General features: G+C 64.3%; 46 protein-coding genes, 1 tRNA gene and 1 pseudogene (1 of these 48 only partly in view). 24 read left to right on the top strand and 24 right to left on the bottom strand.

Annotation, left to right across the window (positions count from 1 at the left end; all coding sequences use genetic code 11):
* Positions 1–358: 358 nt before the first annotated feature.
* Positions 359–818: pseudogene (locus tag ACVWY0_RS14685) on the bottom strand (recombinase family protein); the annotation flags it as partial.
* A 48-nt stretch (positions 819–866) separates the two neighbouring features.
* Between ACVWY0_RS14685 and ACVWY0_RS14680 the strand changes: the two are divergent.
* The 4 genes from ACVWY0_RS14680 to ACVWY0_RS14665 all read left to right on the top strand — a co-directional run bounded on the left by ACVWY0_RS14680 (position 867) and on the right by ACVWY0_RS14665 (position 3,897).
* On the top strand, positions 867–1,463 hold the full coding sequence (locus ACVWY0_RS14680; RefSeq protein WP_485837329.1) for a helix-turn-helix domain-containing protein: 597 nt from the start codon (positions 867–869) through the stop codon (positions 1,461–1,463).
* Positions 1,464–1,522: 59 nt separating this feature from the next.
* The gene (locus ACVWY0_RS14675; RefSeq protein ID WP_485837328.1) at positions 1,523–2,473 is read left to right on the top strand and encodes an IS1595 family transposase; all 951 of its coding nucleotides are present in this window, start codon (positions 1,523–1,525) and stop codon (positions 2,471–2,473) included.
* Between the two features lie 171 nt (positions 2,474–2,644).
* Complete coding sequence (locus ACVWY0_RS14670) at positions 2,645–3,541, top strand: tyrosine-type recombinase/integrase (protein WP_485837327.1); 897 nt, start codon at positions 2,645–2,647, stop codon at positions 3,539–3,541.
* Between the two features lie 5 nt (positions 3,542–3,546).
* On the top strand, positions 3,547–3,897 hold the full coding sequence (locus ACVWY0_RS14665; protein WP_485837326.1) for a hypothetical protein: 351 nt from the start codon (positions 3,547–3,549) through the stop codon (positions 3,895–3,897).
* 289 nt (positions 3,898–4,186) lie between these two features.
* Here the strand turns inward: ACVWY0_RS14665 and ACVWY0_RS14660 are convergent, their stop codons facing one another.
* From ACVWY0_RS14660 to ACVWY0_RS14605, 12 genes are all read right to left on the bottom strand, one after another.
* A complete protein-coding gene (locus tag ACVWY0_RS14660; protein ID WP_485837325.1) occupies positions 4,187–4,624 on the bottom strand; it encodes a YunG family protein in 438 nt (145 codons plus the stop codon).
* A gap of 121 nt (positions 4,625–4,745) precedes the next feature.
* Positions 4,746–5,426 carry an AbiTii domain-containing protein gene (locus ACVWY0_RS14655; protein ID WP_485837324.1) on the bottom strand — a complete coding sequence of 227 codons (681 nt, stop codon included), beginning with the start codon at positions 5,424–5,426 and terminating at the stop codon, positions 4,746–4,748.
* Positions 5,427–5,537: 111 nt separating this feature from the next.
* A complete protein-coding gene (locus ACVWY0_RS14650; RefSeq protein WP_485837323.1) occupies positions 5,538–6,470 on the bottom strand; it encodes an AbiTii domain-containing protein in 933 nt (310 codons plus the stop codon).
* Positions 6,471–7,014: 544 nt separating this feature from the next.
* The gene (locus ACVWY0_RS14645) at positions 7,015–8,493 is read right to left on the bottom strand and encodes a MinD/ParA family ATP-binding protein (protein WP_485837322.1); all 1,479 of its coding nucleotides are present in this window, start codon (positions 8,491–8,493) and stop codon (positions 7,015–7,017) included.
* A gap of 133 nt (positions 8,494–8,626) precedes the next feature.
* Positions 8,627–8,905, bottom strand: a complete 279-nt coding sequence (locus ACVWY0_RS14640; protein WP_485837321.1) for a glutaredoxin family protein — start codon at positions 8,903–8,905, stop codon at positions 8,627–8,629.
* A 32-nt stretch (positions 8,906–8,937) separates the two neighbouring features.
* Positions 8,938–9,444, bottom strand: coding sequence for a hypothetical protein (locus tag ACVWY0_RS14635; protein WP_485837320.1), 507 nt, complete (start codon positions 9,442–9,444; stop codon positions 8,938–8,940).
* Between the two features lie 68 nt (positions 9,445–9,512).
* Positions 9,513–10,358, bottom strand: a complete 846-nt coding sequence (locus ACVWY0_RS14630) for a tyrosine-type recombinase/integrase (RefSeq protein WP_485837319.1) — start codon at positions 10,356–10,358, stop codon at positions 9,513–9,515.
* A gap of 266 nt (positions 10,359–10,624) precedes the next feature.
* Positions 10,625–10,864: a hypothetical protein gene (locus ACVWY0_RS14625; protein ID WP_485837318.1), complete on the bottom strand. Its 240-nt coding sequence runs from the start codon at positions 10,862–10,864 to the stop codon at positions 10,625–10,627.
* 70 nt (positions 10,865–10,934) lie between these two features.
* Positions 10,935–11,129 (bottom strand): hypothetical protein, encoded by a 195-nt coding sequence (locus ACVWY0_RS14620; protein ID WP_485837317.1) that lies wholly within the window; start codon positions 11,127–11,129, stop codon positions 10,935–10,937.
* 186 nt (positions 11,130–11,315) lie between these two features.
* On the bottom strand, positions 11,316–11,723 hold the full coding sequence (locus tag ACVWY0_RS14615; protein WP_485837316.1) for a hypothetical protein: 408 nt from the start codon (positions 11,721–11,723) through the stop codon (positions 11,316–11,318).
* An 86-nt stretch (positions 11,724–11,809) separates the two neighbouring features.
* Positions 11,810–12,001 carry a hypothetical protein gene (locus ACVWY0_RS14610; RefSeq protein WP_056348256.1) on the bottom strand — a complete coding sequence of 64 codons (192 nt, stop codon included), beginning with the start codon at positions 11,999–12,001 and terminating at the stop codon, positions 11,810–11,812.
* Positions 12,002–12,015: 14 nt separating this feature from the next.
* Complete coding sequence (locus ACVWY0_RS14605; protein WP_485837315.1) at positions 12,016–13,239, bottom strand: multidrug effflux MFS transporter; 1,224 nt, start codon at positions 13,237–13,239, stop codon at positions 12,016–12,018.
* A 189-nt stretch (positions 13,240–13,428) separates the two neighbouring features.
* Here ACVWY0_RS14605 and ACVWY0_RS14600 point away from each other — a divergent pair, with 189 nt between their 5' ends.
* The 6 genes from ACVWY0_RS14600 (at position 13,429) to ACVWY0_RS14575 (ending at position 18,794) form a co-directional block, all read left to right on the top strand.
* Positions 13,429–14,283: a phage holin family protein gene (locus ACVWY0_RS14600; protein WP_485837314.1), complete on the top strand. Its 855-nt coding sequence runs from the start codon at positions 13,429–13,431 to the stop codon at positions 14,281–14,283.
* A gap of 60 nt (positions 14,284–14,343) precedes the next feature.
* Positions 14,344–14,967, top strand: coding sequence for a CDP-alcohol phosphatidyltransferase family protein (locus ACVWY0_RS14595; RefSeq protein ID WP_252564907.1), 624 nt, complete (start codon positions 14,344–14,346; stop codon positions 14,965–14,967).
* Positions 14,967–15,875 (top strand): DMT family transporter, encoded by a 909-nt coding sequence (locus ACVWY0_RS14590; RefSeq protein ID WP_485837313.1) that lies wholly within the window; start codon positions 14,967–14,969, stop codon positions 15,873–15,875. The genes ACVWY0_RS14595 and ACVWY0_RS14590 overlap by 1 nt, the downstream gene beginning before the upstream one ends.
* 126 nt (positions 15,876–16,001) lie before the next feature.
* Complete coding sequence (locus ACVWY0_RS14585) at positions 16,002–17,198, top strand: glycosyltransferase (RefSeq protein ID WP_485837312.1); 1,197 nt, start codon at positions 16,002–16,004, stop codon at positions 17,196–17,198.
* Between the two features lie 141 nt (positions 17,199–17,339).
* Positions 17,340–17,413, top strand: a tRNA-Ile gene (locus tag ACVWY0_RS14580).
* Positions 17,414–17,603: 190 nt separating this feature from the next.
* On the top strand, positions 17,604–18,794 hold the full coding sequence (locus ACVWY0_RS14575) for an acyl-CoA dehydrogenase family protein (RefSeq protein ID WP_485837311.1): 1,191 nt from the start codon (positions 17,604–17,606) through the stop codon (positions 18,792–18,794).
* Positions 18,795–18,855: 61 nt separating this feature from the next.
* On the opposite strand, the gene ACVWY0_RS14570 is transcribed toward ACVWY0_RS14575, so the two are convergent.
* Positions 18,856–19,353: a M23 family metallopeptidase gene (locus tag ACVWY0_RS14570; protein WP_485837310.1), complete on the bottom strand. Its 498-nt coding sequence runs from the start codon at positions 19,351–19,353 to the stop codon at positions 18,856–18,858.
* Between the two features lie 404 nt (positions 19,354–19,757).
* Between ACVWY0_RS14570 and rpsB the strand changes: the two genes are divergently transcribed.
* The 6 genes from rpsB to ACVWY0_RS14540 all read left to right on the top strand — a co-directional run bounded on the left by rpsB (position 19,758) and on the right by ACVWY0_RS14540 (position 24,774).
* Complete coding sequence (gene rpsB, locus ACVWY0_RS14565) at positions 19,758–20,660, top strand: 30S ribosomal protein S2 (protein WP_485837309.1); 903 nt, start codon at positions 19,758–19,760, stop codon at positions 20,658–20,660.
* A 129-nt stretch (positions 20,661–20,789) separates the two neighbouring features.
* Positions 20,790–21,626, top strand: a complete 837-nt coding sequence (gene tsf / locus ACVWY0_RS14560) for a translation elongation factor Ts (RefSeq protein WP_485837308.1) — start codon at positions 20,790–20,792, stop codon at positions 21,624–21,626.
* A 127-nt stretch (positions 21,627–21,753) separates the two neighbouring features.
* A complete protein-coding gene (gene pyrH, locus ACVWY0_RS14555) occupies positions 21,754–22,491 on the top strand; it encodes a UMP kinase (RefSeq protein WP_485837307.1) in 738 nt (245 codons plus the stop codon).
* Between the two features lie 125 nt (positions 22,492–22,616).
* Complete coding sequence (frr, locus tag ACVWY0_RS14550; protein ID WP_056348274.1) at positions 22,617–23,174, top strand: ribosome recycling factor; 558 nt, start codon at positions 22,617–22,619, stop codon at positions 23,172–23,174.
* Positions 23,174–24,097 carry a phosphatidate cytidylyltransferase gene (locus ACVWY0_RS14545; protein ID WP_252564894.1) on the top strand — a complete coding sequence of 308 codons (924 nt, stop codon included), beginning with the start codon at positions 23,174–23,176 and terminating at the stop codon, positions 24,095–24,097. The genes frr and ACVWY0_RS14545 overlap by 1 nt, the downstream gene beginning before the upstream one ends.
* 92 nt (positions 24,098–24,189) lie before the next feature.
* Positions 24,190–24,774 carry a DivIVA domain-containing protein gene (locus tag ACVWY0_RS14540; protein WP_485837306.1) on the top strand — a complete coding sequence of 195 codons (585 nt, stop codon included), beginning with the start codon at positions 24,190–24,192 and terminating at the stop codon, positions 24,772–24,774.
* Positions 24,775–24,798: 24 nt separating this feature from the next.
* Here ACVWY0_RS14540 and ACVWY0_RS14535 read toward each other — a convergent pair whose 3' ends face one another.
* From ACVWY0_RS14535 to ACVWY0_RS14520, 4 genes are read right to left on the bottom strand one after another with little or no spacing between them, the layout of a single operon-like run.
* The gene (locus ACVWY0_RS14535) at positions 24,799–26,265 is read right to left on the bottom strand and encodes a sodium/solute symporter (RefSeq protein ID WP_485837305.1); all 1,467 of its coding nucleotides are present in this window, start codon (positions 26,263–26,265) and stop codon (positions 24,799–24,801) included.
* A gap of 7 nt (positions 26,266–26,272) precedes the next feature.
* Positions 26,273–26,623 carry a DUF485 domain-containing protein gene (locus ACVWY0_RS14530; protein ID WP_485837304.1) on the bottom strand — a complete coding sequence of 117 codons (351 nt, stop codon included), beginning with the start codon at positions 26,621–26,623 and terminating at the stop codon, positions 26,273–26,275.
* Positions 26,620–27,342 (bottom strand): LytR/AlgR family response regulator transcription factor, encoded by a 723-nt coding sequence (locus ACVWY0_RS14525; RefSeq protein ID WP_485837303.1) that lies wholly within the window; start codon positions 27,340–27,342, stop codon positions 26,620–26,622. Before ACVWY0_RS14525 ends, ACVWY0_RS14530 begins: the two co-directional genes overlap by 4 nt.
* A gap of 33 nt (positions 27,343–27,375) precedes the next feature.
* Positions 27,376–28,566 (bottom strand): sensor histidine kinase, encoded by a 1,191-nt coding sequence (locus ACVWY0_RS14520; protein WP_485837302.1) that lies wholly within the window; start codon positions 28,564–28,566, stop codon positions 27,376–27,378.
* Positions 28,567–28,738: 172 nt separating this feature from the next.
* Between ACVWY0_RS14520 and ACVWY0_RS14515 the strand changes: the two genes are divergently transcribed.
* Together ACVWY0_RS14515 and ACVWY0_RS14510 are read left to right on the top strand one after the other, a co-directional pair.
* Positions 28,739–29,119, top strand: a complete 381-nt coding sequence (locus ACVWY0_RS14515; RefSeq protein ID WP_485837301.1) for a DUF485 domain-containing protein — start codon at positions 28,739–28,741, stop codon at positions 29,117–29,119.
* The gene (locus tag ACVWY0_RS14510; protein ID WP_485837300.1) at positions 29,116–30,732 is read left to right on the top strand and encodes a solute symporter family protein; all 1,617 of its coding nucleotides are present in this window, start codon (positions 29,116–29,118) and stop codon (positions 30,730–30,732) included. Before ACVWY0_RS14515 ends, ACVWY0_RS14510 begins: the two co-directional genes overlap by 4 nt.
* Positions 30,733–30,864: 132 nt before the next feature.
* Here the strand turns inward: ACVWY0_RS14510 and ACVWY0_RS14505 are convergent, their stop codons facing one another.
* A complete protein-coding gene (locus ACVWY0_RS14505; protein WP_485837299.1) occupies positions 30,865–31,248 on the bottom strand; it encodes a hypothetical protein in 384 nt (127 codons plus the stop codon).
* 775 nt (positions 31,249–32,023) lie between these two features.
* Entirely contained in the window at positions 32,024–32,980 is a 957-nt protein-coding gene (locus ACVWY0_RS14500; RefSeq protein ID WP_485837298.1) for a ferritin-like domain-containing protein, read from the bottom strand.
* A 499-nt stretch (positions 32,981–33,479) separates the two neighbouring features.
* Between ACVWY0_RS14500 and ACVWY0_RS14495 the strand changes: the two genes are divergently transcribed.
* Both ACVWY0_RS14495 and ACVWY0_RS14490 read left to right on the top strand, forming a co-directional pair.
* The gene (locus ACVWY0_RS14495; RefSeq protein ID WP_485837297.1) at positions 33,480–34,409 is read left to right on the top strand and encodes an MTAP family purine nucleoside phosphorylase; all 930 of its coding nucleotides are present in this window, start codon (positions 33,480–33,482) and stop codon (positions 34,407–34,409) included.
* Complete coding sequence (locus ACVWY0_RS14490; protein WP_485837296.1) at positions 34,406–35,473, top strand: NAD-dependent epimerase/dehydratase family protein; 1,068 nt, start codon at positions 34,406–34,408, stop codon at positions 35,471–35,473. The genes ACVWY0_RS14495 and ACVWY0_RS14490 overlap by 4 nt, the downstream gene beginning before the upstream one ends.
* Before the next feature lie 7 nt (positions 35,474–35,480).
* Here ACVWY0_RS14490 and ACVWY0_RS14485 read toward each other — a convergent pair whose 3' ends face one another.
* Together ACVWY0_RS14485 and ACVWY0_RS14480 are read right to left on the bottom strand one after the other, a co-directional pair.
* Positions 35,481–36,620, bottom strand: a complete 1,140-nt coding sequence (locus tag ACVWY0_RS14485) for a sensor histidine kinase (RefSeq protein WP_485837295.1) — start codon at positions 36,618–36,620, stop codon at positions 35,481–35,483.
* On the bottom strand, positions 36,613–37,353 hold the full coding sequence (locus ACVWY0_RS14480; RefSeq protein ID WP_485837294.1) for a response regulator transcription factor: 741 nt from the start codon (positions 37,351–37,353) through the stop codon (positions 36,613–36,615). The genes ACVWY0_RS14485 and ACVWY0_RS14480 overlap by 8 nt, the downstream gene beginning before the upstream one ends.
* Before the next feature lie 17 nt (positions 37,354–37,370).
* Between ACVWY0_RS14480 and ACVWY0_RS14475 the strand changes: the two genes are divergently transcribed.
* Genes ACVWY0_RS14475 through ACVWY0_RS14465 form a run of 3 tightly spaced genes read left to right on the top strand, consistent with a single transcriptional unit; the run spans position 37,371 to position 39,708 of the window.
* Entirely contained in the window at positions 37,371–38,294 is a 924-nt protein-coding gene (locus ACVWY0_RS14475) for a glycosyltransferase family 2 protein (RefSeq protein WP_485837293.1), read from the top strand.
* On the top strand, positions 38,291–38,974 hold the full coding sequence (locus ACVWY0_RS14470; RefSeq protein WP_485837292.1) for a TIGR04282 family arsenosugar biosynthesis glycosyltransferase: 684 nt from the start codon (positions 38,291–38,293) through the stop codon (positions 38,972–38,974). Before ACVWY0_RS14475 ends, ACVWY0_RS14470 begins: the two co-directional genes overlap by 4 nt.
* On the top strand, positions 38,971–39,708 hold the full coding sequence (locus ACVWY0_RS14465; RefSeq protein WP_485837291.1) for a methyltransferase domain-containing protein: 738 nt from the start codon (positions 38,971–38,973) through the stop codon (positions 39,706–39,708). The genes ACVWY0_RS14470 and ACVWY0_RS14465 overlap by 4 nt, the downstream gene beginning before the upstream one ends.
* Here the strand turns inward: ACVWY0_RS14465 and ACVWY0_RS14460 are convergent.
* Both ACVWY0_RS14460 and ACVWY0_RS14455 read right to left on the bottom strand, forming a co-directional pair.
* Complete coding sequence (locus tag ACVWY0_RS14460) at positions 39,669–40,181, bottom strand: hypothetical protein (protein WP_485837290.1); 513 nt, start codon at positions 40,179–40,181, stop codon at positions 39,669–39,671. The genes ACVWY0_RS14465 and ACVWY0_RS14460 overlap by 40 nt on opposite strands.
* A complete protein-coding gene (locus tag ACVWY0_RS14455) occupies positions 40,181–41,380 on the bottom strand; it encodes a molybdopterin-dependent oxidoreductase (protein WP_485837289.1) in 1,200 nt (399 codons plus the stop codon). Before ACVWY0_RS14455 ends, ACVWY0_RS14460 begins: the two co-directional genes overlap by 1 nt.
* Positions 41,381–41,492: 112 nt before the next feature.
* On the opposite strand from ACVWY0_RS14455, the gene ACVWY0_RS14450 reads away from it, so the two are divergent.
* On the top strand, positions 41,493–42,330 hold the 5' portion of the coding sequence (locus ACVWY0_RS14450; protein WP_485837288.1) for a glycosyltransferase 87 family protein. The gene runs 629 nt beyond the window's last position; only the first 838 of its 1,467 coding nucleotides appear in the window; its start codon is at positions 41,493–41,495; the stop codon falls past the right edge of the window.

Here is a 42,330-nt window from a genome sequence, read left to right as displayed (position 1 = left end):
CAGGGCGGCAACGGCAGGGCGGCAACGGCAGGGCGGCAACGGCAGGGCGGCAACGGCAGGGCGGCAACGGCAGGGCGGCAACGGCAGGGCGGCAACGGCAGGGCGGCAAGTTCTCCACATACACCACTGAGGCACTGGTGCCGGGCGTACAGGCTTGCTGTGATTGGACGATGAGCTACGAAGATATGATCCTGCTCGGGGAAGAACGCATTCGGGTGCTCCAGGAGCACGAAGATGGCTCATGCCGCTGCGGCGAGTCGTGGAGCGCATGGGGTGCCTGCCCAGGCCGTTGAGCGCAGACTCTGACCCGCATCAAGGCTGTCATTTTCTGAAGGCGAGTGAACAGAATGTCCGAAGGTCAGGGCACAAGTCTCGGTGGCTTGCGATACGGCATCCGATCGGTACGTAAGTTCACGCTAAGCGGTCCTGCGGCGTCGCCTGCGCGTTTGATGGCACCGTAGACGGTCGAACGCGCTACCGCGAAGACTTCGGCAAGTTCCGCCGTCGTGTGCGTCCCTGCCCGGTGAACGGAGGCCAGGGGTGCTTCCTGTCTTTTCGAGAGCTTGGGCTGTTTCCCTCGAGGCGGCCCTTCGCCTTGGCGACCGCCATGCCCTCCCGGGTCCGTGCTCGGATCAGGTCGGCTTCGAATTCCGCGATCCTGGCCAGGACGTTAAGAGGAGCTGGCCTACGGGATCGGTCGGGTCGAGGACGGAGCCGCCGATACTCAGCTTGACTTCGCGGCGTGTGAGTTCGTCGGCAATGTCCTTTGCATCGCGCGGCGACCGGGCCAGTCGGTCGAGTTTGGTCACGACTAGTGTAGCGTGTCGTTGATTCCTTTGGGTCTGATTGTTTGTCAGACTTGATCCATGGTTTATCTGGCAAGGGCATTGGAATTGCGTGACGGGGACCGAGGAGCCTTGGAGGCGCTGACTCGTGGGAAAGCATCCACCGCGACAGTGGCCCTGCGGGCGCGCACGGTCTTGTTGGCTGCCGACGGGATGCCGAATATCCAGATCGAGAAGATCACCGGGTTTTCGGCACCCACGGTTTTGAAGTGGCGCAACCGCTATGCCGAGGGCGGGATCGAGGCCCTGTCTGATGTCCAGCGCCCGGGCCGGGAGCGGGAGATCGACGAGCTCGCCCTGATCGCCGACACCCTGACCAACGACGGGAACCCGCCGGCGGAGCTGGGGATCTCGCACTGGTCCGCCCGCATCATGGCCGAACGCCACGGAATCTCCTTTTCCTCCGTGGCCCGAATCTGGCGCCGTTGGAAAATCCAGCCGCACCGGATCGAGACGTTCAAGTTCTCCACTGACCCCGCCCTGGAGGTGCTCACCGGCAAACTCAGCGCGAATGCCTTCTACCTAAAGCACACCAACATCGAGTTTGTCGATTTCCTGGGCCGGGTCGCCGACGCCCACCCCGGGGTTGAGCTGCATGTCATCTGCGACAACTATTAATGCCGACGTCGGCATTAATAGTTTAGTGAGTATCCGGTTAGCTCAGGTAGCCTTGGAAAATGGCCAGGCCTGACTTCCCGCGAACGATCCTGGAGTTTCAAGCGAGGTTCGGCGATGAACAGGCATGCATGGACTACATGTTCGACTGCCGCTGGCCCGAGGGCTATTTCTGTCCCCGGTGCAAAGGACAGGCCGCGTGGCCCGTCGCTGCGCGCGGGCTGTGGGAATGCGCTGCCTGCCACTATCAGGTCTCGCTGACTGCCGGAACAGTGCTCCACAAGACCCACACCGCACTGCACCGGTTCTGGGCGGCCTACCTGATGACGACTGGAACACCGGGGATCTCCGCGCGGCAGTTGCAACGCCAACTCGGACTGAGCCGTTATGAGACGGCGTGGACCATGCTGCACAAGCTGCGGCGCGCCATGATTAACCCCGAACGCACCTTGCTGACAGGTGAGGTCGAGGTCGACGAATGCGAGGTCGGCGGCCGCGAAGCCGGACGCCGCAGCGGCAGGAGCCTCACCGCCAAGGCCGTGCAGGTGGTGGTCGCAGTGGAGGTAAGTGGGCAGGGGTCCGGACGAGTGCGTATGAGGATCATCCCAAACGCATCCGGCGACACGCTGAGCACCTTCGTGAAGGAGGCTGTAGCTGCCGGCGCCATCGTCCACACCGACGGTTGGATGGGATACGCGCCGCTAACCAAGGCCGGCTACGAGCACCGGCCACGCTCCCAGCGGGCCGCCAAAAAGGCCGGCGACACCGACCCTGTGCTACCGCGCGTGCACCGCGCCATCAGCAACTTCAAGACATGGTTACGGGGCACCCACCGCTCGGTAGGTAATCAACACCTGCAGGTCTACCTTGACGAATTCACGTTCCGTTACAACCGGCGTGGCACCCCGATGGCGGCGTTTCAGTCGCTGCTCGGCCTTGGAGCCCAGCAGGGTCCCGCCACCTACCGCCAGATCGTCTCGCACAGTTCGAATCCGAATCACGACCTGAGCTAACCGGATACCCACTAGTAGTTTTATGGTGACTTCCGGATTATGCCGACCGTGCTGGGTGCCGGCCCGTCGTTGCGAGGTGTAGCGGCCGGTCGGGTCGGCATAATCCGGTGTATTTGTGTTTCTCTGGGGTCATCGACCGCCGTTGGGGTGGTCCATGATCGGAGGAAGACAATGGAGTCCCATACTCAAGCCATTCTCAGGAAGTTTGAGGAATGGCTGAGGTTGGAGCGCGGCTTGGCCGCAGCGAGCGTCCGGACGTATGTCATGCACGCTGGCGTTTTTGTGGACTGGTTGTCGGTGCAGGCTGGAGCGTCATTGACGGTTTTGGATGCACGGCTGGTGGTCCGTTTCGTGAAGTGGAACGCTGAGCGCGGCTACTCTTTCAATTACTTGATCACCCGTCACAACGCTTTGCGGTGCTTCTTGCGGTTCCGGCACAGTCAGGGAATCATCGGGCAGTCGTTGGCCGGTGCCGTGCCCCCGGTCGCTGGGTGGAAGCTCTCCAGTATTCCGCGTGGCTTGGAAGCTGCCCAGGTCGAGGCTTTGCTTGGCTGGTTTGATGTTTCCACCGCGACCGGGCTGCGGGATCGGGCAATGGTGCTGCTGATGGCGCGTTTGGGATTGCGGCGCATCGAGGTGGCCCGCCTGCGCTTGGATGATGTCGATTGGCGTTCCGGGACCCTAACGCTCTCTGGGAAGGCGATGCAGGTTGAACAGATGCCACTGCTTGCCGCGGTCGGGCAGGGCCTGAGCGACTATTTGGTCAAGTCCCGTCCGCAATGCCCATGCCGCGAAGTGTTCGTCACCGTGCGAAAGCCGTACCGGCCGATCAGCTCCGACGTTGTCGGTGCGGTAATGGGACGGGCCAGCAAACGTGCGAGCATCGGACAGGTAGGAGCCCACCGGCTGCGCCATACCCTGGCCATTGGCCTCCTGGGATCCGGGTCGGGGTTGACCGATATCGGGAGGGTCCTGCGGCATGAGAGCGCGCTGGCAACAGCCATCTACGCCAAGGTTGATCACCACCGGCTGGCCGAACTTGCCCGGCCATGGCCGGAGCACAGGTAGCCGTCATGGACCGCGAAATGGATCTCTTGTCCTTGGGGGACGAGTACTTGCAGTTGCGGCGCCAGCTTGGCTTCAAGCTGGTGACGTTCTCCAAGGGCCTGCGCAGCTTCCTGAAGTTCATGGCCGCCAACCACGCCACCGTGTTGACCACTGATCTTGCCGTGCAATGGGCCAGGAACGCGCCGCGGAGCACCGATCGGTATACGTGGGGCAGGAGGCTGATGATCGTGAGAATCTTTGCCCGATACGCACACGGCTACGATGACCGCCATGAAGTTCCGCCGGCGGACATCCTGCCCTGCCCCAGCCGCCGGGCCCTGCCCTACATATATCTGACGCTGAGATTCGGGCGTTGATGGACGCCGCCGGAAAGATGCAACCACCCTTCCGGGGGTTGACACTGGCAACCTTTATCGGCCTGCTCGCGGTGACCGGAATGCGCACCGGTTGAACCTTGAGGATCTTGACCTTGCCAGTGGAATCATTAGGATCCACGACGCGAAGTTCAACAAATCACGCGATCTGCCACTCCACCCCACCACGGTCGCAGCCCTGAGCTCCTATCTTCTGCACCGGGCTGAGTTTCTGGGCAAGGACGGGCCAATGGCAGCGGTGTCGCCGTGAGGCATCCGCTATCGGAACTCCTCACCTGTCCCGCGTCCCGCTCCTTACAACGGGCGTTCCATGAGCGAATGGATGGAGGTTCAGCTCGGACAGCACTCTTGTGCGAAGCAGCTGGTACTCGCTGGCGTGCGCTCGTGGCCCTCCTGGAGGTCGGACGACGACGCGTGGCTCCCCGATGAAGCGGTGTCTTCCGAATTGCTCTCGGGTGAGGTCGATCTCGAGGCCACGGGGGAACCGGTTCCAGTAATGGACTTCGTCCTCCTCGTTGCCGCCGCTGACGTCTGCAATGAGGAGATCACCGCCAAGCAGGTCTTGAACGATGAGAGCTGTGGGTCCGCACTGACCGTGTGCCGCATTGTCGGGGTGCCACCTCGCGAGGCTCTTGGCGTTGAGACAGGTCGTATCTGCGCTCCAAGACAGACGGAATGCTCGCTCGAGCTCAAGCAACGTGTGAGTCATGGCGACAGCGTACCAAGGGACTACCGAACTGTGAGGGATCGGCTAACGAGCTGACGGGGGTGACATTTGCCGCTGCGAGAACGCCGCCATTTATCGCTGCGATTCACGGTCCCGCGACATCCTACTGGTGGATGTTCACGTTCTGCGTATTTTTTTCTCCCATTGCTACGGCGTTCGTGCCGCCGTTTATGTATGTGTTGTAGATATTGGTCACGGCGTCTCTGACCCCCTCATCCTGCACGGTTGGCCCCCCTGGCTCTCCCGCTTCGGGAAATGCCTGCTGCAGCTCCAAGGCCATCATCAGTGCCCGGTTGCGAATGGCGCCTATAACACCCTTGACTTGCGCGGAAGTCAGCAGCTGCCAAACCGAATAGATTTGGCAGCCATCGACTATGGGCACTTTGCGCTCTTCTGCAAGGCCGCGGAGATGCTGAACGACGGGCAGGGGCCAGTATTTCTGGAGGCCGTCAACAGATGCTTCCAACTCGTCTATGGGCTCCGAGTAGGAGTGGGTAAACATGCCCCGCAGTGCTTCAGGAACCAATTTCCTGTCGAGCGGGTGGTCATAGATGCTACCGCCGTAACCTGTCCAGCGAACGATAACGGGCGTGGCTAAACGTCGTCTGTAGGGCGGGTAGTCATCATAAAGGTCCTCCGCATACCCAGTCAGTTCCTTTTTGCACCATTCGATGATGGGCAGGGACTCCATCCTGGTTCCAACGACAAGGAGTTTCCTGAGCGCGGAGCTGGTGTCATCCGAGTTCCCAGCCAGCACGTTGACGGCATCATCGAGAATGGTCATGCATCTTTATACCAGCGCACATCAACAAACGATGACTCGGGCGGGCAGCAGAGGAACCAAATCGGGGGCCTAGTCCGTGACCCATGAAAGGCACCGGGACCAGGACAGCGACTAGGGGATAGGGACTCCTGTGAAGCCCGTGATCGCCATTTTCACGGCCGCGATGGCTGGTGGTGTCGCCACGGCACCGGCTATCTTGATGGCGCCGGCACCCAGCTTGGCCAAAAAGTCCTTAACAGCGTTGCCCGGCTTGTTGCCGTCTTCCTCCAGCGCTTGGCCAAGAGTGGTCCTATCTTCAACACCCAGTCCCAGCTTTTCCAGGGCAAGCATGAGCGCGTCAGAGTCACCTTGTGTGATGTTTACATGTTGGGTGACGTTCTCGCCCATCCCTACGGTGTTCGTGCCACCGTGGATGTTCGTCTCAAAGTGGTAATTCACGGTTCGCTCAACTTCCTTGTCTTGCACTGTCGGCCCGTTGACTTCACCGGCGCCTGGGATATCTGCTTGAAGTTCCAGAGCAAGCATCAATGCTTTGTTCCGCACTGAGTCAATCACACCCCGAAGCTGGGCCGTCGTTACGATCCTCTCCACAGAGTGGACCTGGTGCATCTCCACTGAAATGGTTCGGCCTGCTGCAGACCAGCGGTTGAATTGGGCAACGGCGGAAAACCGCCAAGGCTTGCTGAGAGTCCCCTCTGCCAGTGCCAGCTGCTCTAACTCGGCAAGAGACTCATCGAACCAGCAGTTGAACCAGACGTGCCGGAAGTTACTTTCATCCGGGACGTCATCCTCCGAGATCAGGTGCTTTTGCCAAGCTCCGAAGGGACCTGTGAACAGTGCCTGCACTGGAACCTGGAGTGGACCTCTGTAGATCGGGTAGTTATCCAAGTCGACGCCGCTCAAGCCGTTCAATTCGCCGTTCACCCAGTCAACGATGGCTTCCGACTTCAACCGCTTGCCCACCACCAGAAACTTGCGAAGTGCGTTCGACGTGGTCAGCGTGTCATCGCTGAGTCCGTCTATGAGGGCGTCCAGAGTAGTCATTCAAGCTTTATATCAGCAAGAGTGACAGCACTGCGCATGCGGGTCTACCGACTGTGGCCGGGGCCGCGGTCCCGGCGCGGGCAGGGCCGTCGGTGCGGCGGGTGTCGGCCCGGCGTGCGTACGACAAGTACGGTTACCCGGGCAGCTACCCTGCCCGCTAAGGGTCGCTTTCCTATGGGCTGCCCATTCGTCACCACTTAGCGTCCCTTGGCTTCGGAGTATGAGTTTTCACCCGGTCAGGGTTACCCAAACGGGACTACAGAACCGCCAACATAAGCTGCGTTCTCGGTCTGGACGCCATTCCGGTCCAACAGACGCAAAGGAGATTGGCGGACTTAATTCGGCGGCATTGAAGACGCCGAGCGCCCCGTCGTAGCCAACGGTTCTCCCTGAACCCGCAGGAAATCAAGGTTTTCAGAACACCGAACGACGGAGTGTGCTGACGCCTTCGGATATCTGTGCACTCGCCTTCGGAAAATGACAAAAGCTATGGCCCACACGGTTGCTCGTCAGGGCATGCTGTGGAACCAGAGGTTTGGGTCGTTCAGAGCCCGTCGATGATGAGGGCGGCGGCCTGCATGTAGGCTTCCTTGGTCTTAGAGTTGAGGGCCTCGTAAGAGATTTCCTCGCCCTCGTCCAGGGCGGGGTCGAAGGGTATGACCACACAGGCCCGGACGTGGGCTCGCATGCCGTCGATGATTCGCTGAAGCCGGTCCGGACTGGCGTTCGATGGCTGATTGATCACGGCGATGCCGTTAGCGAGTTTGTCCGCGTGCCCCTTGGTGATCAGGTCGTCTATGGTAGCGAAAGCCTTCCGTGCACCATCTTCCTTGTTAGTGGTGACCATCACCATCAGGTCAGCTGCCTCGGCCGTTGCTTGCCACGTCGAGGCGTTGGTCGCGTTGCCGGTGTCAATCACGGTCAGGTGGTAGAACTCGCGCAGTGCGGCGTGCGCCTGGCTGAAGGTCTCCCTGTTGATGCGCACCTGGTTGCTTGCTCTGTTCGCGCTGGAGAGCACATGGAACTTGTCCTCTCCCTGCGGGCGGACGTAGTTGACCAGTTTTTCGGCACCGCCGGGTGCTCGGACTTCGTCGATGTTATCGAGCAGGTCAATAACGGTGTGGTCATGGTTGGCAGAGCGGGATCGTTCATCCAGGTTGCCCTGGTTTTCGTTGTTGTCCCACGCCACGACGTTTCCGCCGCGGATCCGTCCGATGGTTGCGGCAAGCATGAAAGCGAATGTCGTCTTGCCGACACCGCCCTTGAGGTTCATCCCGCAGATGGTCTTGTGACCGTTGAGGCCGCGCTGGATCGCGTTCCGCCAGGCGCGAAGTTGCTTCTCGTGCCCGCCGGGACCGAGCATGGTGTAGAACGTGCGGTTCATCGCGCCGCGCCAACCGATGAGGGCCGGTCCTGTCGGTGCCGGCCGCTTGGCCCGGCTGAACCGGATCGCGGCTGACTCATCGGGCCCAGCCGGCGCATCCGCCCTCGACATGGACGCGGATTCGGGCTGCAATTGACTGACCGAATCGGCCCGCGGTGTTTTCATCGCCGCTTCGGTGGCCCTGGTGCAGTTGGGGTGGATTAGCACGGCCGCGTCGTCGTGGTTGCTGTCCTTGATGTCCTCAAAATGCACGCTTACGGGGAGGCTGCTGTCATTGGCGAGATTCTGGGCGTCGGCCAGAGCATAATCGAGGCCTGCAGTCAGGTATGGGCTTTGCCCCGGCACGTCGACGGTCCACGAGTGGTAGGCCACAGTCCACTCGGCGTGTTGGACGTCCACAGGGTCGCTCTCGATGTGGCCGTCGGCATGGATCCGCAAGGTGTGTGTGGTTCGGGGGAAAGTCTCGTTGTAGCCCTGCTGGCCGACGAGGATGGAACGGCCCTGGAGACGGGCTGTCTGAACCAAGACCTTGCGGACGTCAGCCGCTGTTTGGGCCGGCACGGAAGTGCCGAGGCCATCGATGATGTTTGCTTGCGGGCGGACTCGCATCTGCAGCGGTTCCAAAGTGCTATCGCTCATTGTGCTTCCCTTCCTTGAGCGTCGTGTTCATCGCCAAGTTCAGTGGTGTGGGGAGAAGGCGTGTGTCAGTTCCTGGACACAGAACGGGCCCAGCATCTCGTGCTGGACCCGTTCTGTGTCCTAGGTGGTTTGCCTAGGACACGGATAGTCCTTCGACTACGGCGCCCGAGGTTTGCGAGGCTTTGTGGTGTTCGATGCTGGCTTTGATGAGTTCGGGCTGGAACCCGGTCCACGTCGCCGTCGCGGTTTCTACGACGGGCAGTTGCCGGTGGCCATCGGCTCTCAGACGGGCCTGAACGGCATCGTTGTTATCGATCATGACCGATTCGTAGGCGACGCCGTCACGGTCGTACAGGCGCTTGGTCATGGCGCATTGGGGGCAACTCCTGCTTGAGTATATTTTGATGCTCACGCGCTTCTCCTTCTCGGGCATGATTGCCGGACCTAGAACGGATTTTCGGTCTTGCCGGGGGACTCGGCGTCGTCAACTGCAGTGCTGACTAGTTCTTCGACGTCCGCCGTATCCACGTCGTTGTTGTCGATCCACCAGCCGGCACGCGTGATCTGCCGGGCAGGGGAAAGTATGCGTTCCTCGAATGCCTGGTAGGAGAGCGGTTCATCCGCTTCAACAGTCAGGACTTCCAGTGCGCTGGAGAGCAGTTCATAGCGGGCCCGCGTGGCCCATGGAACCTGTTTCTCGGATCCCTCCACGGGCGGTAGGTGGTGGTCGTTCTCGAACGACTCGGCATCCGCTAACGACTGTGTGGTCCGCTCGGCCTGCCACGCCTTGAGTCCGGTCGCGTTCTCTTTCGAAAAGCAGCGAACGCAGATCCGGTTTCTACCGAGGCCGTAGGCATGGGCCTTTCGGCGCCCGGCCGGGACTTTGGACAGGTCAGTGGCCTGCGTGTGGCCGCACTTGTATTTGATGCTTGCTGTCGTAGCGATAGCCATCGGATCCTCCTGAGGGGTTGGATGACCCTCAATTCGGATTCCGCGGCACCGGCCACGTGTCGTCGTAGCTATCCGGCTTTTTGCAATTGTTTCAATTCGAAGACATTGACCGGAAGTTCGATGCCGTTCACGGCCTCTTGTAGGTGTAGAGATGGGACCAAGGTGTAACCCATGGTCGTGTTGATATTTCGATGCCCGAGAAGCTGCTGGACAGCGAGGATGTCTAAGGTCGTGGCAAATGCGGAGGTTGCAAAAAGGTGCCGGAGCGTGTGTCCGGACCAGCCTGGACCGAGGAGGTCGCCAAGTCGTTGGCCGATGGAACCTGGGAGCATGTGGCCGGTCGGGTTTTTCTCGGAAGGAAATAGAAACCCGTCGTCAATTCCGGCGAGTACCTCTTGAAGCACTGGATGAAGTGGCACCATACGCTCATGGCCGCCTTTACCTTCTACACGAATCACACCATTACGTATATCCCTGGAGTGAAGTTGCGCTAGTTCCGACCGGCGCAGGCCAGACAAAGTTGCCACCAGAATCAGAACGACATCTACAGAACGCGGTGCCTCGGTGAGGGCTCGCCGCAAAGCGCCGGCAGGCGTCGGATTGGGTACCGCGCGGGGTACAGCTATACGAGGTAGGCTATCGGCCGGGTTCGTCTCGACTTTTCCAATCATGGCGCCCCACCGGTACATCGCACGAAGTGCGTCCGCCACGTTCTTTCGCGTCGATGGAGACTTGCCGCAACTCAGAACAAAATAACCTAGCTGCTGTGTTGAGAGTTCCCACGGGCTCGATTCTGGGCTCCACTTACTGAGGCGCCGCGCGTAGTAGAGGCGCAGTTTCACAGACCCGGGCCGCTGGTAGATACCCAGCCACTTTTCATAGCTCGCCAGGTCGGTTTCAAAGGTTCCAGGCATATTCCCCCACCAATCGACAACTAATTAGGCCAGCGTGCCAATTCATGAAGTCGATGGGAAATCATGTGAGGCAGGTCTGTGGATAACCACACACTAGCGTCACGTTTTATTTGTGTCGAGGTTATTTTATTGTCTGAACGAATATTTCACAATTCTGAATTAAGTCAATCGATTGTAGATTCATAACGTGGATCCACCGCCCCGGGCCGAGCGATGGGACACGGCGCACGGTGCAGTACCCGGACGATGTGCGAAGTCGCGAACTCTCAGGGTCTACGGGCCTGCAGGTAGCTGATTAGTGACGTTGCGCCGAGAAGAAAGACGCCAATAGCACCATTCCCGAAATTGCCAGCTATGACACCGGCGGCCAGGTAGGCGATGCCGGCGATGCCGAGCCCGGCTTTGAGTAATGCAGCCGCGGACTGTATGGGGTGTACAAAGATGTTCCATGCGATCGCGAAAAGGAATGCCGCGACCGCGAATGCGCCGCCGATTGCCCAGACCATGATGCCCTTCCCCATAGTGCAGTTGACCTTGGTATCAGGAACTGTAACGGCGGCCGCCGACACTCACGCGTCAATCAGTCTCCGGGTGGTGCAGTTCTTTGTCGGCGTAGCGCAGGGCGTCCTCCAAATGCACGACCGGAGCCCAGGATTGAACCTCGTAGTCCGAGTGTGATTTTTGCCACTCCAAGACCGCTGATAGCCCTTGAAATTCGACTGCCCAGCACTTGTACGACCCCTTTGCGCCGATCATCGCAACGTAGTTCATGCTGCGTCCTCATCCAACGAGGAGCCCATTTCGCCGGCCCAAGCGGTGACCAGTAGGGCATATGCCAGCCCGTAAGACCGCACCATTCCGGACCAACAATCGAAGGGTTGCTGGTTCAAGTCCAGCAGGAGGAGCAAACAAACAAAAGATCCCCGTCCTCTCTGTGAGGGCGGGGATCTTTTGCATTCACACAAAGTCCATTTCCACCTGCAGGAACCGCTCAGCCTCGGCTATGGCCGCGCGGAAGGCGTCCTGCTCGGTGGGGTACTTGCGGGGCTCGCGCGGATGCCATTCATGGGGTGCTGAGTACACGCGGACGAAGCCGGAGGCCGGTGGTGCGTAGAAGATCCCGAAGCGCTGCACGGGCCACTCAGGCGAGGTCTCCGGGGCCACCAGGAGGGCGGCGTTGAAGGCGGCGTTGAACCACTGCGCGATGGGCCGCCGCCGGTCGTCCGTGAAGAGTCCGGCGGCATAGAGGGCTGCGGACTGCTGGCCGGTTTGGGCGCACAGCCGGTCCCACCACATGGGCAAAATGCCTGAGTCGCAACGTTGCCATGTGGCCGGAGGCGGCGAGGAGAACTGCCAGCTGGGCACGGATTTATTTTATCGTGGGAAAGCTCCCGGGCGGCAGGGGTGGGCCCCTCCTCGGTGGACCGGGATTTGGCGCCAGGCCCCAACAGCTAGGGACGGTTCCAGGGGCCTGGGTTGACCCGGTACAGCAGGGCAGCACCTGCCAGCGCGCCGAGGATGATGCCGATGGCGCCACTGCCGAACACGCGCCCAAGGAAGTAACCGGCGACGGCGCCCAGCACCGCCCCGAGGAACAGTCCCCGGGGGTTGCGGTGCGGTTTGCGTTTTATGGGTTTCATCATTGGGTCGACGGGGTTCAGTGGATCGACGGCACGGTGCGGGGCCTGACGACCAGCCAGAGGCCCGCTATCGCCACCAGTATGCACGCGGCCTGCACGGCGCCCATGGGCGTGGAGCTGGTGATGCCCAGCCACCCCGCCACCGGTGAAACCAGGCCGGCCATCAGGAAGGTCGCGGCACCCAGGAGGGACGCGGCCGTCCCGGCCTGTGCGCCGTGGCTGCTCAGGGCCAACACCTGCACGCAGGGGAACGTAAAGCCTGCGCCCATGATGTAGAACCAGAGCGGAACCATCACGCCCCAGAGCCCCAGGCCGGCCTGGTCAAAGACCACGATCAGCAGGGCCATAAGGAACATCCAGGCCGTGGAACAAGCAAGGATCCATTGCGGCGGGACAGTACGGATAAGCCTGGAGCTGGTCTGGACGCCGGCCACAATGCCCAGGGAATTGATGCCGAACAGCAGGCCGTATTCCTGCGGCGAGAACCCGAAAATGTCCTGGAACAGGAACGGCGACGCGGACAGGTAGGTGAAGAGGCCGGCGAAGTTCATGCCGCCCACCACCAGCAGGCCCACGAAGATCCGGTCCGAGAAAAGAACCTTGTAGCGCTGGCCGGCGGTCATGCCGGTCAGTCCGCGCTTCTCCGGTGGCAATGTTTCGCGGACCAGGACGAGCGCGGCGATGATCACCAGGGTGCCGTAGCCGGCCAGGAACACGAAGATTCCCGGCCAGGGCATCACCAGGAGCAGCTGTGATCCGATCACCGGGGCCAGGATGGGTGCCAGCCCGTTCACCAGGGCCATGCGCGAGAACATCCGGACCATGGCATAGCCGGAGAACAGGTCCCGCACCATTGCCATCGCCACCACGCCGCCGCCCGCAGCACCCACGCCCATGAGGACGCGGAAGAGGCCCAGCGTGGAGATATCGGTGGACAGGGCTGCTCCCACGGAGGAGGCGATGTGCAGGGCGGTGGCCAGGATCAGCGGGAGCCGCCGGCCGAACTTGTCGCTGAAGGGGCCCACCACCAGCTGTCCGAGGGCAAAGCCCACGGTGGTGCCGGCCAGGGTCAGCTGGACCTGGGCCTCGGTGACCCCCAGGCTCGCTTCCAGTGCCGGGAACGCAGGCAGGTACAGATCGATCGTGAAGGGACCCAACGCGGTGAGGGCACCGAGGAGGAGGATGTACAACAGTTTCCGGCGGCGGGTCAGCGAATCGCCCGGATTCGAGTGAGTGGTCACGGAGACCAATCCTAGGCCCGGAGGTTCCAACTTTCCGGGGTTGCAGGCGCGCCGTGCGGCCAACCCGGAAGCTTGCCCTGAACCTGAATGATAGTTTTGGGGGCGGGACCGTGCTGCCGCGGGCTCCCGCAGGACACGGAAGCCGAATCGACCAGGCAGCAGACTATGCAACAAGTTAGGCGGGAACCGATGAGCGGACGTCACACCGGGCGCACCAGCCAGGGACTGCGGATCACCGCGCTGCCCAGGACGCTGAAACTACTTTTCCGTCTGGCCCCTCGCCAACTTAACGACGAAATCGCCTTCGCCAAGATCGAGCTCAAGCGCAAGGGCATCCAGGTAGGCGTCGCCGCCGCCTTCTTCGCCGTCGCGCTTGTTTTTGTGGCGTTCCTGGTGGTTGGCCTGATTGTGGCCGCCATTATGGGCTTGGCCACTATCATGCCGGCGTGGCTCGCCGCGCTGCTCGTTTGCGCCGTGTTCCTGGTCATTGCCCTCATCGGTGCCCTGATCGGCCTCCGCAAGTTCAAGAAGGCCATGCCCCTCCTGCCTGCAGAGACCATCCGCGGGATCAAACACGATCTCGGCATCGTCAAGGAAGGCTCGGACTTCAACGCCGCGCTGCTCGATCCGGCCAGCCCGGAGGCCAAGGCCGCCAAGGCTGCCAAGGACGAAGCTGCCGCGAAGGCCAAGGCCGAGAAGGAAGCCAAGGCCGAGGCGCACAAAAAAGAGTTCCCGCAGGCGTCGGAGCCCGAGCTGCACCGCCGCCTCGAACAGCGCCGGCGCCACCTGGCCCAGGTCCGCGACGAACTGGATACCGAGCTCGACATCAAGCCGCAGGCCATGTTCCTGCTGGGCGCTGCCAAGGAAAAACTAGGGGAGGGCAATGCCGCCGTTGAACATGGCGCTGCCAAGGCCAGTCAAAAGTTCGCTGCCTTCTCCGGATCCCCGGACGGCGCCGGACTCCGCTGGAAGCCACTTGCCGCACTTGCAGCCTCCGCAACGATCTTTGTGGTGCTCCTGCGCAGGCTGCTGCGGAACCCCTAACAACACAACACGTCACACTGGGCTCTGAAGTCACACTGGGCTCTAAGGAAGGGGGGCGGATTGAGGTTCATCGGCGCTGGTGCGCGGCCCGGCCGCCCCCAGATTGACCACGACCGCGTCTTCACCATCCCCAACGCCCTGACAGTGCTGCGCTTTATGGGCGTACCACTTTTTGTCTGGCTGGTCCTGGCCCAGAAGGAATATGGGACCGCCGTTGTGGTCCTGGTGGTCATGGCGGGAACCGACTGGATTGATGGCTACGTGGCCCGCCGTTTCGACCAGGCGTCCAAGCTCGGCCGCGTCATGGATCCGCTGGCTGACCGGCTTGCCCTGATTGCGGTGGCGGTCACCCTGGTGATTGCCGGCGTCGTCCATTGGCTGTACCTGGCCGCACTCCTGGTGCCTGACGCCGTGCTCCTGGTGCTGACGCTCTCCTACTTCCGGGGCCATCCGGACCTGCCAGTGAGCCGTGTGGGCAAAGTCCGCACCGGACTCCTGCTCCTGGGCACACCCCTGCTGGTCCTGTCGCGATTGGACACCCCGTTTGCCGGGCCGCTGTACATTGCAGCCTGGATCGTGCTGGGACTTGGGCTCACCGGCCACTGGATTGCCGCGTACAACTATTTCTGGGCCATTCTGCGGAAGGGCCGTCAGCAGTCCCATCACGACGGCGGCACCGCCTGATGGTGTGGGTGGCGGTCCTGCTGGCGGTGCTTGGGGCATTCTGCCTTGCCCTGGGTGCGCAGAAGCAGGGGAGCGCCGTCAAAGCCGACACCGGCGGGCTGGCGCTGAGTTCAAACGGCTTCCTCCGCCTACTCCGCAATCCGCGGTGGGTGCTGGGACTTCTCCTGCTGTGCGTCGGGATGGGAATGAACGCGGTGGCCCTGGTCTCCGCGCCGCTGACGGTGGTGCAGCCGATCGGCGCCATTGCGCTGGTCATTACCACCGTGGTGAACGCCCGCGACCAGGACATCACCATCAACCGGGCCACCATGGTGTCCATCGCGGCCTGCGTGACCGGCTCCGCACTCTTTGTCCTGCTCGCCGTCAACGTGACGCAGGAGAACCACCATGTGAGCCCGGAGGACGAGCTCACCATTGTGCTGCTGCTGGCACTGGCGGTCGGCGTGTTCGGCACCCTGGCGGTCATGTTCCGGCACCGGATGAGCGCGTTTGTCTACATCCTCGGCGCCGGCGTTCTGTTCGGCTTTGTCGCGGTACTGACGCGCATCATCGGCAAGCACCTGCTGGACCCCAACGGGCTGGCGCTGCTCAATGTCCAGTGGTATTCGGTGGTGGCCATCGCGGCGGCCGGCGGCCTGGGTTCCTGGTTTGTGCAGAGCGCCTACTCGGGCGGTCCGCCGGACCTTGTCATCGCCGGGCTGACAGTCATCGACCCGATCGTGGGCATCGCCATCGGCATCGTGATCCTGGGCGAGCTGCGCCCGGACGTCCACGCCGTGATGGCGATTGCCATGGCTACGGCTGCTTCGCTTGCTATCGTGGGGGTGATCGCCCTTTCCAGGCACCATCCCGAGGTCACCAAGCGCAGGAAAGATGCGCGGAAGGCGGCGGGCAGGGCGTCCCACTAGCTTGTTCACCCAACTCGTGCACTTTCATTACCAGCCGATTCCAAAAGGCCCCGTGCTACCGTGCCGGCGGCCAACCGGTGCGGCCAGCGACAGCTGCCCGTGCCGTGACCTTCAGGAGCTCTTCACGTGACAACGCCCTCTGACCAGCCTCCCCTGACCATCCTGATTGCCGCGGATACGTACCCGCCCCACATCAACGGGGCCGCGCAGTTCAGCTACCGTCTGGCCAACGGTATGAGCGGACGCGGCCACAACGTGCATGTGCTGGCTTGCCGTGCGGACGACGGCGCGAGCTTCACCGAGTTCCGCTCCGAGGCCACCGTGCATCGGCTCCGCTCCCACGGGGTCTTCACGCACGAGTACTTCCGCATCTGCTTCCCCTGGGAAATCAAGAAGGAGATCGGCCTCCTTTTCGATCGGATCAAGCCCGATGTGGTGCACATCCAGAGCCACTACATGATCGGCGAGCACGTCCTCTACGAAGCGGCGAAGCGGGGCATCAGGATCGTGGCGACCAACCACTTCATGCCGGAGAACCTGAACCCGTTCCTGCCGTTCCCGCAGTGGTTCAAGGACATCATCGGCAAGATCTCCTGGAAGGACATGGGCAAGGTCATGGGGCAGGCTGACGTCGTCACCACGCCCACACCATTGGCGGCCAAGGCCATGCACCAGCACGCTTTCCTGCGCAAGGTGCTCCCACTCTCCAACGGCATTGACTCCGCAGCCTATGAGCTGCAGCCCGGCGAAGTGATCGAACCGCACGCCCATCCAACAGTGGTGTTTGTGGGGCGCCTGGCCGAGGAAAAGCACGTGGACGTGCTCATCAATGCCGTGTCCAAGACCCCCGCGGAGCTCAACGTCCACCTGGAAATTGTGGGCGGCGGCGAAGTCCACGCCGCTCTTGAAGCGCAGGCGGAACGGCTCGGACTGGGGGAGCGGGTGAAATTCCTGGGACTGGCCAGCGATGAGGACCTCCGGGAGGCCTACATCAAGGCGGACCTGTTCTGCATGCCGGGGACCGCGGAGCTTCAGTCACTGGTGACCCTTGAGGCCATGTCTGCCTCCACGCCCGTCCTGTTGGCGGATGCCATGGCACTGCCGCACCTGGTGCGCGACGGCGAGAACGGCTACCTGTTCACACCCAACGACAGCGACGACCTCGCAGCCAAGATCACGCGGATCCTCCAGCTGCCGGCCGAGGAACGGGCGGCAATGGGTCAGGCCAGCCGGCGGATGGTGGAGCCGCACAGCATCGAGGGGACGCTGCAGACCTTCGAGGACCTCTACCGCGGTGCGAGCTACGACGACAAGGCGGTCTGACAGCGGTCTTGCAGTGGCCCGCCCCAGCCTGGGCGGGCCTTGGCATCCTGACTGCGTGGTCTTGAGGCCCGCCACTGTTTGCTAGAGTGTTTTTGCCCTGCTGAAGCCGAAGTCCTCCGCGGACCACGCCAGCAAGGGCAGGGGGCTATAGCTCAGCTGGTTAGAGCGCGGGACTCATAATCCTAAGGTCCTCGGTTCAAGTCCGAGTAGCCCTACCCAAGCACGACACCGCAGGAATCAAACCACCGTGGAACCGCGGCTGACGAAAGATCGTCGGCCGCGGTTTCTTTTGTTTTCCAGCAATCTGCGGTATGTTACTGACCAGTAACTTACCGCTGCCGCTGAGTCCCGGCCTGTCCTGCCATGGCTGGCCTGTCCGCGCTGCTGATCTTTGCGAGGGAACCAATGTCCAAAGCCCCTGTTGACATCAACAACCTTCCGTACGCTGATGGCGACTTCTTCGCCTTCGAGCAGCTTCTCACCGGCAAGGAGCAGGACCGGCTCGCCGAGATCCGGGGCTTCCTGGCCCGCGAAGTCCGGCCCATTGCCGTGGACTGCTGGAACCGCGGCGAGTTCCCCATGGAACTCATTCCCAAGCTGGCCGAAATCGACCTGGTGAGCCCCGTGCGGCGTCAGGGCTACTCCAACCTGTTCGCCGGCCTGGTCCACGCCGAGGCAACGCGCGCCGATACCTCCATCGCTACCTTCATGGGCGTGCACGACGGACTGTTTACCGGCTCCATCGAAGCCCTGGCCTCCCAGGAACAGCAGGACGCCTGGCTCCCGGATATCTATTCGCTGAAGAAGATCGGCGCGTTCGGTCTTACGGAGCCCCTGGGAGGTTCCGACGTAGCCGGCGGCACGCGCACCACGGCACAGCGCGACGGCGACACCTGGATCCTCAATGGCGCCAAGCGCTGGATCGGCAACGCTACATTCTCGGATTGGGTGGTCATCTACGCCCGCGACCTCGCCGACAACCAGGTCAAGGGTTTCCTCGTGGATACGGCGCTGCCCGGCTTCAGCGCCACCAAGATTGAAAACAAGATCTCCCTCCGGACCGTCCAGAACGCAGACATCGTCCTGGAGAACGTGGTGGTTCCGGACTTCTTCAAGCTGGCGGGCGCCAACAGCTTCCGCGACACCAACAAGGTCCTGAAAGTCACGCGGCTGTCCGTCGGCTGGCAGGCAGTCGGCCAGCAGCTGGCCGCCTTCGACGTGGCCCGCCGCTACGCTGTGGAACGCCACCAGTTCGGCCGCCCGCTGGCATCATTCCAGCTCGTCCAAAGCCAGCTGGTGCAGATCCTCGGGAACGCCGTCAGCTCCATGGGCATGATGGTCCGGCTTTCCCAGCTGGAGGATGCCGGCCAGGCCAAGGATGAACAGTCCGCCCTCGCCAAGGCATTTACCACCGCCCGGATGCGCGAGAGCGTGGCGATCGGCCGTAGCCTCCTGGGCGGCAACGGCATCGTGACCGACTTCGAGATGGCCAAGATCTTTGCCGACGCTGAAGCCATCTACTCGTATGAGGGAACCCACGAGATCAACACCCTCGTGACCGGCCGCGCCATCACCGGGATCTCGGCGATCGTCTAGAGCCGTCAGCCGTCAGCCGTCAGCCGTCAGCCGTCAGCCGTCAGCCGTCAGCGCTCGGCGGTCAGCCAGTGTCCAGCCCCAGGGGCAGCAGGATGGACGGGCGGAGGTCGGTTACGAATTCCAGCGGATTGACGTAGGCGTCCCCCTGCCTCACGCCCCAATGGACGCAGGCAAGAGCGCCGCAGTGCCCGGGTTGCAGCGTTCCGATGATCTCGCCCTTCGCCACCGCGGCCCCGGCCGTGAGCGGGCTTTCGACTGGCTCAAAACTGCTGCGGAGACCGCCCCCGTGATCGATGGTAATCACGGGGCGGTCCACCACTACTCCCACGAAACTGACGGTGCCGGACTCCGGCGAGGTGACCGGGACGCCGTCGTGCGTTGCCTCAAGGTCCACGCCGCGGTGCCCGCTCATCCACGGCTTGTCCGGCGGGTCAAAGGCGCGTAGCACCGCGGGCCTGGGGGAGAGCGGCCACTCCCAGGAAGCGCGCGCCGCTGTATCCGCTGGAGCCGCCGCGGCCGGCAGTAAGAGCACTGCCGCGAGGGCAACTATTGCTTTCATAAACCCAGCTTTGCGTGCCGGATCCCTCAGCGGGAGTGCGCACTTTGGCCATGTGGAAAACGCCCGTCGAAGGCCCTCGGGTTGTCCTTCGGCTATTGGCTCCTGTTGTACACTTGATGGAGCAGTTTGCTGTGCCCTCAACGCTTGCGTCGGCACGCCTCATTCAGGAATGCGGGGGAGCAGCAACTGACTACGCGTATCCAGCCCTCCAAATCTGAAGCCCCGGCTTTGTATGAGGAGGATTGTGTCTCTTGCGGTCAGGGCCTCGCGGTCCTGATGAGAGTCGCAATGGATGCCAGGAGCACGGCCCGCCTTGGGCCACGCTAAATAACCGTCAACTATTGGCAGGGTAAGAGAGCCTGAAAAGGCTCTCTCATGAATGACCTGCCGGAAGGAGCGCCGGCATGCCCGTCGTAACTATGCGCCAGCTGCTTGACAGCGGCGTCCACTTTGGACACCAGACCCGCCGTTGGAACCCGAAGATGAAGCGATTCATCTTCACGGAGCGCAACGGCATCTACATCATTGACCTTCAGCAGTCGCTGTCCTACATCGACCGTGCTTACGAGTTCGTAAAGGCCACCGTTGCACACGGCGGCACCGTACTCTTCGTCGGCACCAAGAAGCAGGCCCAGGAATCCATCGCTGAGCAGGCTACCCGTGTTGGACAGCCTTACGTGAACCAGCGCTGGCTCGGCGGTATGCTGACCAACTTCCAGACCGTTTCCAAGCGCATCCAGCGCATGAAGGAACTGGAAGAGATCGACTTCGACGACGTCGCCGGTTCCGCGTACACCAAGAAGGAACTGCTGCTCCTTCGCCGTGAACTCACCAAGCTGGAAACCAACCTCGGCGGTATCCGCAACCTGACCAAGGCACCTTCCGTGCTCTGGATCGTGGACACCAAGAAGGAACACCTGGCCGTTGACGAAGCCAAGAAGCTGAACATCCCGGTTGTGGCCATCTTGGACACCAACTGCGATCCTGACGAAGTCGACTTCCCGATCCCGGGCAACGACGACGCCATCCGCTCCGTGAACCTGCTGACCCGCGTTGTCGCCGACGCCGTTGCTGAGGGCCTCATCGCCCGCCACAACCGCGCCACGGGCACCACGGAAGCTCCGGAAGAGCCGCTGGCTGAGTGGGAGCGCGAACTCCTCGAAGGCAGCAAGACTGAAGAAGTTCCCGCCGCTGAGGCTGCTCCGGCTGCTGAAGAAGCTGCCGCTCCGGCAGCCGAAGAAGCTGCTCCGGTTGCCGAGGAAGCTCCGGCTGCTGCCGAGGCTCCCGCCGCCGACGCTGACAAGTAACACTAGTAAATCCGGATTCTCCGGCGCTGCCTTCAGCGCCGGAGCACCTGACAGGATGGCGGCTCACCCGGTGAGCCGCTGTCCTGTCGGTCCGTACACCACATACATTTTCTAGACAGAGGGGTTCACATGGCGAACTACACTGCCGCTGATATCAAGGCTCTGCGCGAGCGCACCGGCGCCGGCATGATGGATGTCAAGAAGGCTCTTGACGAAGCCAACGGTGACGCCGAAAAGGCCATCGAGATCATCCGCATCAAGGGCCTCAAGGGCGCTACCAAGCGCGAAGGCCGCTCCACCGCTGAAGGCCTGGTGGCCGCAAAGGTCAGCAACGGCGTCGGCGTGATGATCGAGGTCAACTGCGAGACCGACTTCGTCGCCAAGGCTGACAAGTTCATCCAGCTGGCCGACAAGGTCCTGGCCGTGGCTGTGGAGTCCGGCGCTGCCGACCTCGACACCCTCCTGGCCATCGAAGTTGACGGCAAGCCGCTGTCCGAGGTTGTCGTCGAAGAGGGCGCAATCCTTGGCGAAAAGGTAGTTGTCCGCAAGCTGTCCCGCATTGAGGGCGGCACTGTTGACGCTTACCTGCACAAGACGTCCAAGGATCTCCCGGCCCAGGTCGGCGTCCTGTTCGCTGTTGACGGTGAAGGCGACGCCGCTGCCACCGCCGCACACGACGTTGCAGTGCACATCGCAGCGATGTCCCCGAACTACCTGACCCGCGAAGACGTTCCGTCCGACCTGGTCGAGTCCGAGCGTCGCATTGCCGAAGAGACCGCCAAGGCTGAAGGCAAGCCCGAGGCTGCAATGTCCAAGATTGTGGAAGGCCGCGTTACGGGCTTCTACAAGGGCGAGGTCCTGGTTGACCAGGCTTTCGCCAAGGACGCCAAGAAGTCTGTGGCGCAGGTCCTCGAAGAGGCCGGCGTCAAGGGCACGTCCTTCGCACGTTTCCGCGTCGGCTCCTAGTCGAATCCGCAAAGGGGTGGCCACTTCGGTGGCCGCCCCTTTTGCATGCAACGGCTAAACGTCAGATGAGACCTTTGGCCACCCGGCACGATAACCTTTTTCAGAGTTCACCAACGGGAAGGCACCCATGGAAGCCGTCAATTCTTCAAACCAGCCAGAGAAAAGCAGGCGCCGCGTCCTCCTGAAGTTGTCGGGCGAGGTCTTCGGCGGCGGCAAGCTGGGCGTTGATCCCGACACCGTGCGCGGCGTCGCCAAGCAGATCGCCGCAGCGGTCCCCGAAGTGGAAGTTGCCATCGTCGTCGGCGGCGGCAACTTCTTCCGCGGCGCGGAACTGTCCCAGAGCGGCATGGACCGCTCGCGCGCCGACTACATGGGCATGCTCGGCACCGTCATGAACTGCCTGGCGCTGCAGGACTTCCTGGAGCAGGCCGGCGTTGAAACCCGCGTCCAGAGCGCCATCACCATGGGGCAGGTCGCCGAGGCGTACATTCCCCGCCGGGCCATCCGCCACATGGAAAAGGGCCGCGTGGTCATTTTCGGCGCCGGAGCCGGCCTGCCGTACTTCTCCACGGACACGGTGGCAGCCCAGCGCGCCCTGGAGGTCCACGCGGACGTCGTCCTGATGGCCAAGAGCGGCGTGGACGCCGTCTACACCGCGGATCCCAAGAAGGACCCCACTGCCGAGAAGCTGGACACGCTGAGCTACGACGACGCCCTGCGCCGCGACATCAGGGTCATGGACCAAACCGCAATGACCATGTGCAAGGACAACAACCTGTCCATGGTGGTTTTCGGGATGGAAGGCGAAGGGAACGTCACCCGCGCCATCCTGGGCGAAAAGCTCGGTACCCTGGTGACCCCGTAGCTGCAGCTAGGATGATCTGAGCACGGTTCCATGCCCGCAACCGGGCAACAATGGAACCAGGAACACTGAACCAAGATTGTGCAGGGAACCGGTACCCGGACTGCACTGATTTCTGAGGAGAGACCGTGATCGAAGAAACCTTGCTCGAAGCCGAAGAGAAGATGGACAAGGCGGTAGAGGTAGCCAAGGAAGACTTCGCCTCGATCCGCACAGGACGGGCAAACCCGGGCCTTTACAACAAGGTCCTGGTGGACTACTACGGTTCGCCCACCCCGCTGCAGCAGCTTGCCTCCTTCGCCATTCCGGACGCGCGCACCATCCTCATCACGCCGTTCGATAAGACCGCACTGCGCGACATCGAGCGGGCCCTGAGTGATTCCGAGGTGGGCGCCAACCCCTCCAACGACGGCAACGTCATCAGGATCACCATCCCGGACCTGACACAGGAACGCCGCAAGGAATACGTCAAGATCGTCAAGACCAAGGGCGAGGACGCGAAGATCTCCATCCGCAACATCCGGCGAAAGGCCAAGGAAACGCTGGACAAGCTCGTCAAGGACGGCGAAGCCGGCGAGGACGAAGGCAGCCGCGCCGAAAAGGAACTGGATGGCCTGACCAAATCGCACGTGGACGGCATCGACGAGCTGCTCAAGCGCAAGGAAGCAGAGCTGCTCGAAGTCTGATGAGCCAGGCAGAGCAGGCCCCCACACAAAGGGCGCGCACCAGGGGGAAACAGTTGCGGAGCAATCCGACGCCCAAGGCCGGCCGGAATCTTCCGGCAGCCATTGTGGTGGGCCTGGCCATGCTGATCGGCGTGCTGGGCGGGCTGGTTTTCCTCCCGCTCGGATTCGTGGCCGTCACCACCGGGTTCGCGGTCTTCGGAGTCTGGGAGATCTTCCGTGCCCTGGAGGCGAACGGGACCAGGATGCCCATCGTCCCGGTCATGGTGGGTACAGTCGCCATGCCGTTCGCCGCCTATCTCGGCGGTCTTGAGAGCCTGCTTTTCGCCATGCTCCTGAGCTGCGTGGCAGTCCTCCTCTGGCGTTCAGTGGAGAGCCCCGCCGGATCAGCGAACAGCATCTTTGCCGGCGTGTTCACGCTGGGCTGGGTCCCGTTCTTCATCAGTTTCGCCACGTTGCCGCTGCACGCCGTCGGCGTCGCCACCCCGGTGGGTCTCTGGCCTGGCGGAACCGTGCCGCCCGGTGCCTGGCAGGTGGCCGTGATGCTGTTGCTGGTGGTCTCGAACGACACGTTCGGCTACCTCGTGGGCGCATCGCTGGGCAAACACCCCATGGCCCCGAAGATCAGCCCCAAGAAATCATGGGAAGGCTTCGCCGGCTCCATTGCCGGGGCCATGCTGATCGGCATCCTTGCCAGCATTTTCCTGCTGGACAAACCCTGGTGGGTGGGTGTGATCCTCGCCGTGGGCGTCGTTGCAGCATCCACCGCAGGAGACCTGGCCGAGTCGATGGTCAAGCGTGAACTCGGGATCAAGGACATGAGCAGCATCCTGCCCGGACATGGGGGCGTCATGGACCGCCTGGACTCCATCGTCTTTGCCTGTCCCGTGGCCTTTGTGCTGTTCGCACTGGTTGCGGGCGTCTGACGCGACCCTCTCGGACTATCTTCGCCGGACCGCCGGCAGCGCCAATAGACTGGTGCGTAACCTGACCCAGCTGAAGCAACAAAGGAACAACAGTGGCATTGGACTTTCAACGGAAAATCCCCGCGTCGTTTGAGCGCGTGCGGGGCAACGAATTCGGGTACAACGCCAAACAGGTGGACCAGTTCCTCCAGCGGGCCAGGGTGGCACTAGAGACGCCGAAGGCCGCCATCCACGCCGTCACGAGCGCCGATGTCCGGAGCGTGTCCTTTGACCCGGTCAAGGGAGGTTACGCTGCCGCCGTCGTCGACGCAGCGCTGGACCGGCTCGAAGACGCCTTCGCCCGCCGCGAACGGGACGAACTGATCGCCGCCAAGGGCGAGGATGCCTGGCTGCGGGAGATCGGCAGCCTCTCCGGGATCCTCCGGGGCCGCCTCCACCGGCCTGAGGGTGAGCGCTTCCGGCGCCCGTCAAAAAAGAAGGCCCGCAGTTACAACATCCTGGATGTGGACAATCTTTGCTACGACCTGATCGGCTACCTCGAAGAGGACAAGCCGCTCAGCGTGGACAATGTCCGCCGGGTGGTCTTCCGTCCCGCCGTGGGCAAGGACGGTTACGAAGAGACCCAGGTTGATGCCTTCCTGGACCGCGTGGTTGAACTCATGGCGGCCATCGACTGACTGCCCGTTAGCTGGTCACGGGACTCAGCGTTCGGTCACCAACGGCCGTTCGGGAGTGTGCAGCCGAGTCATGACGCGGCTCATGGTCCGCGGAATCCGGTGTTTTGTCCCCCGGGAGACCAACACCGTCACGGCGAAGGCGGTGGCAACCGTCCACGCCGCCGGCTGGGCCAGCCAGAAGGGCGTGCCGGCAGCGCCCAGGACCGTTCCCCACACCATGGCGCCGCCGCAGAGGACGCCGCCGGTCACCATTCCGGCAATGGCGCCGGCATCGGTGAGTCCCCGCCACCAGATGCCCAGCAGGAGCACCGGGCACACAGTGGAGGCGGTAAACGCGAACACCAGGCCCACACTGCCGGCCAGAGCCAGGGAATCAGTCATCACGGCAAATCCCAGCGGAACCACAGCGGAGACGACGGCGGCGAGCCGGAATCCCCGCACGCTGCCGCCCAGGACGTCCTGGCTGATCACGCCAGCCAGCGAGACCACCAGGCCCGAGGTGGTGGACAGGAACGCGGCGAAGGCCCCGGCCACCACCAACGCTGAGAGCAGGTCGCCCGCGGTTCCACCGATCAGCTGCCCCGGCAGCAGGAGAACCACCGCGTCCGCCTGCCCTGACCGGGCAAGTTCGGGCGCGAACATCCGCCCCACCAGCCCGTAGGCGGTGGGAAACAGGTAAAAAACGGAGAGCAGCCCGAGCACGATCAGCGTGGTCCGCCGTGCCGAGTGTCCGTCCGGATTCGTGTAGAAGCGGACCAGGACATGGGGGAGCCCCAGCGTGCCGAACAGCAGCGCCACCAGCAGCGAGATGTTCTGGTACGGCCCGGCGGGGGCCAGCCCGGTGGGATTCACGACGGCGGGGGCCACGGCGGCACTCCCGTCACCGACGAGCGTGAACACGATGAACAGGACGGGCACGGCAAGGGCGGTGAGCTTCAGCCAGAACTGGAAGGCCTGCACAAAGGTAATCGAGCGCATGCCGCCGGCCACAACGGTCAGGCACACCACAACCACCACGGCCACGGAGCCTACCCAGGCCGGCAGCCCGGTGGTGATCCGGATGGTCAAGGCCGCGCCGTGGAGCTGAGGCACAATGTACAGCCAGCCCACCACAACCACCACCACGCTGGTCACGCGGCGGACTGCGCGTGAGTCCAGCCTGGCCTCGGTGAAGTCCGGGATGGTGTAGGCGCCGGAGCGGCGCAGTGGTGCGGCCACAAACAGCAGCAGCATCAGGTAGCCGGCGGTGTAGCCCACGGGAAACCACAGCGCGTCGGTACCGGACAGCAGGATCAGCCCGGCCACGCCCAGGAAACTCGCCGCCGAGAGGTACTCCCCGCCGATGGCCGAGGCGTTCCACCATGGCTTGACGGTCCGGGAAGCCACGTAGAAATCGCCGGTGGTCCGGGAAATCCGCAGGCCGTAAAACCCGATAGCGGCCGTTGCCAGCGAAACCAACACGAGAGCGATCACACCCACTGCGGGATTCATGAGGTGGTCACTCGTCCCCGGCCAGGTCCCGGTAGCGGGCCTCGTTCCGTGCGGCGGTCCGGATATACAGCCAGGCGCTGAGGCCGATGACGGGATAAATGCCTGCACCGAGCAGGATCCAGTCGAACGGGATCCCCGCGATCCGGGTCTCGGCGAGGCCCGGGATGGCTGCCAGCAGCAACGGGAACGCGCACAGGATTAGCATAAAGCCGATGGCCACCACCAGGGCGAGTCGCAGCTGGGAACGGATCAGGGAGCGGACGAAGACCTGCCCCACCTCGGATTCCTCCGCCGCCTCGCGCGACTCCCGGGCCGGCCGGGGTGCCGAGCGCGGAGCGGTGACACGGACCCGGGTCATGCCTGCGGCCGGATGCGGGTGGCTTCCAGTTTTTCCCTGACCGTGGGAAGGTGGCGGCGGCTGATGGGCAGGCCGGCACCGGCCACCGAGACGCTGGGCTTGTCCGCCGCCAGCTTCATGGACTGCACATGCTTCAGCGCCACGAGGTAGGACCGGTGCGTCCGGATGAACCCGGCCTCGGCCCACTGCTGCTCCAGGTCTGCCAGCGGAACCCGGATGAGATAGCTGGCATCCGCGGTGTGCAGCCGGGCGTAGTCGCCCTGCGCCTGGACGTACGTGACGTCGTCGCGCCTGATCATCCTGGTGGTGCCGCCCTGGTCAACGGTGATCATCTCGGGGGCAAGGCCGCTGCCGTCGCGCAGCAGCTCGCTGATCCGTCCCACCGTCCGGGACAGCCGCTCGGCCCGGACGGGCTTAAGGAGGTAGTCCACGGCGGCAAGCTCGAACGCCTCCAGGGCGCAGTCCTCGTCCGCGGTGACAAACACCACCACCGGCGGTTTGCTGCTGCGCGCGATGGCGCGGGCAACATCAAGGCCGGACACGGCGGGCATGTGAATATCCAGGAAGACGGCGTCAATCGTTTCGGTGTTCAGGGCCCGCAACGCTTCTGTGCCCGAAATGGCCCGGTGGATGACCCCGATCCGGTCATCCTTGCCCAGGAGATAGGCCAGCTCCTCCACGGCGGGTAACTCGTCGTCGGCGACGAGGACATTAATCATGGTCCTACATTAGCCGCCTTGGAAAGCTGGGCTTCAGGCGTCGTGGCCGGGCTGGGATTTGGGCACGCGCATGGTGATCAGCGTTCCCTCGCCCGGGGCCGTCTCGATCACCAGGCCGTGCTGGTCCCCGTAAACCTGCCGGAGCCGGGCGTCCACGTTGCGCAGCCCCACGTGGTCGCCGTCGTGGTGCCCTGCCAGCATCCTCTGGAGCTCGGCAGGGTCCATCCCCACGCCGTCGTCCTCTATGGTCACTTCCGCATAGGCGCCCGAATCATTGGCCGTGATAGTGATGTGGCCCGCCCCTTCCTTGGCCTCCAGGCCGTGCCTGACGGCGTTCTCCACCAGCGGCTGCAGGCTCAGGAACGGGATGACGGTGCTCAGGACTTCCGGCGCGATCCGCAGGCTGACCTGGACGCGGTCACCGAAACGGGCACGCTCCAGCAGCAGGTACCGGTCAATGCAGCGCAGTTCCTCCGCCAACGTGGTGAAGTCACCGTGGCGCCGGAACGAGTACCTCGTAAAATCAGCGAACTCCACCACCAGCTCGCGCGCCCGCTCCGGATCCGTGTTGATGAACGACGCGATCGCGTTCAGCGAGTTGTAGATGAAATGCGGACTGATCTGGGCACGCAGCGCCCGCACTTCGGCTTCCATCAGCAGCGTCCGGGATGCGTCCAGCTCAGCCAGCTCCACCTGGACGGCCACCCAGTCCGCCACTTCGCTGGTGGCACGGACCAGGCCTGCGCCCGCCGCCGGGGCAAACGCCGCCACGACGCCCACCACCCGTGAGCCCGCACGGACCGGCGCGATGACGGCGGCGAAGCTTCCGGAGGCATGGCCCGTCCCCAGGTCCCGCGCTTGTAGTACAGCGGTCCGGCCGCCGAGCAGGACGTCGGCAGCCAGGTCCATCAACAGGGGCTTCAGTTCCTCGGCGGCACCGTCCCAGGCCAGCACGCCGGCCGTATCGGTGATGGCCAGCGCATCACAGCCCAGCAGGTTCCTGAGCTGCCGGCTCGCCTTGGCGGCGCCCGCCGGATTGAGGCCCGTACGCAGATGCTGCCCGGCACTCGATGCAGCGTGGAGGGTGTTGTACGTGGCGCGCTCGGCATCGGTGCCCAGTTCGCGGAAGGACCGCAGCACCTTGAGTCCCACGCCGACGACGACGGCAATCGCCAGCGCGATGACGGCAACGGCGGCGGCGGTCAGGAGAGGGGAGTCCGGCATGGTGCCCAGCGTAGCGGCGGGCGCCGTTTGCCGCAGCATCGTGACCGCTGAGCGACCATACCGGCGTAGAGTCTGGAATGTAGCGCTCATCACGATGCATAGTGATTGCAGTCACATTGGCAGAAGGCTGTTCAGCCGGTGTGAACCAGGCAAGTCTCAATGAGGAGGAACGATGGGTAACGATGCCCACACTCCGGACGCAGCGGCGTCCGTGGACTTCGAACAGGTCCAGTCGACAGAGCGGTTCCAGGAACTGCGCAAACGTCACCGCAGCTTTGTGTTCCCCATGGCCGTGGCATTCCTGCTGTGGTACTTCGCGTATGTCCTGCTGGCTGACTACGCCGTCGAGTTTATGTCCACCAAAGTGTGGGGCAACATCAACGTCGGCCTGATCCTGGGCCTGCTGCAGTTCATCTCCACGTTCGCCATCACCGGCTGGTACGTCAGCTACTCCAACCGGAAGCTGGACCCCATCGCGGCGGAGATCCGCAACGAAATCGAAGGCCATGAGTTTGATAAGGACGGCAACATCGTGAGCGGAGTGACCAAATGATCGGGATTGCCACGGCCGTAGACGTTGCCGACCTGAAGGAAACCACGCTGCTCAACATGGGCATCTTCGGCCTGTTTGTCGCCGTCACCATGGTGATTGTGCTGCGGGCCAGCCGGAACAACAAAACCGCTGCAGACTACTACGCGGCCGGCCGCTCGTTCACCGGTTCCCAGAACGGAACGGCCATTGCCGGGGATTACCTGTCCGCCGCATCGTTCCTGGGCATCACCGGCGCAATCGCCATCAACGGGTATGACGGGTTTATGTACTCCATCGGATTCCTGGTGGCCTGGCTCGTGGCGCTCCTGCTCGTGGCCGAACTCCTCCGGAACACCGGAAAGTTCACCATGGCCGATGTTCTCTCCTTCCGCCTCAAGCAGCGGCCGGTCCGCATCGCGGCGGCCATCTCCACCCTCGCCGTCTGCTTCTTCTACCTGCTCGCGCAGATGGCCGGAGCCGGCAGCCTCATTTCGCTGCTGCTGGGCATCAGCGACTGGGGCGGACAGGCACTGGTGATCATCGTCGTCGGCGCCCTGATGATCATGTACGTCCTGATCGGCGGGATGAAAGGCACCACCTGGGTCCAGATCATCAAGGCGATCCTGCTGATTGCCGGCGCGGCAGTGATGACCTTCTGGGTCCTGGCCATCTACGGCTTCAACCTCTCCAGCCTTCTTGGTGCGGCGGTTGATACCGCCGGCAACCCGGCAGTGTTGAACCCCGGCCTGCAGTACGGCAAGACCGAGACATCCAAGCTGGACTTCATGTCCCTGGGCCTCGCCCTGGTCCTGGGAACGGCTGCCCTGCCCCACGTCCTGATGCGCTTCTACACGGTGCCCACGGCCAAGGAAGCCCGGAAGTCCGTGGTGTGGTCCATCTGGCTGATTGGCCTCTTCTACCTGTTCACCCTGGTGCTGGGTTACGGAGCCGCTGCACTGGTTGGCGCCGAAACCATCAAGTCAGCCCCCGGCGGCGTCAACTCCGCCGCACCCCTGCTGGCCTTCCACCTGGGCGGGCCGCTGCTGCTGGGCTTCATCTCCGCCGTAGCCTTCGCCACCATCCTGGCTGTGGTGGCCGGGTTGACCATCACCGCCGCAGCCTCCTTTGCCCACGACATCTACGCCAGCGTCATCTCCAAGGGCAAAGCCGACGCCGACACCGAGGTCAAGGTGGCGCGGCGCACCGTGGTGGTCATCGGGGTGATGGCCATCCTGGGCGGTATCTTCGCCAACGGCCAGAATGTGGCCTTCCTCGTGGCGCTCGCCTTCGCGGTCGCGGCGTCGGCTAACCTCCCGACCATCATCTACTCGCTGTTCTGGCGCCGGTTCACCACCCAGGGTGCGGTCTGGAGCATGTACGGCGGCCTGGGCTCGGCCATTGTCCTGATTGCCTTCTCGCCGGTGGTTTCCGGCCTGAAGACCTCCATGATCCCGGGGGCCAACTTCGCCTTCTTCCCCTTGAGCAACCCCGGCATTGTGTCCATCCCGCTGGCGTTCCTGCTCGGCTGGCTGGGTACGGTGCTGGACAAGAAGCGCGAGGACTCGGCCAAGCAGGCCGAAATGGAAGTACGCTCCCTGACCGGTGTGGGTGCGGAGAAAGCCGTGGACCACTGATTGATGACTGACTAAGGAACAAGCCGACAGTCCGGTGCAAACTGACAGTCAGAGAGCCCCTGTGCCTTAAGCCATGGGGGCTCTCTGACGTTCGAGCTGGGGGCGACGTTTAAGCTGGGTGCTCTGTGGCGTTCAGGCTGGCGGTGGCGTCAGTGCTGATGGTGGCCAGCCGGCACGGCCGGACTGCCGTGCTGACCATGGGCCTGCCGATGCAATGAGGGCGGGTCCCCCATGTGGAACCATGATGCTGAACCGGCAGTCGGGTTGCAGTGGGTCGATGTGCAGTGGCAGGTGATGGGCCCGTGAGCATGCCTTCAGCTGGTCGAGTGCGTCGGGGTCAACGGATGCGCTTGCCACGTCAATCTCCAGCTGCAGGCCTTCGCGGAGGGAATTGGCCCGCTTGAGGACGGAATAGAGGGCGTGGATGCTTTTGGTCGTGACATGTCCTCTGGCCGAAACCTGTGCACGGGCCTCATCGAGGTCAACGCGAACAAGAATGCTGAGTTTTTCTGTCACGGTCGGCTGCCCTTCATTTGGTGGGCCGCGACGCTGCGGCCCCACCAGGAGTAGGCGCATAATGTGACGTGCGCAACACATTGAATTGCTCGGGCACCTTCGATGCAGGGCGCGGGGTGGCGGGCTCCGCAGAATCAGCCACGTTCAGGCACGGCTGGTGTACAGGCCGTAGAGTTCATTGCTGGTCGGTGCGGGGAGTGCCGGCCTTTGCAGGTTCATCCATACTTAAGGGCGGCGGGCGGCGGGCGGCCGGCGGCCGGATAGGGCGGACGGTGGCGTGAAGAGTTTCGAAGGTCCACGCCGGGCCGCTCTGACACATAAGGCTGCGCTGATGCTCACGGTCAAGTATGTGGCTGTTTCTGTCCGGTCCGATATGGCCGGCGGGCGGTTGGCCTGTCCGGGGTGCAAGGGCAGGCTGCGCCCGCGGGGCTGATCCGCCACGGCACCGGTACGGGCCCGACCATGATGCGCGGGCGTCCGCGCCGGGGGTGATGCGCGGATTATTCGGCCACACATGGCGCTGTTGGGCGTGGATCTGGGCGGCCCGGAGGGGCTCGTGGGCGTGTCCGTTCAGGAGCAGCACCTCCGGTGCCGTGGGCGGGACGATGTGCGCCCCACCACGTCACCGGAGGCCCTTTCTCAAATGGCCCGCCAGCGGTGGTGCATCCACTCGAAAGCGAGAATTCCCGGATCGGCTTCAGGGGTCGTCCCACGAGGCGCCTGATCCAGGGCAGTCAGGCGGCAGCGGTCCCGCGGACGCGTTGCCTGAATGCCGTCAGTCCTTGTCGTCGCCGCCGCTGGTGTTGATGGTGCCGTTAACGCCTGCCGGGAAGAACCCTCCAGAAGTGACCTCCTCGGGAGTCAGGTACGCGATGTTCAGCACCTGGGCAGCGGTGCGGCTGAAGGCCAGTCCGTTGGCGTCGGTGGGAACGAGGTTGGCCACGGCGGCGGTGCCTATGCCCTGATCCAGGTCGGTCGTGCCGTCGAGGCTGTCACGGGCGTCCGAAATCTTCTGCGCTGTGGTGTAGATGGAAGGCGTCTGGACTCCCAGGGCGTAGAGGGTCGTGCGGATGATGCCGGCGTGGTAGGCCTCCACGACCAGGAGCCCTGCAGCGGCTTCCAGATAGGTCTTATTCCTGATCAGCGGTGCCGCGCCTTTGTACGCTGTGACGCCGACGTCTTCGAAGATATAGGCGCCGAAAAGGAAGTTGACCTCGTTGGCGTAGACATCGAATTTCTCGTGTGCCCCGACCAGTCCGGCGGCGCGGGCCGCTGCGGTGAAGCTGTCGTTAAGATTGATCCGCGGCCGGGACACGGCAGCGCTTCCCAGGGCACTGCGCAGGAATGCCACATGGGATTTTTCATCAGCGGCGATCTCTTCGGCGTACTTTTTGATCAGGGGCGTCTGAAAGGACACTGCCCTGCCGCCGACGACGGGGCCCCGCGTCCCTGTTCCGGTGGTCATGTTATCCGCCAATCCCATGCCGGTGACGGCCCGAAGATAGAACTCGGCCTCGAGGTATTCGAGGTTCAGGGCAAAGTTCAGGATCGCCGAATCACTGGGCGCCCCGGCATCCGCCGCAGCGGACGATGCCGTGGCCATGCCAGCGGCGACAATCGCGGCACCGGCCGTGATTCCGCTGAGCCCGGCCGCACGGAAAAAGCGGCGACGGTCCACCGCGTTTTCAGAACTCCGGGAAATGGCGTCAACAATGAAGCGTTGTTCAAACATTGGACGTTCTCCTGCCATTCAAATGAGATGGCGGGGGCAGGATTAATTCCTTTAGCGCACCCCAGCGCTGCGACGGCCCTCGTCGCCACGGCCAAACGGGCCATGATAGGGATTAAGATACCGGTCCCGGAAGCGATACGAAAGTAGAATGACCCAGTTCCCTGGAAGGTGCGGGTTGACTGTCGTCTCGATCGGCTGGCTTCCTGAGAGTTGTGTCCGGCTCACTAGGGGTTCACAGGTTCGGTGCTGACGGGTGTGTTTCGGAGGCGAAAAGGTGCTCTGACAAGGGAAAATACGCCCGCGAAGGGGTACTTTCTCGATGCACAGTTGGTATTCCCTTCAACCCCGTCACGTTAGCGGCCAATCGCTGATCCCACGCTGGAGTCAAGATCCTCACAGGCTTGATGGACGCCGGGATAAGTCCATCCCAGCGCCCGCGTTCGAAATACGTAAGGATTCCACCCGCGACGGCGGCTCCGCCGGTTGGCATGATGGGGTCATGGCCTACCCCTCGGAACCCTTCGCCCGCATCGGCATTATTGGCGGCACCGGCCTGTACCGGCTGCCCGGCGCCGCCGTGCTGGAGACGCTGGACGCCGCGACACCGTTCGGCCCGCCCTCCAGCCCCGTCACCATTGCCCGGCTGGCCGCACCGGACGGCACAGGCGGCTCGGACGGTCCGATCGTCGCGTTCCTGAGCCGGCACGGCCGTGGGCACAGCATTGCCCCACAGCAGATCAACCACCGAGCCAACCTCTGGGCCCTCAAGAGCATGGGCGTGGAAGCTGTCATCTCCTGCGCGGCCGTGGGCGGACTCGTTCCCGGCCACGGAACCGGGACCTTTGCCGTACCGGACCAGTTTCTGGACAGGACCTGGGGCCGGGCGGATACCTTCTACGACGGCTCGCTGGGTAGCGGAGTGCAGCACTTGCCCGCCGCCGAGCCCTACAGCGCCCCGCTGCGTGCGGTACTCATCGCCGCCCTGGAGCTGCAGGGCGAAGACTTTGCCCGGGCCGCCACCGTGGCCGTCATCAACGGGCCACGCTTTTCCACCAAGGCCGAGTCCGCGGCCCTGGTCCAGGCCGGTGCGCATCTAGTCAGCATGACCCAATACCCCGAGCCCGTGCTGGCGGCGGAGCTGAACATGCACTTCGCCGCGCTGGCGTTCATCACGGACGCCGACACCGGCCACGATGGTTCCGAGCCCGTGACCGCCGAGCTGGTGCTCGGCCGCTTGGCGGCAGCGCAGCCGCGTATCCTGGCCGTGCTGTCCGCCACAGTGCTGAAGGTGTCCGCGGCGCTGGCCGGGATGGAGCCGGCGCACGACGGCGGATTCCCGCCGATGGCACTCATGCCCGCCGACGCCGTGGCTACTGTGGTGGGCGCTCCCGGTCAGGTCTTCTCCGGCCCGCCACGGGACGCGCCGTGAGGATTCTGGTCACGGGCGGAGCCGGTTTCATTGGCGGCCACATCGTCGATGCCGCCCTGGCCCGCGGCTGGGAGGTCCGGATCTTGGATTCGCTGGATCCGGCGGTGCATCCGGACCGGCCGGCAGCAAATCCCGGCGCGTCCTTGCTGGTGGGCGACGTTGGCGATGCATCCACCGTCGCTGCGGCTTTGGAGGGGATCGACGTCGTTGTCCACCAGAGCGCCAAGGTGGGCCTCGGCGTCGACTTTTCCGATGCGCCGGACTATATCCGCAACAATGACCTGGCCACGGCCGTGCTCCTGGCCGGCATGGCCTCGGCCCGCACGGACAAGCTGGTGCTCGCCTCCTCCATGGTGGTCTACGGCGAGGGCGCCTACACGGACTCATCCGGCCGGCTGGTGCGGCCCGGCCCGCGCCGGGTGGAGGATCTGAACCACGGAATCTTTGACCCCCGGGACCCGGTCAGCGGCGAGCTTCTGCTGCCGGTACTGGTCACCGAAGACGCGGTGCTTGACCCGCGGAACGTCTATGCGGCCTCCAAACTGGCCCAGGAAAACCTGGCGTCGGCGTGGGCCCGTTCAACCGGAGGCACTGGCGCGGCCCTGCGGTACCACAACGTCTATGGCCCCCGGATGCCCAGGGACACCCCTTACGCGGGCGTGGCCAGCCTGTTCCGCTCGGCGTTGGCCCGCGGGGAGGCGCCGCGGGTGTTCGAGGACGGCGGCCAGCGCCGCAGCTTCATCCATGTGGCGGACGTGGCGGAGGCAAACCTGTGCGCTGTTGAGGCGTTGGCGGCGGGCGGGGTCATGGCGCCGGGGACTATGAGGGCATACAACGTGGGAGCCTCGGAGGTCCACACCATTGGTCAGATGGCGGGGGCCCTGAGCGCTGTTGGCGGCGGACCGGTTCCTGTGATCACAGGGGACTTCCGGCTGGGCGACGTCCGGCATATCACCGCCAGTTCGGCACGGGCCAAGTCAGAACTTGGCTGGGCTCCGCGGCATGCGTTTGAGGACGGCATGCGCGAGTTCGTCACGGCCCCGCTGCGCGGGGACCGTGCATAAACGCGGCCTAGACGGCTGGTCCCCGGCCCTCCTGCCAGGCCGGTATCCGCAACAGAAACCGGCACCCACCGTCAATGTTGGCAACCTCCAGGGTGCCACGGTGGGCCTGGACTATGCCGTGCACCAGGCTCAGGCCAACCCCTGCACCGCTATAGCGCGATTTGGTGCGTCCGGTGTCCCTCCGCCAGCCCGCGGTGAGCATCCGGGGCAGGTCCTCCGCCGGGATCCCGCCGCATCCGTCGCGCACCTCCACCACCGCTTCGCCGGCCGTGGAGGCCACGGCAACGTAAACGGTACTGCCGTGGGCGCTGTACAGAATGCCGTTGAGGACCACGTTTCGGATGGCCCGGGACAACGACGCACCATCGGCAGCCACCAACGTGGGGGCGACGGCGTCGCCGTTGATGGCAATGGCCCGGCTGGCGGCGACGGGGGCGAGGTCGGCGATGACGTCACTGACGACGTCGTACAGGTCCAATTGCTGGTGGTCCAGCACCAGGGTTCCGGCCTGGATCTTGGAAAGCTCGAGCAGGTCATTGACCAGCACGGCCATCTGGTCGGCCTGGCTGATGATTCTTTGGTGGTAGTCGGACACGTCCTCGGCAACACCATCCTCCAGCGCCTCGGCCATGGCGCGCATGCTGGCCAGCGGAGTGCGCAGGTCGTGGGAGACCCAGGCCACCAGTTCGCGCCGTGCGGCCTCCACCGCCAGCTCCCGGTGTCTGGATTCTTCGAGTTTGTGGCTGGTGGCAGCAAGTTCGGCGGCCAGCGCGGACAGTTCCGAGGTCATTTTCCGTTGCGGCGCCACGGGCTCTCCGCGGCCGATTCTGGCCGCGTCCCCGGCCAGGCGGTTGGTGTTCCTTGCCAGCCCTACTCCCAGGAGCACTGCGACCACCGTGGCAACGACCGAGGCGATGGCCAGGATGAACCACATCACCTGAAGATCCGCCTCCGAGATGAACATGGCGTTGAAGGCGCTCACCATCCCTGCCACCAGGATGGCAATGGTGGCCAGGACCACGAGCAGGATCTGCACCACAATGGAGGTCCTGCCGAGCAGTCGCTGCAGCACCACAGTCACAGCGCCGATGGCCAATGCCCATGACAGCACAACCGTGACAATGGTGACCAGATCGCCGCTAGTCATGGCTGGCCGGCTCCGTGCCGTCGTCGAACCTGTACCCCACGCCCCACACCGTTTTCAGCAGCACGGGCGTGGTGGGGTTGGCCTCGATTTTTTCGCGCAGCCGGCGCACGTGCACTGTCACCGTGGAGAGATCGCCAAAGTCCCAGCCCCAGACGGCCTTGATGAGTACGTCGCGGCTGAAGACCTGGTTGGGGCGGCGCAGAAAGAACGCCAGAAGATCGAATTCCCTAGCTGTCAGTGCGAGGTTCTTATCGCGGTATCTGACCATGCGCGAGGCCGGGTTGAGGGCAAAGCCGGCCAGCTCCACGGGCGGTTCCGGAGTGAATTCCTTGATGCTGCGGCGAAGCACGGACTTCACGCGCAGCACCAGCTCACGCGGTGAGAAGGGCTTGGTGACGTAGTCGTCGGCACCCATTTCCAGGCCCAGGATGCGGTCGTCCTCGGTGCCAAGCGCTGTGAGCATGATGATGGGCATGGACTGGGTGAGTCGGATCCGCCGGCACACCTCCACCCCGTCCAGGCCGGGCAGCATGCGGTCCAGGATGATCAGGTCCGGGTTGTGCGTCCGGGCCAGGTGCAGGGCGCTGAACCCATCGCCTGCCATATCCACCTGGAAACCGGCCAGCACAAGGTAGTCGTGGACCACCTGGGCGATGGTGGCCTCGTCTTCAACGAGCAGGATGCGCCGGTTGCCAACGTCCACGGCGTCCGCGTCGGGCTGGACACTATTCACGTTCCCAGCATAGGTTCGTGGACGCCGCTTTGGGTCTGTACGCGGCTGCCGGAGGGCAAGCGTCCCGGTTCCGTAAGGATTTCCACCTGCCGCGCCGGGCCCGCGGATTCTACGGTCGAAGGGTGGAGAAAGAGCAGGGAAATTCGCATGATGAAACCGGTGCGGCCAGCGGCCGCGGCGGATCGGACGACGACGCCGGGGGCGCGCCGGCCGTACTGGTGGACGTGGTGCTGCCCTGCCTCAACGAACGTTCGGCCCTTCCCCGGGTGCTGGCGGCACTGCTGCCCGGATATCGCGCAATAGTGGTGGATAACGGGTCCACCGATGGCTCCGGCACGCTGGCCGCCAGTCTGGGGGCCGCCGTCGTTCACGAACCGAGGCGCGGCTTTGGGGCGGCAGCCCATGCTGGCCTGGTGGCTGCCACGGCGGAGTTTGTGGCCTTCTGCGATTGCGATGGTTCGCTGGACCCTGCACGGCTGGCCCCGATGCTGGAGTTGGTGCGCACCGGGCGTGCCGATCTGGTCCTTGGGGCCCGGCGACCGGCCCCCGGCGCCTGGCCGATCCATGCCCGGGTGGCCAACATCGTCCTGAGCCGGTGGCTGCGCCGAATGACGGGAGTCCCCGTTACGGATCTGGGCCCGCTACGCCTGGCCCGGCGCAGCGCGTTGCTGGGGCTGGACCTCACCGACCGTCGCAGCGGCTTTCCGCTTGAAATGTTCCTCAAGGCCCACCGCGACGGCTGGCGCCTGGCCGAGGTCCCGGTGGCGTATGCGCCACGCCTGGGCAAGTCCAAGGTGACCGGCACGGTGCGTGGAACCCTGACAGCACTCAAGGACATGAGGGCGCAGCTGGCCGCCGCATCGCGGTGGGCGCCGCGGACGAACCCCGCTTGGCCGACCGCGGGCGGACCTCCAGCTGGAGCCCGGGCAACCAGGCCATGAACCTCACCATCGCGGTCATCGCCAAAGAGTGCATCGCAGGCAAGGCTAAGACCCGGCTCACTCCTCCGCTCACGCCGGCGCAGGCCGCAGCCCTGGCCCAAACCAGCCTCAGCCAGACGCTGGAGACGGTGCGGTCCCTCCCCGCGGCCAGACGGTTGCTGGTGTTTGACGGGACGCCGCGCCGCAGGGACGCTGCGGGTTTTGAAGTGGTTGCCCAGGGCACCGGCGCGCTGGACGAACGGCTGGCGGCCATCTGCTCGCGGGTCACCGGTCCGCTGCTGATTCTGGGCATGGACACCCCCCAGATTTCGCCTGCACCACTCGCCGAGCTGGTGGAGGACTGGTCCGCCGCAATGCCCCGCCATGACGCCTGGATCGGCCCGGCCTCGGACGGCGGCTTTTGGGCCCTGGGCCTGCACCGGCCCGACGGCGGCCTGGTCCGGGGCGTGGAAATGTCCACCCCTCGGACCGGGGCGCGCCAGTTGGCCCGTCTGGCCGGCGCCGGCCTGGTTGTGGGGCTGCTGCCCACCTTGACGGACGTGGATCACTTTGCCGATGCCCTGGCCGCGGCCCGGGATTGCTCCGGCACGCCGTTTGCCCGCGCGGTTGACCGTCTTGCCCTGGGGTTGCCGGTTTCGGCGCCGGCCAAGGCATCGACCGGAGGGTGGGCCCGGCCGTGAGCACACCGGGAGCCGCCACCGAGACCGGGATCCGGGCCGGTGGCGCACCTGCGGCCGGCGCCATCCCGGTGGCTTTCTTTGGTCAAGGAGGACACGAGCCCTACGCGGGCGGCCTGTCCGTCGGACTGGGGCACCTGACCCTCCGCCCGGAATCCATCGGGCCCGAATCCATCGGGCCGGTCCACTTCAGCATGCTCGGCTGGTCCGCCCCGGCCACCGCCTGCGAACGCGAGCTGCTGCGCACCCTCCGCGGACCCGTACTTGATGTGGGCTGCGGCCCTGGCCGGATGCTGGCCGCTGCCCGGGAACTGGGATTGGCGGCAATGGGCGTTGACACGAGCGCTCCCGCGGTTCTGCTGGCCACCAGCCTCGGCGGCGCCGCCATCCATGGCTCCATCTTTGACCCGGTCCCGCACGAGGGAGGTTGGGCTTCGGCGCTGCTGCTGGATGGGAACATCGGCATCGGCGGGAACATACGGTTGCTGCTGGAGCGTGTTGCCGCACTGCTGGCACCGGGCGGGCAGGCGCTGGCAGAGGCCGAAACCCCCGATACCCTCGATGTGGCCTACCTGGCCGTGTTAGAGGATTCGGCCGGACGGGCCAGTGCTGCCTTTCCCTGGGCCCGCGCCGGCGCGAAAGCGCTGGCCGCCCATGCGGCCCGGGCGGGGCTGGTCTCCGTCGCCACCCGGAGTGTTCAGGGCCGGGTCTTTTTGACGCTGGAACGTCGGGTGTAAAACCCGACGGCGGTCATAACGCCCGCAGCGGCCACCACCAGAACCAGCCAGAAGATGCCCAAGGCCTGCACATAGTCCCCCTGCAGGACTGTATCGTTGGCTCCGCTTCCCGGGCCGCTTGGCTGGAGCACCTGCTGGGCGCGAATCAGCGGGGCTGCCAGCAAGGTCACCACCGCCCCCACGAGCAGGGCCCCGCGCACTATCCCCTGCTGGACGGGGCGCAGCCCGTACGTCAGCCGCGACAGTCCGCCGCCGGCCAGCGTCGTCACGGGGACCAGTACGCCGTCGTGCACCACCAGTGCTGCGGCAAGCCAGGCTGCCACGCCGATCAACTGGGCAAGCGGCACATTGGCCAGGAATCCGAATACGGCATAGCTGAGGGCTGCCACGCCCAGGACGCCCAGAGCTGCCCGCACCCACCAACTCGTTCCGCGCTCCACCGTCGCCGGCGGGCCCAACAGTGGCAGCCGCATCAGATTACCTCCAATTTGTGCACCCATTTGGTCTGCAGTACCCCCGGGCGGCCGGGGGCGATGATCCGTGCGGGATAGCCGTGGTCAAGGTCCAGCGGCGCGCCGTTGAGCTCCAGCGCCAGGAGCGTCTGATCGTCCTGGCTGTACGCGGCGGGCATAAAAGAACGCCCATAGACGCCGCCCTTCTCCAGACTGGAAATCTGCAGCACGGCGTCCGCCGGTGCGTCCACCATGGCCATCAGGTCCCGGATCCGGACACCACGCCATTGGGCGCCCTGGCTCCAACCCTCCACGCAGGCGATGGGCAGCCCGTAGCTGTACTGGGGCAGGGCGGCCAGCTGGGCCAGCGTCAACGTCTTCTGCACCGATTCCGCGGCCACGGTCAGCACCCAGTCGGGGGCCAGCGCAGCGCCCTCAACACCGGCCTGGGCCGCGGTCCTGTTGATCGGTACCCCCTGCGGCCCCGTATCCATTCGGCGCGGCCCGAAGAGGTTCAGGCCCGCCAGCCATGCGAAGGACTGGCCCGCCGTGGTCAGAACGAGGACGCCGGTGCCGGCGGTGATTGCCGCCAGGAACCCCCTCCGGCTCCAACCAGGTCCGGGGCCAGGCGCCACGGCAGCCGGAACCGGTCCGCTGTCCGGTACCGCTTCGGCGGCAGCAGCCGATCGACGGCTCCAGTGCGCCCGGATGAGGGGCAGCTTGACCGCAATATGCAATGCGAGCGATCCGATGATCACCCAGGCCAGCCAATAGTGGACGTCCCTGAAGGAGAATGGCCAGGGGTACCAGTGGAAGGTGTTGAGCAATCCGATGGTGACTTCCACCAGCGAGGCGGACACAAAGAGGGCAATCGAAGCCCGCTCCAGGCCGTGCACCACGGAATTCAGCGGCGGCCAACGCAATAGTTCGGGGAAAACGGACCAAAGCTTGGCAGCCAGCAGCGGGATGGAAGCTATCCCGGCGGTGACATGGATGCCCTGCGTGGCGGCATACAGCCACACCGGACGGGTCGGGAAAAGCATCCAGCCAGGCGGATCCTGCAGGAGGTGGCTGAACAGCCCCGTCACGAAGCAGACGGTGAACGCCATGCCGAGCCAGCGGCCCAGCACCACCGTAAGCCGTTTGCTCCGCAGGCGGGACGAAAACCGTGCGTTCGCCGAATCCATCCGCTGCTGGAGGAGGGCGGTCAATCTGTCCATACCCAGATCAAACCACCGCGCCGCGCGCCCGGTCCCGCGCCAGACCTTACGAAAGGCGAACGCTCCTTTGGTTCCGTGGCCCACCGGCCTGCACGTGGTGCAGGATCAAGGGGTGAGCGAACCAACACGCCGCCGTGCACATGGCCGCCAGGCGCCCGGACAGGCGGGGGACAGCCCGGCGGCACACGGGACGCCGCGCGCCGGCGCCACCGTGGCGGCGCTGGCGCTGGCGGCATCGCTGGCCGGCGCCGTCTGGTGGACCGTCACCACCGATCCGTCAGCGGAGTGGGTATCCCCCCTTGGCACGCTGGCGGCCTGGGCACTCTTTCTCCCGGCAGTCCTGATGGCACGCCGGATCCCCGCCCGGCAAGCGGCCGCCGTCGTGCTGCTGGGCTCCGTGCTGCTGGGTACCGCGGCGATTTCGGCACCGCCCGCCACGAGCAATGACTCCGCCCGCTACGCCTGGGACGGCATCGTCCAGAAGGCGGGAATTTCCCCCTACCGATATGTGCCGACCGATGACGCCCTGCAGCCGCTGCGGCCGGAATGGCTGTTCCAGGATGCAGGACCGGACGGAACCTGCCACACCAACCCCTTTCCCACCGGCACGGAGACCACCACCAAAACTCCCGGCGTGGGCGCCCTGTGTACGGCCATCAACCGGCCCGCCGTGCCCACCGTCTATCCGGCCGTGGCGGAGCTGTATTTCCTCACCGTCCGGCTCATCCCCGGTGCCGAGGTGGCGTTCATTGCCTTCCAGCTGGCGGGCCTGCTGCTGAGCCTGGCCGTGACCGTGCTGCTGCTGGCGTTCCTTCGCCGCACCGGCCGTCCGGCACACCAGGCAGTGTGGTGGGCCTGGTCCCCGCTGGTGGCCTTTGAAGCCATCAACGGCGCCCATGTGGACACCCTCGGCGCCGCCCTGGCGCTGGCCGCGGCGCTGCTGCTAGTGG

The organism is Arthrobacter sp. UYNi723 (genome assembly GCF_054057635.1).
Note: the sequence above shows the minus strand (reverse complement) of the source record. Positions and strands in the feature narration are given on the sequence as shown.

Bases quoted from the DNA above. Each gene is read 5' to 3' on its own strand.
- rpsB (WP_485837309.1), top strand. From the start codon at position 19,758: ATGCCCGTCGTAACTATGCGCCAGCTGCTTGACAGCGGCGTCCACTTT.
- ACVWY0_RS14660 (WP_485837325.1), bottom strand. From the start codon at position 4,624: ATGACTCACACGTTGCTTGAGCTCGAGCGAGCATTCCGTCTGTCTTGG.
- tsf (WP_485837308.1), top strand. From the start codon at position 20,790: ATGGCGAACTACACTGCCGCTGATATCAAGGCTCTGCGCGAGCGCACC.
- ACVWY0_RS14655 (WP_485837324.1), bottom strand. From the start codon at position 5,426: ATGACCATTCTCGATGATGCCGTCAACGTGCTGGCTGGGAACTCGGAT.
- ACVWY0_RS14545 (WP_252564894.1), top strand. From the start codon at position 23,174: ATGAGCCAGGCAGAGCAGGCCCCCACACAAAGGGCGCGCACCAGGGGG.
- ACVWY0_RS14590 (WP_485837313.1), top strand. From the start codon at position 14,967: ATGGTGTGGGTGGCGGTCCTGCTGGCGGTGCTTGGGGCATTCTGCCTT.
- ACVWY0_RS14635 (WP_485837320.1), bottom strand. From the start codon at position 9,444: ATGGCTATCGCTACGACAGCAAGCATCAAATACAAGTGCGGCCACACG.
- ACVWY0_RS14575 (WP_485837311.1), top strand. From the start codon at position 17,604: ATGTCCAAAGCCCCTGTTGACATCAACAACCTTCCGTACGCTGATGGC.
- ACVWY0_RS14530 (WP_485837304.1), bottom strand. From the start codon at position 26,623: ATGACCCGGGTCCGTGTCACCGCTCCGCGCTCGGCACCCCGGCCGGCC.
- ACVWY0_RS14495 (WP_485837297.1), top strand. From the start codon at position 33,480: ATGGCCTACCCCTCGGAACCCTTCGCCCGCATCGGCATTATTGGCGGC.
- ACVWY0_RS14520 (WP_485837302.1), bottom strand. From the start codon at position 28,566: ATGCCGGACTCCCCTCTCCTGACCGCCGCCGCCGTTGCCGTCATCGCG.
- ACVWY0_RS14535 (WP_485837305.1), bottom strand. From the start codon at position 26,265: ATGAATCCCGCAGTGGGTGTGATCGCTCTCGTGTTGGTTTCGCTGGCA.
- ACVWY0_RS14525 (WP_485837303.1), bottom strand. From the start codon at position 27,342: ATGATTAATGTCCTCGTCGCCGACGACGAGTTACCCGCCGTGGAGGAG.
- ACVWY0_RS14665 (WP_485837326.1), top strand. From the start codon at position 3,547: ATGGACCGCGAAATGGATCTCTTGTCCTTGGGGGACGAGTACTTGCAG.
- ACVWY0_RS14625 (WP_485837318.1), bottom strand. From the start codon at position 10,864: ATGGTCTGGGCAATCGGCGGCGCATTCGCGGTCGCGGCATTCCTTTTC.
- ACVWY0_RS14570 (WP_485837310.1), bottom strand. From the start codon at position 19,353: ATGAAAGCAATAGTTGCCCTCGCGGCAGTGCTCTTACTGCCGGCCGCG.
- ACVWY0_RS14675 (WP_485837328.1), top strand. From the start codon at position 1,523: ATGGCCAGGCCTGACTTCCCGCGAACGATCCTGGAGTTTCAAGCGAGG.
- ACVWY0_RS14630 (WP_485837319.1), bottom strand. From the start codon at position 10,358: ATGCCTGGAACCTTTGAAACCGACCTGGCGAGCTATGAAAAGTGGCTG.
- ACVWY0_RS14600 (WP_485837314.1), top strand. From the start codon at position 13,429: ATGAGCGGACGTCACACCGGGCGCACCAGCCAGGGACTGCGGATCACC.
- ACVWY0_RS14460 (WP_485837290.1), bottom strand. From the start codon at position 40,181: ATGCGGCTGCCACTGTTGGGCCCGCCGGCGACGGTGGAGCGCGGAACG.
- ACVWY0_RS14645 (WP_485837322.1), bottom strand. From the start codon at position 8,493: ATGAGCGATAGCACTTTGGAACCGCTGCAGATGCGAGTCCGCCCGCAA.
- pyrH (WP_485837307.1), top strand. From the start codon at position 21,754: ATGGAAGCCGTCAATTCTTCAAACCAGCCAGAGAAAAGCAGGCGCCGC.
- ACVWY0_RS14610 (WP_056348256.1), bottom strand. From the start codon at position 12,001: ATGATGAAACCCATAAAACGCAAACCGCACCGCAACCCCCGGGGACTG.
- ACVWY0_RS14470 (WP_485837292.1), top strand. From the start codon at position 38,291: ATGAACCTCACCATCGCGGTCATCGCCAAAGAGTGCATCGCAGGCAAG.
- ACVWY0_RS14510 (WP_485837300.1), top strand. From the start codon at position 29,116: ATGATCGGGATTGCCACGGCCGTAGACGTTGCCGACCTGAAGGAAACC.
- ACVWY0_RS14620 (WP_485837317.1), bottom strand. From the start codon at position 11,129: ATGAACTACGTTGCGATGATCGGCGCAAAGGGGTCGTACAAGTGCTGG.
- ACVWY0_RS14680 (WP_485837329.1), top strand. From the start codon at position 867: ATGGTTTATCTGGCAAGGGCATTGGAATTGCGTGACGGGGACCGAGGA.
- ACVWY0_RS14500 (WP_485837298.1), bottom strand. From the start codon at position 32,980: ATGTTTGAACAACGCTTCATTGTTGACGCCATTTCCCGGAGTTCTGAA.
- ACVWY0_RS14485 (WP_485837295.1), bottom strand. From the start codon at position 36,620: ATGACTAGCGGCGATCTGGTCACCATTGTCACGGTTGTGCTGTCATGG.
- ACVWY0_RS14650 (WP_485837323.1), bottom strand. From the start codon at position 6,470: ATGACTACTCTGGACGCCCTCATAGACGGACTCAGCGATGACACGCTG.
- ACVWY0_RS14455 (WP_485837289.1), bottom strand. From the start codon at position 41,380: ATGGACAGATTGACCGCCCTCCTCCAGCAGCGGATGGATTCGGCGAAC.
- ACVWY0_RS14515 (WP_485837301.1), top strand. From the start codon at position 28,739: ATGGGTAACGATGCCCACACTCCGGACGCAGCGGCGTCCGTGGACTTC.
- ACVWY0_RS14670 (WP_485837327.1), top strand. From the start codon at position 2,645: ATGGAGTCCCATACTCAAGCCATTCTCAGGAAGTTTGAGGAATGGCTG.